The 57213-nt window shown below is 65.2% G+C and carries 52 protein-coding genes and 3 tRNA genes (1 of these 55 cut by a window edge); 29 read left to right on the top strand and 26 right to left on the bottom strand.

Translation table 11 applies throughout. The annotated features are described in order from the left end of the window. The 3 genes from JW030_RS07050 to JW030_RS07040 form a co-directional block, all read left to right on the top strand. A protein-coding gene (locus JW030_RS07050; RefSeq protein ID WP_183664413.1) for an ATP-binding protein crosses the window boundary here: on the top strand, positions 1-1020 show its 3' portion. The gene continues 963 nt to the left of window position 1, outside the view; the window shows 1020 of its 1983 coding nt (coding positions 964-1983); its start codon lies beyond the left edge, outside the window; its stop codon occupies positions 1018-1020. An 87-nt stretch (positions 1021-1107) separates the two neighbouring features. Further along, entirely contained in the window at positions 1108-3111 is a 2004-nt protein-coding gene (locus JW030_RS07045) for a hypothetical protein (RefSeq protein WP_183664415.1), read from the top strand. A gap of 985 nt (positions 3112-4096) precedes the next feature. Beyond that, entirely contained in the window at positions 4097-5056 is a 960-nt protein-coding gene (locus tag JW030_RS07040) for a DMT family transporter (protein ID WP_241095358.1), read from the top strand. Here the strand turns inward: JW030_RS07040 and JW030_RS07035 are convergent. Continuing rightward, entirely contained in the window at positions 5053-5718 is a 666-nt protein-coding gene (locus tag JW030_RS07035; protein ID WP_188046735.1) for a DNA-3-methyladenine glycosylase, read from the bottom strand. The two genes, JW030_RS07040 and JW030_RS07035, sit on opposite strands and share 4 nt — an antisense overlap. A gap of 92 nt (positions 5719-5810) precedes the next feature. Between JW030_RS07035 and JW030_RS07030 the strand changes: the two genes are divergently transcribed. Together JW030_RS07030 and JW030_RS07025 are read left to right on the top strand one after the other, a co-directional pair. Then, positions 5811-6371 (top strand): PadR family transcriptional regulator, encoded by a 561-nt coding sequence (locus JW030_RS07030; protein WP_223160032.1) that lies wholly within the window; start codon positions 5811-5813, stop codon positions 6369-6371. Between the two features lie 10 nt (positions 6372-6381). Then, positions 6382-6455: transfer RNA gene (locus JW030_RS07025), tRNA-Ile, on the top strand. A gap of 57 nt (positions 6456-6512) precedes the next feature. Here JW030_RS07025 and JW030_RS07020 read toward each other — a convergent pair. Then, a complete protein-coding gene (locus tag JW030_RS07020) occupies positions 6513-6821 on the bottom strand; it encodes a DMT family transporter (RefSeq protein WP_188046736.1) in 309 nt (102 codons plus the stop codon). A gap of 115 nt (positions 6822-6936) precedes the next feature. Between JW030_RS07020 and JW030_RS07015 the strand changes: the two genes are divergently transcribed. Next, a protein-coding gene (locus tag JW030_RS07015) for an IS3 family transposase (RefSeq protein WP_188046808.1) occupies positions 6937-8111 on the top strand; the annotation gives its coding sequence in 2 pieces (ribosomal slippage) (positions 6937-7213 and positions 7213-8111; 1176 coding nt in all). Between the two features lie 37 nt (positions 8112-8148). Continuing rightward, positions 8149-9341 (top strand): IS3 family transposase gene (locus tag JW030_RS07010; protein ID WP_188046809.1). Its coding sequence is split into 2 segments (ribosomal slippage): positions 8149-8433 and positions 8436-9341, totalling 1191 coding nucleotides; the frame shifts between segments, so codons are not numbered across the junction. Between the two features lie 31 nt (positions 9342-9372). On the opposite strand, the gene JW030_RS07005 is transcribed toward JW030_RS07010, so the two are convergent. From JW030_RS07005 to JW030_RS06990, 3 genes are all read right to left on the bottom strand, one after another. Then, positions 9373-10041 (bottom strand): DMT family transporter, encoded by a 669-nt coding sequence (locus JW030_RS07005; protein ID WP_188046800.1) that lies wholly within the window; start codon positions 10039-10041, stop codon positions 9373-9375. Further along, positions 10038-10619, bottom strand: coding sequence for a TetR/AcrR family transcriptional regulator (locus JW030_RS07000; protein WP_241095357.1), 582 nt, complete (start codon positions 10617-10619; stop codon positions 10038-10040). Before JW030_RS07000 ends, JW030_RS07005 begins: the two co-directional genes overlap by 4 nt. Positions 10620-10833: 214 nt before the next feature. Beyond that, a complete protein-coding gene (locus JW030_RS06990) occupies positions 10834-11121 on the bottom strand; it encodes a hypothetical protein (protein ID WP_188046801.1) in 288 nt (95 codons plus the stop codon). Positions 11122-11347: 226 nt separating this feature from the next. Here JW030_RS06990 and JW030_RS06985 point away from each other — a divergent pair, with 226 nt between their 5' ends. Next, positions 11348-11614 (top strand): GlsB/YeaQ/YmgE family stress response membrane protein, encoded by a 267-nt coding sequence (locus JW030_RS06985; protein WP_188046802.1) that lies wholly within the window; start codon positions 11348-11350, stop codon positions 11612-11614. 139 nt (positions 11615-11753) lie between these two features. Then, positions 11754-12305 (top strand): DUF3145 family protein, encoded by a 552-nt coding sequence (locus JW030_RS06980; RefSeq protein ID WP_241095356.1) that lies wholly within the window; start codon positions 11754-11756, stop codon positions 12303-12305. Between the two features lie 161 nt (positions 12306-12466). On the opposite strand, the gene JW030_RS06975 is transcribed toward JW030_RS06980, so the two are convergent. From JW030_RS06975 to aceE, 7 genes are all read right to left on the bottom strand, one after another. Then, positions 12467-13441 carry an IS481 family transposase gene (locus JW030_RS06975; RefSeq protein WP_188046810.1) on the bottom strand — a complete coding sequence of 325 codons (975 nt, stop codon included), beginning with the start codon at positions 13439-13441 and terminating at the stop codon, positions 12467-12469. 104 nt (positions 13442-13545) lie between these two features. After that, positions 13546-14784 carry a beta-ketoacyl synthase gene (locus JW030_RS06970; RefSeq protein WP_188046562.1) on the bottom strand — a complete coding sequence of 413 codons (1239 nt, stop codon included), beginning with the start codon at positions 14782-14784 and terminating at the stop codon, positions 13546-13548. Positions 14785-14928: 144 nt separating this feature from the next. After that, on the bottom strand, positions 14929-15177 hold the full coding sequence (locus tag JW030_RS06965) for an acyl carrier protein (protein ID WP_188046561.1): 249 nt from the start codon (positions 15175-15177) through the stop codon (positions 14929-14931). Positions 15178-15235: 58 nt separating this feature from the next. Then, positions 15236-16234, bottom strand: a complete 999-nt coding sequence (locus JW030_RS06960; protein ID WP_188046560.1) for a beta-ketoacyl-ACP synthase III — start codon at positions 16232-16234, stop codon at positions 15236-15238. 20 nt (positions 16235-16254) lie between these two features. Beyond that, positions 16255-17172, bottom strand: coding sequence for an ACP S-malonyltransferase (locus JW030_RS06955; protein WP_188046559.1), 918 nt, complete (start codon positions 17170-17172; stop codon positions 16255-16257). Between the two features lie 79 nt (positions 17173-17251). Next, positions 17252-18451, bottom strand: coding sequence for a CdaR family transcriptional regulator (locus tag JW030_RS06950; protein WP_188046558.1), 1200 nt, complete (start codon positions 18449-18451; stop codon positions 17252-17254). 41 nt (positions 18452-18492) lie between these two features. Continuing rightward, complete coding sequence (gene aceE, locus JW030_RS06945) at positions 18493-21219, bottom strand: pyruvate dehydrogenase (acetyl-transferring), homodimeric type (RefSeq protein ID WP_188046557.1); 2727 nt, start codon at positions 21217-21219, stop codon at positions 18493-18495. Positions 21220-21496: 277 nt separating this feature from the next. Between aceE and JW030_RS06940 the strand changes: the two genes are divergently transcribed. Next, the gene (locus tag JW030_RS06940; protein ID WP_188046556.1) at positions 21497-21961 is read left to right on the top strand and encodes a peroxiredoxin; all 465 of its coding nucleotides are present in this window, start codon (positions 21497-21499) and stop codon (positions 21959-21961) included. A 74-nt stretch (positions 21962-22035) separates the two neighbouring features. Here JW030_RS06940 and JW030_RS06935 read toward each other — a convergent pair whose 3' ends face one another. The 3 genes from JW030_RS06935 to JW030_RS06925 all read right to left on the bottom strand — a co-directional run bounded on the left by JW030_RS06935 (position 22036) and on the right by JW030_RS06925 (position 22797). Next, positions 22036-22221, bottom strand: coding sequence for an LPXTG cell wall anchor domain-containing protein (locus JW030_RS06935; protein ID WP_188046555.1), 186 nt, complete (start codon positions 22219-22221; stop codon positions 22036-22038). Positions 22222-22313: 92 nt separating this feature from the next. After that, positions 22314-22387, bottom strand: a tRNA-Val gene (locus JW030_RS06930). Between the two features lie 77 nt (positions 22388-22464). Then, on the bottom strand, positions 22465-22797 hold the full coding sequence (locus JW030_RS06925) for a hypothetical protein (protein ID WP_188046554.1): 333 nt from the start codon (positions 22795-22797) through the stop codon (positions 22465-22467). Between the two features lie 58 nt (positions 22798-22855). On the opposite strand from JW030_RS06925, the gene gluQRS reads away from it, so the two are divergent. Continuing rightward, on the top strand, positions 22856-23809 hold the full coding sequence (gluQRS, locus tag JW030_RS06920; RefSeq protein ID WP_188046553.1) for a tRNA glutamyl-Q(34) synthetase GluQRS: 954 nt from the start codon (positions 22856-22858) through the stop codon (positions 23807-23809). On the opposite strand, the gene JW030_RS06915 is transcribed toward gluQRS, so the two are convergent. Then, positions 23758-24369 carry a dihydrofolate reductase family protein gene (locus JW030_RS06915; protein WP_188046552.1) on the bottom strand — a complete coding sequence of 204 codons (612 nt, stop codon included), beginning with the start codon at positions 24367-24369 and terminating at the stop codon, positions 23758-23760. The genes gluQRS and JW030_RS06915 overlap by 52 nt on opposite strands. 100 nt (positions 24370-24469) lie before the next feature. Next, the gene (locus JW030_RS06910) at positions 24470-25300 is read right to left on the bottom strand and encodes an SGNH/GDSL hydrolase family protein (protein ID WP_188046551.1); all 831 of its coding nucleotides are present in this window, start codon (positions 25298-25300) and stop codon (positions 24470-24472) included. A 65-nt stretch (positions 25301-25365) separates the two neighbouring features. On the opposite strand from JW030_RS06910, the gene JW030_RS06905 reads away from it, so the two are divergent. Next, positions 25366-27165 (top strand): DEAD/DEAH box helicase, encoded by a 1800-nt coding sequence (locus tag JW030_RS06905; protein WP_188046570.1) that lies wholly within the window; start codon positions 25366-25368, stop codon positions 27163-27165. A 34-nt stretch (positions 27166-27199) separates the two neighbouring features. Here JW030_RS06905 and JW030_RS06900 read toward each other — a convergent pair whose 3' ends face one another. The 4 genes from JW030_RS06900 to JW030_RS06885 form a co-directional block, all read right to left on the bottom strand. Further along, positions 27200-28033: a bifunctional 2-polyprenyl-6-hydroxyphenol methylase/3-demethylubiquinol 3-O-methyltransferase UbiG gene (locus tag JW030_RS06900; protein WP_188046550.1), complete on the bottom strand. Its 834-nt coding sequence runs from the start codon at positions 28031-28033 to the stop codon at positions 27200-27202. Positions 28034-28046: 13 nt separating this feature from the next. Next, a complete protein-coding gene (locus tag JW030_RS06895; RefSeq protein WP_206348522.1) occupies positions 28047-29783 on the bottom strand; it encodes an Ig-like domain-containing protein in 1737 nt (578 codons plus the stop codon). A 1078-nt stretch (positions 29784-30861) separates the two neighbouring features. Then, on the bottom strand, positions 30862-32439 hold the full coding sequence (locus JW030_RS06890; protein ID WP_188046548.1) for a LuxR family transcriptional regulator: 1578 nt from the start codon (positions 32437-32439) through the stop codon (positions 30862-30864). Positions 32440-33563: 1124 nt separating this feature from the next. Continuing rightward, a tRNA-Leu gene (locus JW030_RS06885) sits at positions 33564-33646 on the bottom strand. 128 nt (positions 33647-33774) lie between these two features. Here JW030_RS06885 and JW030_RS06880 point away from each other — a divergent pair. From JW030_RS06880 to mshC, 3 genes are all read left to right on the top strand, one after another. Beyond that, positions 33775-35100 carry a M20/M25/M40 family metallo-hydrolase gene (locus JW030_RS06880; RefSeq protein ID WP_241095355.1) on the top strand — a complete coding sequence of 442 codons (1326 nt, stop codon included), beginning with the start codon at positions 33775-33777 and terminating at the stop codon, positions 35098-35100. Between the two features lie 119 nt (positions 35101-35219). Then, on the top strand, positions 35220-36062 hold the full coding sequence (locus JW030_RS06875) for an undecaprenyl-diphosphate phosphatase (protein ID WP_188046547.1): 843 nt from the start codon (positions 35220-35222) through the stop codon (positions 36060-36062). Beyond that, entirely contained in the window at positions 36059-37366 is a 1308-nt protein-coding gene (gene mshC / locus JW030_RS06870; RefSeq protein ID WP_188046546.1) for a cysteine--1-D-myo-inosityl 2-amino-2-deoxy-alpha-D-glucopyranoside ligase, read from the top strand. The genes JW030_RS06875 and mshC overlap by 4 nt, the downstream gene beginning before the upstream one ends. A 7-nt stretch (positions 37367-37373) precedes the next feature. On the opposite strand, the gene JW030_RS06865 is transcribed toward mshC, so the two are convergent. Continuing rightward, on the bottom strand, positions 37374-38366 hold the full coding sequence (locus JW030_RS06865) for a PAC2 family protein (protein ID WP_241095354.1): 993 nt from the start codon (positions 38364-38366) through the stop codon (positions 37374-37376). Positions 38367-38455: 89 nt separating this feature from the next. On the opposite strand from JW030_RS06865, the gene JW030_RS06860 reads away from it, so the two are divergent. From JW030_RS06860 to lnt, 8 genes are all read left to right on the top strand, one after another. After that, positions 38456-39166, top strand: coding sequence for an HAD family phosphatase (locus JW030_RS06860; RefSeq protein ID WP_241095353.1), 711 nt, complete (start codon positions 38456-38458; stop codon positions 39164-39166). Beyond that, a complete protein-coding gene (locus tag JW030_RS06855; RefSeq protein WP_188046545.1) occupies positions 39163-40218 on the top strand; it encodes a tRNA (adenine-N1)-methyltransferase in 1056 nt (351 codons plus the stop codon). The genes JW030_RS06860 and JW030_RS06855 overlap by 4 nt, the downstream gene beginning before the upstream one ends. Before the next feature lie 62 nt (positions 40219-40280). Next, on the top strand, positions 40281-41195 hold the full coding sequence (locus JW030_RS06850; RefSeq protein ID WP_188046544.1) for a peptidylprolyl isomerase: 915 nt from the start codon (positions 40281-40283) through the stop codon (positions 41193-41195). Between the two features lie 55 nt (positions 41196-41250). After that, positions 41251-42273: a YafY family protein gene (locus JW030_RS06845; RefSeq protein WP_188046543.1), complete on the top strand. Its 1023-nt coding sequence runs from the start codon at positions 41251-41253 to the stop codon at positions 42271-42273. Further along, positions 42263-43267 carry a YafY family protein gene (locus JW030_RS06840; protein ID WP_188046542.1) on the top strand — a complete coding sequence of 335 codons (1005 nt, stop codon included), beginning with the start codon at positions 42263-42265 and terminating at the stop codon, positions 43265-43267. Before JW030_RS06845 ends, JW030_RS06840 begins: the two co-directional genes overlap by 11 nt. 172 nt (positions 43268-43439) lie before the next feature. Continuing rightward, positions 43440-44225: a twin-arginine translocase subunit TatC gene (gene tatC, locus JW030_RS06835; RefSeq protein ID WP_188046541.1), complete on the top strand. Its 786-nt coding sequence runs from the start codon at positions 43440-43442 to the stop codon at positions 44223-44225. Then, on the top strand, positions 44222-46705 hold the full coding sequence (locus tag JW030_RS06830; RefSeq protein WP_188046540.1) for an RNA helicase: 2484 nt from the start codon (positions 44222-44224) through the stop codon (positions 46703-46705). The genes tatC and JW030_RS06830 overlap by 4 nt, the downstream gene beginning before the upstream one ends. Beyond that, complete coding sequence (gene lnt / locus JW030_RS06825) at positions 46705-48330, top strand: apolipoprotein N-acyltransferase (RefSeq protein ID WP_188046539.1); 1626 nt, start codon at positions 46705-46707, stop codon at positions 48328-48330. The genes JW030_RS06830 and lnt overlap by 1 nt, the downstream gene beginning before the upstream one ends. On the opposite strand, the gene JW030_RS06820 is transcribed toward lnt, so the two are convergent. After that, positions 48287-48652 carry an RNA polymerase-binding protein RbpA gene (locus tag JW030_RS06820; RefSeq protein WP_188046538.1) on the bottom strand — a complete coding sequence of 122 codons (366 nt, stop codon included), beginning with the start codon at positions 48650-48652 and terminating at the stop codon, positions 48287-48289. The two genes, lnt and JW030_RS06820, sit on opposite strands and share 44 nt — an antisense overlap. A 163-nt stretch (positions 48653-48815) precedes the next feature. On the opposite strand from JW030_RS06820, the gene JW030_RS06815 reads away from it, so the two are divergent. Beyond that, entirely contained in the window at positions 48816-49583 is a 768-nt protein-coding gene (locus JW030_RS06815; protein WP_188046537.1) for an SDR family oxidoreductase, read from the top strand. 39 nt (positions 49584-49622) lie between these two features. Here JW030_RS06815 and JW030_RS06810 read toward each other — a convergent pair whose 3' ends face one another. Together JW030_RS06810 and JW030_RS06805 are read right to left on the bottom strand one after the other, a co-directional pair. Then, positions 49623-50240, bottom strand: a complete 618-nt coding sequence (locus JW030_RS06810) for a DNA-3-methyladenine glycosylase I (RefSeq protein ID WP_188046536.1) — start codon at positions 50238-50240, stop codon at positions 49623-49625. 256 nt (positions 50241-50496) lie between these two features. Beyond that, positions 50497-51297, bottom strand: a complete 801-nt coding sequence (locus JW030_RS06805) for a hydroxymethylpyrimidine/phosphomethylpyrimidine kinase (RefSeq protein WP_188046535.1) — start codon at positions 51295-51297, stop codon at positions 50497-50499. Positions 51298-51374: 77 nt separating this feature from the next. Between JW030_RS06805 and JW030_RS06800 the strand changes: the two genes are divergently transcribed. The 4 genes from JW030_RS06800 to JW030_RS06785 are packed head-to-tail and all read left to right on the top strand — an operon-like array spanning position 51375 to position 55911. After that, positions 51375-53030: a class I SAM-dependent methyltransferase gene (locus JW030_RS06800; protein ID WP_188046534.1), complete on the top strand. Its 1656-nt coding sequence runs from the start codon at positions 51375-51377 to the stop codon at positions 53028-53030. Positions 53031-53042: 12 nt separating this feature from the next. Then, entirely contained in the window at positions 53043-54359 is a 1317-nt protein-coding gene (gene hisD, locus JW030_RS06795) for a histidinol dehydrogenase (protein WP_188046533.1), read from the top strand. Between the two features lie 12 nt (positions 54360-54371). Continuing rightward, positions 54372-54857: a transcriptional regulator NrdR gene (gene nrdR / locus JW030_RS06790; protein ID WP_188046532.1), complete on the top strand. Its 486-nt coding sequence runs from the start codon at positions 54372-54374 to the stop codon at positions 54855-54857. Positions 54858-54864: 7 nt separating this feature from the next. After that, positions 54865-55911 (top strand): quinone-dependent dihydroorotate dehydrogenase, encoded by a 1047-nt coding sequence (locus tag JW030_RS06785; RefSeq protein WP_188046531.1) that lies wholly within the window; start codon positions 54865-54867, stop codon positions 55909-55911. A gap of 85 nt (positions 55912-55996) precedes the next feature. Here the strand turns inward: JW030_RS06785 and JW030_RS06780 are convergent, their stop codons facing one another. Continuing rightward, entirely contained in the window at positions 55997-56575 is a 579-nt protein-coding gene (locus tag JW030_RS06780; RefSeq protein WP_188046530.1) for a DUF3043 domain-containing protein, read from the bottom strand. A 174-nt stretch (positions 56576-56749) separates the two neighbouring features. Here JW030_RS06780 and erpA point away from each other — a divergent pair, with 174 nt between their 5' ends. Further along, positions 56750-57115: an iron-sulfur cluster insertion protein ErpA gene (gene erpA, locus JW030_RS06775; protein ID WP_188046529.1), complete on the top strand. Its 366-nt coding sequence runs from the start codon at positions 56750-56752 to the stop codon at positions 57113-57115. The last annotated feature ends 98 nt before the right edge of the window (positions 57116-57213 follow it).

Here is a 57213-nt window from a genome sequence, read left to right as displayed (position 1 = left end):
GAGCGCGATCTTGACACCGCTAACGCAGAAAGCCGAGACGCTGGCCGCACCTTCGACGAAGCTAAAGCGGCGCGACAAGAAGAGGTACTCCGCGCTAGCCGCAGCCGTGAGACCGAACTTGCAGAACTCCTATTCCAGGGACTCAACCCAGCTCACTGTCCTCGATGCGAGCAGAAGTTCGAGGCCAAACGCACTCAACGCGAACTCAGCGACCACGAGTGCGCCGTCTGCACCAAGGAAATCCCCACCGGTGCTCACCATGAAGACGACAGCACTGACGACAACGAAGACGCGGCCAACTCACTCGAAGCGCTCGCAGCCGCAGAGGAGGCGGCCCAGGAAAGCTCCGTCTTTGCCTCCGCAGCCGCAAAGAAGGTACATGATCGTGTCACCGCCCTCGCTGCCGAACTCACTACCGCCAGTCAGGCCGACGAGTTCAACGACCGATTTCGAATTCAACTCGAACAATCCCGATTGGCTGGTCGCCTGGAAAGCTTCCCTGAGGGGAAAAGCACTACCGAGTCTTCCGAAACTATCCGTGTCCTCGAGGCCACCCTTGACATCCTCAAGGACGTCACGACCGAGGAAGCTAGCGAACTCTTCATCGAACTCGACTCCGAAATTCTCGCTATCGGACGCAAGCTCGGAATCGACAATCTCGACTCAGTGAAGCTCAATCGCAACGGGGGAATGAGCGTTGTCACCGCCGGCGTCGAAGACTCCTTCAAGAATCTCAGCGGCGGCGAACGTGTCCGACTACGCGTGGCCGTCATTGCCGCGCTCTTGCGCATCGGTCACCGCTCCGGAGTAGGAAGCCACCCAGGACTTATTCTCCTCGACTCTCCCGGCGACGAGCTCACGGCCGATGCCGAAACAACTCTCCTCACCGAGCTCGATTCCCTCAAGAGCGAGCTCCCAACCCTCCAGGTCCTCGTCGCTTCCGACGATCCGTCCGCAGTTCAGGGCCACCTCGCCGCCGACCAAATCTACGCCAGCCTTGATGGAGGGCCGCTCTGGTGACCGCCTTCAAACTGACCACTGCGACCACTCGACTTATTGTCAGATGCCTCCAGCACTGCCTTGACCAACCCAGCGAGGAGGTTGCCAGTGCCTGGCCTGCTCGAAGCCTTAAGCAAGACCGGAGTCCCTGACGCCAGTATCCCCGGAGAGCTCGAGGCATTCGGAGACGACCTGCTCGCTTCTGTCGACCCCGCAGACCTCAAAGACGCCGAGACGGTCGCCCGAGCCGCGGCTGAGTGCGGCCCGGAGTTCATTGCCCTCGCAGAAGCTGCCGCGCGTGCAGATCATACCCACGCGGACCTACTCCTCGAAGCAGCCACCGTGGTCCTGCCTTCACTCACAAACCTAGTTTTCCTTGACTCCGCAGATGTTGCGCTCAACAGCCCCTTGTTTCTCCAAGCGAAGAGTCGCCCTCTCGCGTTGGCCCTCTACAGTCGCGTAACAGAAGCAAAGGCCACAAATGGACTTCAGGCGTATGCATATCTCGAAGCCCTGGCCAGGCTCGGGCTCACCGACACTACTGCTCGCTTCCGAGCTCTGGAATTCCTCAACACGGTCGAACCCAGCGACTCCGAAGATCTTCTGGAACGTCTGCCAAAGCTTATGGGGTTTGCTCTCGATTATTGGAACGATGAGGGTCTGGGAGACAGACTCCGAGTGCTGCTTGAACATGACATCACCCGTGCGGATGCAGCCTACGAACTCGCTCAGTTAACCCTCCGTACAGCACTCGAGGCTCGCACAGTTGAAGACGTACTTGCTGGACTTAGGTCTGCTCGGAACCAGTTCACAACCGTCGAAAGTATGGAAGAAGCCCGAGAAGACGCCACTCTCTACAGGTGCGTCTTAGAACTCACCGTCACCTTTGTGACTGGCGAGAGTTCAAACGGCGAACAGGCAGAAACTATAGATACGTTGACAGCTGCGATCACCCACCGAGTAGCGATGACGACGCGCAGCGACCTCGGCAGCTGGGCCGCACCCCGTCGCCAAGCAGAAGTTGAGTGGTTCGCACTCGCTAGAACCCTACGTGCTGCCATGGATCCGTTGCGCGAGCCTTCATGGAACACGCCTATCGTCACCTTGACGAGAGTCCTCGCGGCCTACCGGGCATCCCGATCCATCACTGTAATGGGCGGCGATGGGCTTCGGATTGTATTGGAGCCTGTAGTAGAGGCAGCGTTCCTTCGACGCGATGGTCTCCTGAACCATTTGCATGGGCTGGTCGAGGACGAGGATCTACCCGTCGACGAACTCGAAGTCGCACGCCGTCTCCTCGCCGCGATCACGGCGTCTAAGGAAGCTCCCAGTGGTGATGTGGTGGGAAAAGCCTGGGCGGCTGCGCCCGATTTAGCCGCAGAACTAAACGATAACCTTGACCCAGCGATCGCCGATGAACTCGTCGCAGCTAGCGAGAGCGCTCCAAATCTTCTTCGCACGCTGAACGAAGGGGCCAAGACGCGAGCACGCCTCAAGGCTCGAGAGTCCGATCCGATAGTTGATCAGCTACTTGAGCGTGTCATGGTCTCGCTAAAGGAGTGCCCCGGCCTTGGCGGCACTGCCCTAGACGAATTCACCGAGATGCTGACCTGTATCTTGAAGTTCGCTGCTGACCGCGCCAACATCGGCCGAATGAATGGCGGCCCAATCGTTCACTATCTTTTCGAGCCCGAAAATGGGAAACCATTCACTGAAAGCTTTCTCCAAATCGATGTCGCGACCTGGCTCAAGGCAACTCCTCTTCGGAGGTTCGTCGAGATGGAACAACACGATGTCGCGGCTGGTCGAGCTGACATCACAGTCGCCCAGAATCACAAGTTCACGATTGAGGTGAAGCGCGAACTTACCAATGTCTCACCTGCTGCTCTTCTCAAGGCATACGGAGGGCAGGCCGCTGCCTATTCCGTGACCGGCCCTGCCGTTTCTCTAGAGATGGTCCTCGACTTGACCGACCAAGTACACGGAACGCCCTCCCTTGAGGAATCGGTTTGGGTTCAAGAGGTTCCCATTTCCGGAGGACAGCCCCGTCACGTAGTAACTCTAGTAATCCATGGCAATCGTGTGACTCCTAGGGATATGAAGACCAACTAGGTTAGTACCAGGTTGCCAAGTTCCTTCTGGTCCCTTCTCGCGTACCTCAGCGAGGGATAACATGCCGGAGATTACATCGTTCGTGAGTTGTTTGCACGCAGCCAAGTTGCGGAGCTATAAGTACTCGCGCCGACCCACAAATACACGCAGGTTCGTGACCTGCGTGCGTGAGGACCTCTCGGCATGCTCGTCTTCTTGGTTGATCGTGACCACGATGCTCGCCCCTCACGCAAGTCGGCCTGCGTAGTGCTTGCTTTATTCGAGGTCATTGTTGCCCCTGGACAACGGAAACTTCAGTTGGGATCAACGGAGGGCGCAATGGTACGCCATGACTGCGGAGGTACCGGCCGATAGTGCCCGGGGCGACTCCAAGAACTATCCCTACCTGAGCAAGAGTTTTCCCTGACAGGTAAAGTTCCCGAGCTTGATCGACAGCGTCCGCGTCCAATCCTTGCCGCCGGATCCGCGCACCCGAGTTTCGAAGATGGCGCATCACCGCTTCTCGATGCAAGCCCACCTCAAGTCCAACTTGGCGCGCGCTCAGTCCGGCCCCGTATAACCCAACCATTCGAACAACAACTTCGGGGGTGACAGAGGTTTGAACCTTCCCAACCGACTCAATGACTCGGCCTCGAGGGTCCGAAATAGGCGTCCGTGCACCTACCTTGCGTACCATCGGTATCTCCGAACTCGCCCGTGAAATCAACGATTTCAGGGCCCGTGACGAGTTTCGAACGTCATCCAGCCAGGGGCACCCAGTCTGCCACGCTCGAAACCGCGACACGGTGTGCCGTGTCGCGGTTTCGCTCTCGTTGCCCCACGATCGTCGCAGCCTAAGGTTCCTCCGAGACAACGCTGGCCGCAGTTGATCGAGTCGCCCCGGGCACGAGCGTGCATCGCCCCACGCCCCACAGCACACAGCGAAATCTGGGCCACTCGACGCGGGATCCCTCGCATTGGGCTCGAATCGGGGTAACGTGGGGCCGTGATCCCTGCAGAGCTGACGACGCTGGCGCACGCCGTCGCGGAAGCGATCCCACTCGACCCCAAGCAGTTCCTCGGAATCCCACTCGCCCTCTTGGGTGCAGTATTTCTCTCGTATGGCGCGCAGTACCAGTCGCGCGGGCTGCGCAAGGTCGAGCGCATCACCGGACAAAGCGCCGGATCAGGCATCAACTGGAAGCACTTTCTTGGCCTGATCGGGCGGCCCTCTTGGCTGATCGGCACCGTCCTCCTCGGGGCCGCCGTGCTGCTGCAGATCGGTTCGCTTTCGCTCTCACCGCTGACGGTGGTACAGCCCCTCGGCGTGGTGGCGCTCGTGATTACGGCGATCCTGAACTCGCGTATGTCAAACGTGCGCCTCGGGCGCGGGGCCATCGTTTCGATCGCGATGTGTGTTGCGGGAGTGTTCATCTTCGTGAGCGTTGCCGCATTCACCGCGGCCGACCGGCCGGTCACTGACGCGAAACTCGTGACGATTCTCATCCTCTTCGCGGTGGTGTTGCTCGTGTTCGGCGGTCTCTTCTTTGTGTTCCGGCACAAAGCAGTCGCCGTGGTCTACATCGTCGGGGCGGGCGTGTTGTACGGCTTTGTCGCGACCTTCGCGAAGACAGTGATTGGGCGAATTATGCAGGGGGAGTTTGACTGGCTCACCTGGCTGTGCGTGCTCGCCCTGGCGCTCGGCGCGCTGGTCGGCATGGTCTTCGTGCAGAACGCCTACTCTTCAGGCCCGCCCGACCTCGTTGTTGCCGGGCTCACCGTCGTCGACCCCCTCGTGGCCGTCTTCATCGGCATCGTGGTGCTTGGCGAAGCTGCCTCGGCGCCAGGCTGGGCGATCTGGGTGTTCGGCGTCACCGCGCTAATCGCGATCGCCGGGGTGTTTGGGCTCGCGAAGTATCACCCGCAGTCCGATGAGCGCGAGGCGCTCGAAGACATCTCGGCCTAGTTCGGCACGTTTCGCCCCGGCCGGTATACAGAGACGCTCGGGTCGCCCGCGATCCAGAATCTCCACGGGAAGTTCGGCCCGCCGTACTCGCCGCTGACGCCGACACGCGGTCCGCTGAGGTGGCTGAGTGGTTGCTCCGGCACCCGTAGTGCGAACGGCGCCGCGAGCAGATCGCGTGAATTGTGCAGATCCCGCCGGATCCCGAGCGCTTGCGCCAGCCGGCCAGGTCCGCGGGCGAGATCACGGTCAACGACCGTCGCGGCGGGGGAGCGTGATCCTGCCAGGCGTCTTGTCCGGGCCAGATCGCTTCTGGCCGTGATGGTGCCCGCCCGAAGCAAGACTCCGGAGGCGGTGCCGGCGGGCGAGCAGACCATGTTGAGTGCAAAATGAACGCCGTAGCTGAGGTAGACATACGCGTGACCCGGCTCGCCGAACATGGACGCGTTTCGCTCGGTGAGGCGGTCACGAGAGTGGGAGCCCCCGTCGTAAGGCCCGGGAGTTCCGACACCGTGATAGGCCTCGACCTCGGTGATGCGCACGGAGACTCGGCCACCGGGGCTGATCACGTCCAGCTCGGCGCCGAGCAGCAGTGGGGCGACCTGCAACGCGGGCGGGATGAAGAAATCTCTCCCGGGGGTGAAGAACTGTGCCTGGCCTTGCATGCTGTCAGCGTACCCGCGCCGACGCGCACGCAGCCTCAGGCGCAGTCGGTGGCCGACGCGGTACCGTAAGCATCGAGTGAGAATCTGCTCAGTTGGAGGACCGTCGTGAGGAGGCAATTATCGCATCAATACGCGATGGATTGCTGGCGCTGCTCTCGCAGGGCCCCGCGTACGGATTGCTGCTGCGAAACGAACTCGCAAGTCGCACCGGGCGTGAAGCCCCGCTCAATGTCGGCCAGGTGTACACGACGCTGGAACGACTGCTGGGCGCTGGCCTCGTCAGTCAAGACCGGGACACCGCGGACGGGCTGCCCCGGTACGTTCTCACGGAACAGGGGCGGGAGGTCGCTGAAGCGTGGCTCGGCACTCCCGCGATCGATTCGGCGAGTCCCTGGGAGTCGATGCGGTTCCAGGTGCTGTTGGCGCGGTCTCTCCCTGGAGTATCGAGCGATGAACTCGTGCAGCGATATCGAGCGTACTGGGAGCAGCGCCGCACCTCCGCGGGGGAGTCACTCGCCGAGGCTGCTCGCGACCTCCTCGCCGCGGCAGCGGTTGAATGGCTCGACCGAGTATCAGCGTCAAGTGATGCTGGTGAGCCCGTCCAGATGACACGCCCTCCGCGGGGGCGTCCAGTGGGCCACGGGCTTCGCTAGGATTGTCCGCGGGGCGGTAGCTCAGCTGGTTAGAGCAAGCGACTCATAATCGTTCGGTCACGGGTTCAAGTCCCGTCCGCCCTACTGTTCACGTGCGTTCCCGGTTTGTTTTCTGGGGCGCACGTGTGTCGACGAACGTCGCTAGCTCGAAACCGGCTGTTCGACCGTCCTCGGTGTGGGGGCTCGCCTTGGCCGAGACACCTGGGGTGCCGGCGCGCACACCAGCACCACGAGCGAGAGCGCGATCAGACCAAGCCCTGACCAACCGAGCAGACTCAGGCGTTCACCGACGACGAGGACTGCGAGCACCGTCGCGATTGCCGGTTCGCTGAGGGTGAGTGTCGTGACCGTGCTGACGGGGAGCCGCGCCAAGCCATACCCAAACAGCAGGTAGCCCAGGAACATCGGGACGAGCGCCATATACGGGTCTGATGCAGGAACTGGTGACATCAAACATGGCTAGCCGAGAGGGCTGGCCTGGAAGGATGTCATCAGGGTCTGCTGTCGGTTTGCTTGAGTCCAAGTCTGCTTCGATCGAGGGGTCGGGGCTGGAAGGATGGCAGTCATGCCGGTCAAGTACAGCGAAGAGTTCAAGCGTGACGCTGTCGGGCTCGTGGAGTCCGGAATTTCGCAGAAACAAGTGTGCCGAGATCTTGGTGTCTCGAAGTCCGCGCTGAGCGCATGGATCCAAGACGCAAGGTTCAAAACGTATGGGATGACTCCGTCGAAAGATCCCGAGGAGCAGCGCGAGATGCGGCAAGCATTGAAACGTATTCGGGAGCTCGAGATGGAAAACGAAGTGCTCCGCCGTGCGGCAGCCTATTTGTCGCAGGCGCACATTACGCCCCCAAAATGATCTACCCGCTCGTCCAAGAGCTGGCTGCGACGGGTGCCTCTATCAGGGTGCCCGTCGCAGTGACGTGCCGGGTACTCGGGTTCAGCGAGCAGGCCTACTACCAATGGTTGAAGCAGCCCTGCTCGGCACGCGAGATCGAAGAGCAGCACCTGATCGGGGTGCTCCGTGAACTGCATGAGGATGATCCCGAGTTCGGGTATAGGTTCCTCGCTGACGAACTGCAAGCGCTCGGTTACCGGGTATCGGAGCGGCGCGTGTGGCGACTCTGCCATGTCGCCGACATTCGGTCAGTGATCACAAAACGACGCGGTAGGTATCGGAAAGCGTTGCCGCCGGTGCACGACGATCTCGTACAACGTGATTTCACGGCAAGCACTCCGAATAAGCGCTGGCTCACCGACATCACTGAACATCAGACTGCGCATGAGGGCAAATTGTATCTCTGCGCGGTGAAAGACGTGTGGTCGAACCGGATCGTCGGCTACGCGATCGATGACCGAATGAAAGCATCCCTTGCAGTGAGAGCGTTGGAGAACGCGGTCATGCAGCGGGGGAATCCGACGAATGTGGTGGTCCATTCCGACCGGGGATCTCAATTTGGGTCGAAGAAATTTTGTCGCGCGCTACAGCGTCACCAGCTGTTGGGGTCAATGGGAAGGGTTGGTGCTGCCGGGGACAACGCGGCGATGGAATCGTTCTTCTCGCTGTTGCAGAAGAACGTGCTCGACCGAAAGGTGTGGGCGACTCGGAGAGAGCTCAGGTTAGCGATCGTGTCGTGGATTGAGGGGAAGTATCACCGCAAACGCAGGCAGCGTGGGCTCGGGAAGCTGACGCCGGTCGAGTTTGAGGCGATAATGGTGGATGCTGTCGAGTTGGCAGCATAAAAACACTCCGACTCAAGCAAAGCTTCAGCAGACCCTCATGCCCAAGCCGTTCCCCAAGGAGTTCCGCGACGACGTCGTCCGGGTCGCGCAGAACCGCGACCCAGACGTCTCCCTCGCGCAGATCGCGAAGGACTTCGGCGTCCATGTCGGAACTCTCGACAAGTGGATGCGTCAAGCCCGCATCGAAGCCGGCGAACAGCCGGGTGAGACGAAGCAGGATTCCGCCGAGCTGCGCGAGCTCCGTAAGCGCAATCGCCTCCTCGAGCAGGAGGTCGAGGTGCTGCGTCGCGCGACCGCGTATCTGTCCCAGGCTCATCTGCCGGGAAAATGATGTACCCGCTCGTGAGCGAGCTCGCCGCCGACGGAATCCCTGTCGTGGTGTCGTGCCGGGTCTTGAAGCTCGCTCGCCAGCCCTACTACCGCTGGCTACGTGATCCTGTGACAAGCCGGGAGCTCGAGGAGGCGTATCGGGCGAACGCGCTGTTCGACGCGCACCGCGACGACCCGGAGTTCGGGTATCGGCTCCTCGCCGACGAGGCCCGCGAGGAGGGCCAGGCGATGTCGGATCGGACCGCGTGGCGGATCGCATCATCGAATGGCTGGTGGAGTGTGTTCGGGAAGAAGCGGAGCAAGAACGGCAAGAAGTCTGGCCCCGCCGTTCACGACGATCTCTGCGTCGTCATCGACGAGCACGGGCGTGAGCGTCACCGGTTCGTGGCGTCCCGGCCGAACCAGCTCTGGCTGACCGACATTACGGAACACAAAACGAGCGAAGGTCGGCTCTATCTTTGCGCGGTCAAAGACGCCTTCAGCGGTCGGATCGTGGGTTACTCGATCGACTCGAGAATGAAGGCATCACTCGCGGTCCGAGCTGTCCGCAACGCCGTCCGGATGCGCGGAAACGTGAACGGCTGTATCGTCCATTCAGACAGAGGATCGCAATTCCGAAGCAGGAAACTGCGCCGCGAACTTGCCGTCCATAATCTCGTCGGATCGATGGGCAGAGTCGCTTCCTGCGGCGACAACGCGGCAATGGAATCGTTCTTCAGCCTGCTGCAGAAAAACGTCCTGAACCGACGTTCCTGGGCCACGCGCGAACAGCTACGCATCGCGATCGTGACCTGGATCGAGCGGACCTATCACCGCAGGCGTCGCCAGGTCCGTCTGGGCCGTTTGACGCCGATCGAGTTCGAGACCATCATGAACAACGACCTGGCCCTCGCGGCCTAACTAGAACTGTCACCAGTTCCTGCATCAGACCCTACAGAGCAACCGAGAGCGTGGGGAGGTCCGCGATCAGCGGAGCTCCGGTGACACACACGACGGGAAGCAGCAGGGTGCCGCCCCACCCAAAGATCGCCCCCATCGAGGCCGAACGGCTCACCCCGGAGATCATGAGGCGTTGAGCGCACCACGAATAGACGGCGTAGGTTGTGCCCGCGACCAGTCCGAGTCCGATCCCGAGAAGCGTTGCCGCAAGCTCGTCGGGAGCCGAGGTGAGCTTCGAGAAGCAGAGCAGCGCGCTGCCCACGATTCCGAGCCCCGCCGCGCTCAGCCACCAAGGACTCAGCGGCGTGCGCTCGACGATCCGCTCGATCACCCCCGACGCGAGCGGGGCAGAGGCGAGCGACGCCACCACGCCTAACGCGACTCCGGCGAGATGCATCGAGCTGTAGAACGCGAGCGGGTACACGGCGACCGCGAGCGCCCCCAGCACGACTGTCGGGCGGTTGCGGCGAAGCTGCGAAAGGGCAGCCCGCAGCGCGGGAATCGCGACGAGCGCCTGCAGGATCCCGCCGATGCCGAGCGCGAAGGCGCCGATCGCGAGGGGTCCAGCGCCCGGCGCGAAGGTCGCGGCCGTCCCGGTAGTGCCCCACAGGATCGAGCTGATGGCGACGGCGCCAAGCGCCAGGGCGCGCTCGCGACTCATGAGGCGGCCAGGAGCGTGGCGGCGATCTTGCGCGCGCTGTACAGTCGAGTCGCGTTGCCTTCGAGCCCTGCGCGAGCGACGGCACCCTCGAGGAGGAGGAACAGGTGTTCGGCGAGCGCCGCTGATGCGCTTGCGGGGAGCCGCTCCTCGAGGGTTGAGCGCAGGATGGCCTCGACTTCTGCCTTGTGCTCGCGCACCGCAGCTCGGCCGGGACTCCCGGCCGGCAGCTCCGCGGCGGCATTCAGCAGCCCGCAACCCCGGAAACCGTGGGCGAACGCTCCACTTGCATGGTCGATGTACGCGTCGAACACCGCAAGCACACGGCCGTCAGGCGATGACGTGTTCAGGGTGCGTTGGTGGTGGATTTCGAGCCACTCACGATGTCGTGACTCGATATAGGCGAGCACCAGCTCGTCCTTTGACGCGAAGTTGTTGTAGAAACTCTTGCGCGCGATTCCGGCGCGCTCGATGATCGCCTCCACGCCCGTGGCGTGCATGCCGTCGGCATAGAACAGCTCGGCGGCAGCCGAGAGCAGACGCCGGCGTGCCGGTCGATCGCGTGGGACAACGCTGGTCACGAGCACTCCGATCTGAGTAGGGTGATCAGTCTACTCAGGGATGGTGGATGTGGGCACCCTCGTGCCCACATCCACGACATTCTTGCTCTGGGTGCCCGCGACCAACGCAGCGCTCATCTTGCCAAGCACGAGGGGGTCCTCCGGGGGCAAGTGCTCCGCCGACGCCGCGACACCCTGGGACTGAATCCCGCGAATCAATGCCGCCGCGACGCGCTCAGTGGCCAGCGTATCCTCGGAAATGGAAACGAAGCTGCACCCGGCGCGCGCATTCCGCCTTGTCGCTGAGACCGAATCCCAACAGAATGCTCACCTGCTCTGCGGCGGCCTCGACCCCCAGCGCTTCGCCGACCTGCTCGCGCAGGCCGTGCGTGCCGTCGGTGAGCATGTTGGAGGGGGCGCCGAGACGGTCGATGGGTTTGGTGTTCCAAAAGTTCGCCCCGGACATCAGTGACGCCTTCTCGGCAAGGGTCATCTGGGCGAGCACTTGCTCGGAGCGCGACATCCAAGAGCTCCTTGACAGATCCATCGGCGACAATCCCGCACGACAGGGATGGTGAATTACCGTACGGCGTTCGGCTTTGAGTCTATCGGGCCAGCCCTTTGCTGCGACTCCAGAGCAGATCCTGGCGTCCTGAACGCTGGCTGTGGATTCGCTGCCGAATTTCATTGCTGAGGCGTATTCTCATCTCATCCGGCGCACCGTGCCGGGTAGCGAAAGGAGCAAGATCATGGGCTTTCTTGCATTTCTCATTTTGGGGCTGGTCGCAGGCGCAATCGCCAAGGCAATCCTGCCGGGTAATCAGGCGGGCGGCTGGTTCGCGACGCTCCTGCTCGGCGTCGTCGGCGCGTTTCTTGGTGGCTGGCTCGGTTCGATGATCTTCGGGACCGGGCTCGCTGACTTCTGGTCCTTCCAGACCTGGATCGTGGCCATCATCGGTTCGATCGTCGTGCTGCTCGTGTACGGGCTGGTCACGGGGCGCAAGTCGCGCGACTAACCCTGCTACGCAAGGCCCGGGAACGCGAATTGCGCTCCCGGGCCTTGTCATGTCTCGGATCGTGTGTCAGGATCGGCGCAGACGCACAGGCGCACCGAATCGACGTTGGGGAAGACGTTTCGAATCGGGAGGAGCAACTGTGATCGCGTCAGACACCGCGTCGGCGGAGGAATTTCACACGACGGGGCACTTGGTGGTGCATTCAAGCGCACGCGCCCTCGCGCGCCACATCGAGTGGGCGCTCGCGCGTGAGCTCGGTTCAGCGGTGTCCATAGAGTGGCACCCGCAGCCGCTGATCCCGGGTTCGGTGCGCGGCGAGATCGCATGGTCAGGCCCTGTAGGAACCGGGGTGCGGCTCGCCTCGGCGTTACACGGCTGGGAGCAGCTGCGCTACGAAGTCACCGAGTCCTCGAGCCCCGGAGTCGACGGCGGACGGTGGATGCACACCCCGAGTCTCGGCATCGCGCATCTGGCTACGGACGCGGGCGGGAGTGCGGTGCTCACCGAGCATCGGATTGAGGCCGTCCTGCACGAGTCTGGCGGCGACCCCACTCGCTTCGCGGCTGCGCTCAGGCTTGCGCTTGCCACCGCGTGGGATGAAGAACTGGAGCTCTTTCGCGGTGTCGCGCTCGGCGCAGATCACCAAGCAGACGGCGGGGCCTCGGTGCACTGGTTGCATCGAGTGGGCTGAATCCCGCGCGCGACCACGCTGGCGGGCTCACCGCCGACACCACACAGACTTGGCTGGGGAGCTTGCGGGAACCCGAGGGCCCTCCGGTCAGACAACGAGAAGGGCCCCGGATCAACAGATCCGGGGCCCTCGTTCGCGCGAGCGCGACTAGTTGTACTGCGTCATGACGTTGGTGACACTCGGCTGATGGGTGTTGCTCCGATGCCGGTGTGGATGCGTTTAGTGTTGTAGAAGTCCAACCAGGGCGCAAGAGCGGCCGATCGTTCGTCATTGCTGGTGAAGACCTGCCTATAGGCCCACTCGGTTTGCAGGGTGCGGTTGAGGCGTTCAACTTTGCCGTTCGTCCAGGGGCAATGGGGCTTGATGAAACGTTGAACTGCGCCAAGCTCGGCGACGGCGTCCTTGAACGCGGCCGATTTCCGGTAGGCGAACGCGTTGTCCGAAAGGACCCGCTTGATCGCGGGGATACCGCATGCCGCGAAGAACGCTGCAGCTCGCAGCAATACGCCGGCAGCGGTGACGCCTTTCTCGTCGGAATGGATCTCGGCGTAAGCGAGGCGACTGTGGTCATCGATCACGGCGTGGACATAGTCGAACCCGACCCCCTGGTGGCCGGTGACGTGATTGCGGCGGGTTTGGGTCAGGTCGGCTCGCCAGCCACCACCGTCGGGGATGCGGCCGAGTTTCTTCACATCAACATGGACCATCTCGCCAGGCCGCTCATACTCGTAACGGTTCTCCGTGGCGCGAGAGGCCCGAATGAGTTCGCCGGTCATCGGATCACACCAGCTCAGCGGCGGGACGTGGTGGCGTGCTAACACGCGTGACACGGTTCGGGCAGGAACACCGGTGTCTGCAGCGATGCGCAACGGGCCTGCGCGAAGTCGAGAGCGGGACTCGAGCACGACCTGTTCACGATCCGGACTCGTCCGGGTCGGCGAACACCGTGGCCGAGACGAGCGATCCAGCAGTCCCGCAGGGCCCTCGTCTTTGTATCTGCGAACCCAGCGATGCGCGCATTGCCGGGAAATGCCGAGTTCTTTGGCGACATGAGCGACGGGACGATGGGAACCAATGACGCGTTCAATGAGCAACGCTCTGCCGCGAACAGTCAGTCGGGCATTAACGTAAGACAAGAGAACCTCCTGGCTATGCGGATGACTTCAACATCTCCACTAAGCCAGGAGGTTCTCCCTTTTCACAAGACCTAAAGTGTCACCAACGTCATGGCCGGGTACAACTAGTCCATCGTGCGCAGCGCGACGACGGCATTGTGGCCGCCGAAGCCGAACGAGTTGCTGATGGCGAGCTGTGGCCCGTCACCCAGCGGCTGCTGCGCGCCCGACACCTTGAGCGGGATAGCGGGATCCTGCGTCGTGAGATTAATCGTGGGCGGCGCCTGGCGCTCACGGATGGCGAGCAGCGTGAACATCGCCTCGAGCGCGCCCGTGCCGCCGAGCAGGTGGCCGGTTGCGCCCTTCGTAGCCGAGACGGGGATCTCGTGCACGCGATCGCCGAAGACCTTGTGCAGCGCCGCGTACTCCGCGACGTCGCCCACGGGGGTGCTCGTCGCGTGCGCGTTGATGTGCGTAACCTCGTCGGGCGTCGCGCCCGCCTGCTCGAGGGCCAGGAGGACTGCGCGGCTTGCGCCACGGCCCTCGGGATCGTTCGCGGTGATGTGGTAGGAATCTGCGGTCACGCCGCCGCCGGCGAGCTCGCCGTAGATGCGGGCGCCGCGGGCGCGGGCGTGCTCCTCGGTCTCGAGCACGAAGGTCGCCGCACCCTCGCCCATGACGAAGCCGTCACGGTCGATGCTGTACGGGCGAGAGGCGGTCTCGGGGGAGTCATTTCGGCGAGAGAGCGCCTGCATCGACGCAAACGAAGCCAACGTGATGGGGTGAATGGCCGACTCGGTGCCGCCAGCGATGACGACATCGGCGAGGCCCGCCTGCAGGTGGTTGTAGGCGTTCGCGAGCGACTCGGTGCTCGATGCGCATGCGGAAGCGGTGGTGCGCGCGAAGGCGCGGGCCTGGAAGTGCATCGAGATGGCAGCGGCGGGGGCGTTCGGCATCAGCATGGGGACGGTCATGGGGAGCACGCGACGTGCGCCGCGCTCGCGCAGGGTGTCCCAGCCGTTGAGGAGGGACCAGAGTCCGCCGATGCCTGAGGCGTAGTCGACGCCGAGGCGATCAGGGTCGACCTCGGGGGCGCCTGCGTCGGCCCAGGCTTCCATGGCCGAGATGAGCGCGAACTGGCTGGAGGGGTCGAGGCGCTTGGCGACGGGGCGCTCAAGGACTTCTTCCGGGCGGACCTTCGCCTCTGCGGCAAAGGTGACCGGCAGCTCGTACTCGGCTACCCAGTCGTGGGTGAGCGAGCGGGCGCCAGAAACGCCAGCATTGAGGGCTGCCCAGGTCTCGCCGGCGGTACCGCCGAGCGGGGTGGAGGCGCCAATGCCGGTAATGACGATCTTGTGAGTCATGATGTGCTGTCTCCGAGTCGGGAAGAGTCTTCAGGACGAACGGATGGGGTCGGCCGCTCGGCGGCCTGCAGGGCCTCGTGAAGTTGATCCCCGGGTGAAAGCGGGGGAGGCGAGCCTTGGCCCGCCTCCCGTCCGCGGGCGTCTTTAGGCCTGGGCCTTGACGATGAAGGTGACTGCGTCGCCGACCGTCTTGAGGTTCTTGACTTCCTCGTCCGGAATCTTGACGTCGAACTTCTCTTCGGCGTTGACGACGATGGTCATCATCGAGATCGAGTCGATGTCGAGGTCATCGGTGAACGACTTCTCGAGTGCGACCACGTCCGCTGCGATCCCGGTCTCGTCGTTGACGAGCTCGGCCAGACCTGCGAGAACCTCTTCGTTGCTGAATGCCATGTGCTGTATCTCCTTGAATTGTGAATGGGGTCAGTGAAGTGTAAAGCGTGAAGGCCCGCTAGGGCAGCCGGACGACCTGCGCGCCGTAGACCAGGCCGGCGCCAAAGCCGATCTGGAGCGCGAGTCCGCCGGAAAGCTCGGGGTGCGACTCGAGCAGCGCGTGGGTTGCGAGCGGGATCGAGGCGGCCGAGGTGTTGCCCATCGTCTCGATGTCGCGGGCGATCACCACCGATTCGGGCAGCTTCAGCTGCTTTGCGAACTCGTCGATGATGCGCATGTTGGCCTGGTGAGGGATGAACGCGGCGAGGTCTTCGACCTCGATGCCGGCAGTCTCGATGGCCTGGCGAGCAACCTTCGCCATCTCCCACACGGCCCAGCGGAAGACGGTGGGTCCCTCCTGGCGCAGTGTCGGCCAGGCGGCCGTGCCGTCGCGGAACTCAATGAGCGAGTGGTCCATCGACACGGCATCGGCGCGAGAGCCGTCCGATCCCCAGACGGTCGGGGAGATTCCGGGCGAGTCGCTCGGGCCAATGACGACGGCGCCGGCGCCATCGCCGAGCAGGAACGAAATCGAGCGATCGGTGGGATCGATGACGTCGGAGAGTTTCTCGGCGCCGATCACGAGCGCGTAGTGCGCCGCGCCCCCGCGAATGAGGGCGTCGGCCTGGGCGACGGCGTAGGCGTAGCCGGCGCACGCCGCGTTCATGTCGTAGGCTGCGGCCGGGTTGGCCCCGACGCGATCGGCGACGACCGCGGCGATGGACGGCGTCTGGCGTACGTTGCTGATAGTGGCGACGATGACGAGGTCGATATCCGCAGGATCAATGCCCGAGCGCTCGATTGCCTCACGCCCGGCGCCCTCAGCCAGGTCGACCGCGAGCACGTCGGGGGTCGCACGCTTGCGTGTAATGATGCCCGTGCGCTGGCGGATCCACTCGTCGGAGGAGTTGATCGGTTCGATAATCTCGTCGTTGGTGACGGCGAGCGAACCGCGTGCGGCGCCCACGGAAAGAATGCGCGTGTGCGCGACTCCGACAGACTGAGTCAGGGTGGCCATGAGGGTCCTTTGGATCGTGTCTAGGCGGGAATCGAGAGCAGCTCTACAGCCGCATCGAGATCGGACGGGGTCTTGATGGCGACCGTCGGGACGCCGCGAAGGGCACGCTTGGCGATACCCGTCAGTGCTCCGGCGGGGGTGAGCTCGATGAGTCCGGTGATGCCGGCGGCCTGGAATGACTCCATGCAGGCATCCCAGCGGACGGGGCTTGACACCTGCGAGACCAAGAGCTCGAGGAATCGAGAGCCGCTCGCGACGCGGCTGCCGTCCGAGTTGGTCCACAGCGCCAGCGTCGGGTCGTCCGGGGTGATTGCGGCTGCGGCATCTGCGAGGGCGGGAATGGCGCCTGCCATGTATTCCGTGTGGAACGCACCGGCCACCGAGAGCGGGATGACGCGGGCGCCGCGAGGTGCCGCCTCTGCGAGGGCCGCGAGGCCGGCAACGGAGCCCGCTGCCACGATCTGCCCGCCGCCGTTGCGGTTCGCGGCGGTGAGCCCGGCGGACTCGATCGCCGCGAGGACGTCTGCTTCGACTCCGCCGACGACGGCCGCCATGCCGGTCTGAGTCTGAGCGGCGGCCTCGGCCATCGCGAGGCCACGGGTGCGCACGAGCGCAAGTGCATCAGTCTCGGTCAGCACGCCGGCGGCAGCAGCGGCCGCAAATTCGCCGACTGAGTGGCCGGCAACGCCGACGCCGCTGAGGTCGGCGCGCGCGCCGAGCGCACGCCAGGCCAGGAGGCTCGCGGCGACGATGAGTGGCTGGGCGACCGCCGTGTCTTTGATGGTGTCGGCGTCGCTGAGCGTGCCATGGGCGACGAGATCAAGGCCAATGCGCTCGGACACCTCTCCCAGGAACTCGCGCGCGGTCGGGTCTTCAAGCCACTCGGCAAGGAACCCCGGAGTCTGAGAGCCCTGTCCTGGGCAAGCGATGACAATCACGTGTCTAAGTTTCGCAGATGAACGTGCCCGCACCTGCATGTGCCACACGAGAAAAACGCGAAAACGTTGTGGGATCCCACTATTTCTTCGGCTGAGGGGTGCGTCTGGGCCCATTGCTCGCGATGGAGCCCACGATGAGCGCAGCCTGCAGGATCAGCGCCTCACGGGCTCCGGTCGCATTCCAGCCGATGATCTCGGAGACCTTCTTGAGGCGATAGCGGACCGTGTTCGGGTGGACGAAGAGTTCGCGAGCGGTGCCCTCGAGGGAGCGGCCGTTGTCGAGATAGCACCACAGGGTCTCAAGGAGTTCGGGGGAGTGCTCGACGAGCGGGGTGTAGATCTGCTCGATGAGCGTGCGTCGGGCCAGGCCATCGCCGGCAAGCGCGCGCTCGGGAAGCAGGTCATCGGCATGCACCGGGCGCGGGGCGTTCCGCCAGGAACGAGCGACGGCGACACCGGCAAGCGCCGCCCGGGCGCTGCGCGAGGCCTCGACCAGGGTGGGGACTGTCGGGCCCAGTACGAGGGGCCCGTCGGTGAACGAATCGCTGAGTCGAGCGGCGAGCTCGATGAAGTCCGGAGTTTCCACGGTGGCGGTACCCGGTTCGCGCGGTTCAGGATCCGCCCGGCCGATCACGAGCACGAGCCTGGCCCCCTGCAGCCCGATGAGCACGTCAGCCGAGGCGTGACGCGCGATGCGGCGGATCTGGTCGACGTCGACGCTGCGATCGGCGGTGCCGACGAGCACCGTCGCCTCGCCCTGGCCGTGCCAGCCGAGTGCCGCGATCCTGCTGGGCAGCTCGTCGTCGGACTCGCCGGTCAAGATGGAGTCGACCACGAGCGCCTCGAGGCGCGCGTCCCAGAGTCCGCGCGCCTCGGCGGCGCGGGCGTAGACGTCCGCGGCCGCGAAGGCGACATCGCGTGAGTAGTGCATGATCGCTTCGCGCAGCGGCTCGCTTTCGCGGGCCACCCGATCTTCAACAACGCTCACGACCACGCGAATCAGCTGCAGGGTCTCCTGCAGGCTGATCGAGCGCAGCAGCTCGCGCGGGGCCGAGCCGAACACGTCCGAGGCGATCCACGGCGTGCTGGAAGGGTCCTCGTACCAGCTCATGAACGAGCTGATGCCGGTCTGTGCGACCAGCCCCACCGCCGATCGGCGGCCGGGAGGCATCTCCCCGTACCAGGGGAGCGTCTCCTCAAGCCGCGTGATCGTCAGGGTGGCGAGTTCGCCGGTGATCGTGCGGAGCCACGCGAGCTCCTGCTGTTTCGTACGCGCCATGGTGTGCTGAGCGTATCGTGTTCGTCGGCCGGACGGCCAGCCTAGGCCTCGCCGCCCGCACCCCCGGTCGTGCCAGCATTCACATCGAGCAGGCGGTATTGCGCCGCCGCCTGGCGCGGAACGCCTGCGTCGATCTTGCCCTGAGCGGCGAGGCTCTGCAGCACGCGGACGACGACGGACTCGCGATCAATCGCGAAGTGGCGGCGTGCGGCGGCGCGCGTGTCGGAGAAGCCGAAGCCGTCGGCGCCGAGAACAGCGAAGTCGCCGGGCACAAACTCGCGGATCTGGTCGGGAACCTGAGTCGCCCAGTCGCTCACCGCGACAAAGGGACCCTCAGCACCCGCAAGCTTGTCCCGCAGGTACGCGGAGCGCGGAGCCGCTTCGGGGTGCAGGAAGTTGTGCTGCTCAGCCGCAACGCCATCGCGGCGCAACTCCGACCAGCTCGTGACGCTCCAGACATCGGCACTCACGCCCCAGTCGCGTTGCAGTAGGTCTGCGGCCTCCCGCGCCCACGGCACCGCGACGCCCGAGGCGAGGATCTGGGCGCGCAGTGCACCCGGAGCCCCCTGCGAGACGCGGTGGATACCACGAACGATGCCATCGACGTCGACGTCTGCCGGCTCGGCCGGGTGCACGATGGGCTCGTTGTAGACGGACATGTAGTAGATGACGTTCGGATCCGGGTGAGTGCCGCCGTACATGCGGTCGAGGCCGGAGCGCATGATGTGCCCGATCTCGTACCCGTAAGCCGGGTCGTACGAGATGACGGCAGGGTTCGTGGCGGCAAGCACCATCGAGTGGCCGTCAGCGTGCTGCAAGCCCTCGCCGGTCAGCGTCGTGCGGCCGGCGGTTGCACCGATCATGAAGCCGCGAGCCATCTGGTCGCCTGCTGCCCAAATCGCGTCGCCCGTGCGCTGGAAGCCAAACATCGAGTAGAAGATGTAGATCGGAATGAGCGGCTCGCCCTGCGTCGAGTACGACGTGCCGACCGCGGTGAACGCGGCGGCGGCGCCAGCCTCATTGATGCCGACGTGCAGCAGCACGCCCTGCGCGCTCTCCTTGTAGGCCAGCAGCAGCTCGCGGTCGACCGACGTGTAGGTCTGGCCGTGCGGGTTGTAGATCTTCGACGTGGGGAAGTAGGAGTCCATGCCGAACGTGCGGGCCTCGTCGGGGATGATCGGCACGATGCGCGGGCCGAACTCCTTGTCGCGCATGAGGTCCTTCAACAGACGCACGAAGATCATCGTGGTCGCGGCCTCCTGCGTGCCGGAACCCTTCTTCGCGATCGCGTAGGTCTTCTCCTCGGGCACGCGCACCGGGGTGTAGTTGGTGCGGCGCTCGGGCAGGTAACCGCCGAGTGCCCGCCGGCGCTCGTGGACGTACTGGATCGCGGGATCGGAGTCTGCCGGCTTGTAGTACGGCGGCAGGTACGGGTCGGCCTCAAGCTGCGCGTCCGAGATCGGGATGTGCATGGTGTCGCGGAAGAGCTTCAGGTCCTCGAGCGTCATCTTCTTCATCTGGTGCGTCGCGTTGCGCGCCTCGAAGTGCGGGCCGAGGCCGTAGCCCTTGATGGTCTTCGCAAGGATGACCGTCGGCTGGCCCTTGTGGTTCATTGCCTGCTGGTAGGCGGCGTGCACCTTGCGGTAGTCGTGGCCGCCGCGGCGCAGGCCCCAGACCTGGTCGTCGGTGTAACCCTCGACGAGGGCGAGCGCGCGCTCGTCGCGTCCGAAGAAGTGCTCGCGGACGTAGGCCCCGTTCTCGGACTTGTACGTCTGGTAGTCACCGTCGGGGGTGACATTCATGAGGTTGAGCAGCGCACCCGAGCTATCGCGGTTGAGCAGGTCGTCCCATTCGCGGCCCCAGACCACCTTGATGACATTCCAGCCGGCGCCGCGGAAGTAGCTCTCGAGCTCCTGGATGATCTTGCCGTTGCCGCGGACCGGGCCGTCGAGCCGCTGCAAGTTGCAGTTCACCACGAAGGTGAGGTTGTCGAGGCCCTCGTTCGCCGCAACCTGGAGCTGGCCGCGGCTCTCAACCTCGTCCATCTCGCCGTCGCCCAGGAACGCCCAGACGTGCTGGTCTGAGGCGTCCTTGATGCCGCGGTTGGTGACGTACTTGTTGAGCTGGGCCTGGTAGATCGCGTTGATCGGACCGAGGCCCATCGACACCGTCGGGAACTGCCAGAAGCTGGGGAGCAGACGAGGGTGCGGGTAGCTCGGCAGGCCGCCGGTCGCGTGGGACTTTTCCTGACGGAAGCCGTCAAGCTGGTCGGCGCTCAGGCGTCCTTCGAGGAAGGCGCGAGCGTAGATGCCGGGGGAGGCGTGGCCCTGGAAGAAAATCTGGTCGCCGCCGCCGGGGTGATCCTGCCCGCGGAAGAAGTGGTTGAATCCGACCTCGTACAGCGAGGCAGCTGAGGCGTAGCTCGAGAGGTGCCCGCCGACGCCGACGCCGGGGCGCTGCGCGCGGTGTACGGTCATCGCTGCGTTCCAGCGAATCCATGAGCGGTACTGGCGCTCGAGGTCTTCGTCGCCGGGGAAGCTCGGCTCGTTCTCGGAGGCGATCGTGTTCACGTAGTCAGTCGTGGGCACCTGAGGCACGTTCAAGTGCAGCTCCCGCGACTGTGCGAGGAGGCTCGTCATGATCTCGCGCGCCCGGGCGGGCCCGTGGGCCGTCACGAGCTGCTGGAGCGACTCGCGCCACTCCGCTGTCTCCTGGGGGTCCTGGTCATCCCGGTTGGGTGCGTATGGATCCTGGGTGTTCACAACCACGAGAGCTCTCCTAACGGTGGGCCGGCGCGAAACAGATGTGTGCGCGCACAAGCATGGACCGCGGGTGCGCGGACCAAATCCAAGACTAGCGAAGAACTGCGAAAGTTCTGCGATTCACGCACGCTGTTTGCGCACTTTCGCGGAATTCGTATGTTAGGAGCGCGAGTGATGGTTCTGCCGGCTTCTGAGGTGACGCATTCCTGCGGAGTGCGCCGGTAGGCTGGAATTCCATCACCCCGCATCGGCGCGAGACTTCGTGCCGGAAAGGACGCAACTCGTGTCGATTGCCGTCGGAGAAATCGCCCCCGATTTCACGCTTACCACCCACCTCGGCGAGGAAATCGTGCTGTCTGAGCTCGTCGCAGACAAGCCCGTCGTCCTCGTGTTCTTCCCGCTTGCGTTCTCCGGGATCTGCACGACCGAGCTCTGTGAGCTCCGCGACAACCTCGCGCTGTTCGAGGGAGAGAGCGTGCAGGTCGTCGGAATCTCTGTTGATTCCTCGTTCACGCAGCGCGCGTGGGCCGAGGCAGAGGGTTACGATTTCCCGATTCTTTCGGACTTCTGGCCCCACGGCGCCGTGGCACAGAAGTTCGGGGTATTCATTGAAGAGGCTGGAATCGCCAAGCGCGGAACCTTCCTCATCGACCAGGACCGAGTGGTGCGTGCGGCATTCGTCAAGGAGCCGGGCGAAGCACGCGACTTCGCAGCCTACACCGAGGCGCTCAGCCTGGTGACGGCCTAGCCTTCCAGGCGTTCAACGCAAAACGCCCCGATCCCTCGCCAGCACGGCGGAGGATCGGGGCGTTTTTGGTGCAGCTACGACTGGAGGTCGTCGTCGCCTGCGGAGTCAGCGCTGTCAGGCTTGGTCGAGGTGGGCCGCTTTCGCAACGCACGAAGGACAATGAGGCCAAGGCCTGCGGCGAGGAGGATCCCTCCGATGACGAAGTACAGAACGAGGCTGTCGCTGCCGGTGGCCGCGAGAGTCGAAGTCGTGCCAAACATGAGTATTCCCATCTGATGTGGCGGTGACGCGGAATCGAGAGGGTCAAACGCGGGGTGACGCCGGATGTGTTGCGTGAAGAAAATGTGTGAAGTGCGCCCGGAGGGACTCGAACCCCCGACATCCACGGTGTAAACGTGGCGCTCTAACCAACTGAGCTACAGGCGCGCACCCGCTCATGCGGACCTGTAACAGCATAGGGGAGAGTTCGCTGTGTTCGCGAAACGCGACACACCGTGTCGGATCTAGCGGCGGCCCTTTCCGGCACGAATGATGCGTGAAAGCGCCTTTCCTGCGACACAGACCAGCGGAACGGCAACCGCCATCAAGATGATCGTGTTGGGGCGAAATGTGGTCCGACCCCCTGAGCTGACGTAGGCACCAAAGGGGAGCGAAACGCCGCCGCCTCCCGCGCCTTCGCCGGCAGACTCTTCAGTTGCGGCCCCGCCGCCCAGACCCATCCAGACAGCGGCGACGGGCACGATCGTCTCGTCGCCCACCTCGATCGGGCTCCCGAACGAGCGTGAGACGCCAAGCGTTGACAGAGCGTCAGTGTTTTTTTCAGTGAGGTTTGGCATGCCGCCAGACTACGCCGCGCGAGCGGCCGCCGAAAGGTTGCGGCCATAGGCTGGGAGTATGAACGAACACGTCGGTGCGGGAAGATACGCGCCGAGCCCCTCGGGACGACTCCACGTCGGCAATCTGCGGACGGCCTTGGTCGCGTGGCTGTGCGCCCGTTCGACCGGCCGGGCGTTCCTCGTGCGGGTTGAAGACCTTGATCGGGCGCGTGACGCCGGCGCCGCGAGCGAGCAGCTTGCCGAGCTCGCGGCGATCGGCATCGACTGGGACGGCGAAGTGGTGCTGCAATCCGAACGTGGTGCGGCTCACGCCGACGCGATTCGGCGCCTGGCATCAGCTGGGCTGGTGTACGAATGCACGTGCTCGCGCGCCGACATCCTGGCAGCGCCCACGGCGCCGCACGCGCCTCCCGGCGCCTACCCGGGAACCTGCCGCGATCGCACGGCGGAGGAGCGTTCTCGTGCGCGCACCGCGATCGCGCCGCGCCTACCCGCGTTGCGCCTGAAAGTGCCCGAGGGCACCGTCGCCCCGACCTTCACCGACCGCATCCTGGGGGAGGTACCGGGCGTGGTCGATGACTTCGTGCTGCGACGAGGCGACGGAACGATCGCCTATAACCTCGCCGTCGTGGTGGACGATGCCGAAATGGGGGTCGACCAGGTTGTGCGCGGCGACGACCTCGCGTCGTCTACCTCGCGCCAGATCCTGCTGCAGCGTCTGCTGGGGCTGCCCGAGCCGGAGTATGCCCATGTCCCGCTCGTGTTGGGCGCGAATGGGGCGCGGCTCGCGAAGCGTGACGGGGCGGTCACGCTGGAGGACCTCGCGGCCGACGGGGTCGCAGCGGTCGACGTCCGCAGATGGATGGCCGAATCACTCGGCCTTGCAGCGCCGGGGCAATCGATCGAGATGGCATCCCTGCTCGAACGCTTTGACGTGAGCAGCCTCACCGCCGAACCGGTCTATTGGGCGGACATGTCTCCGGTCGCGGGGACACCGCCCACGAGTTCGTAGCGCAATCTGACGACTCCGCGCGGCGAGGTCACCGCGGGTTCGAGCAGTTGCAGGTTTGTAGGAACCGCTCCGTCGGCAAATACTCGTTTCCCGGGGCCCAGCAGGATCGGGTGTACCCAGAGGGTGAGCTGGTCGAAGAGCTGATCCGCCAGCAGCGTCTGGACGAAGTTCAGGCTGCCGATCACATGGATTCGTTCGTGCTGGCGGCGGAGATCCTGCACGGCGGCGGCGATGTTGCTTCCGAGCGGAACGCTGTCAGCCCACGGGAGGGGGATGTTCTGGCGCGTCGCCACATACTTGGGAATGCGATTGAACAGGTCGGCAATCTCGCCCCGCTGCTCCGGCCAGTAGCCCGCGAAAATGTCGTAGGTCTTTCTGCCCAGGAGGAGTGCGTCCATGCCGCTCATGCCCGAAAGCACCTGCTCGCCGACGGCCTCGTCGATCAGTGGCGCCTGCCAGCCCCCGAAGGTGAATTCGTTCTCCTCGTCCTCCTCGGGGCCACCAGGGGCCTGCGCGACGCCGTCCAGGGTCGTGAAGAGGTCGATACAGATGCGTCCCATGGCGTGCTCCGCTCGTGACCCGACGTCGTGGATACGACGGCGTCGCTGCGGCGACGGGATTCAGTCCAGGCTGACACAGCCGGGGGCGAACGGCAATGGCCTAGTCGTCGTCTCCGTGGCGGGGCGCCATCACGGCAGCTTCGGGTCGCTTCGCCTGCACGTTGTCACCTGACGAGACGTGCTTGATGCGGCGGATGACCCATGGCACGAGGTGCTCACGCGCCCACACCAGATCTTCGCGACGCGCCTGACGCCAGTTGTGCGCCGGAAGTGGCAGCGGGTCGTGGGGCACGAGATCGTTGGGAACGTTGAGGGCGCTGAGGGCCGCGCGAGCCACCGTGTGGTGTCCCAGCGCGTTGTAGTGCAGCCGGTCATCGGCCCAGTACCGGCTGTCCTGCAGCTCTTCGACGGCCCAGAGGTCAACCACGATGCAGTCGTGGCGGAGAGCCACCTTGCGGACGTTCTCGTTGTAGATCGCAACCTTGCCGCGGATGGGGCGGAACACAGACGAGAACCCGATGTCGGTCGAGGTGAAGAGGAGGACGGTTGCGCCGCCCTGGCGCAGCCGAGCGACCACGCGATCGAGCTCAGCAGCAACCTCGTCGGGGTCTGATCCCGGGCGAATAACGTCGTTGCCGCCGGCGCAGATGCTGATGAGGTCGGGGCGCAGATCCAGCGCGTTCTCCACCTGCTCCTCGGCGATCTGGCGGATGAGCTTCCCTCGGACAGCGAGATTCGCGTAGGCGAGGTCAGGATCGAAGCCGCCGAGCACCTCAGCGAAGCGATCGGCCCAGCCGCGCAGGCCACCGGGACTTTCCGGCTCAGGATCACCGACGCCCTCGGTAAACGAATCGCCGATGGCGACGAATCGCGACCAGGGTAGCGAAATATTTTCGGGCGCAGGTTCCGCGCCTGCAGTGTTGTTCGTCACAATATCCACCCGTCGTCCAGCCCCCGATGTCGCAGTAAACGGTAGTCTAGGACCTCGTGACGGAGATGGGCCCGATTGAGCATGCGCCGGGCACGAGTGCCGCTGAGCAACTCTCGCCCGCGTACCCCGAGCGAGCCGCCTGGGGTACTGCCGGTAGGCTGCGCGCCTGGCAGGCGGAGGCCATCGGCCAGTACTTCGAGACCGAGCCGCGCGACTTCCTCGCCTCGGCTACCCCGGGTGCCGGCAAGACCACATTCGCGTTGCGTCTTGCCGCTGAGTTGCGCGGTCGAGGATCCGTCGAGCAGGTCATCGTGGTGGCCCCCACCGAGCACTTGAAGAAGCAGTGGGCAGAGGCGGCTTTCCGCGCCGGGATCAGGTTGAACCCGTCCTACTCGAACGCTGATGGGCTTGCGTACGGGCGGCACTATCACGGCATCGTCGTGACCTATGCGCAGGTGTCCATGAAGCCCGTGCTCCACAAACTTTTGACCGAGCAGTCCTCGACGCTGGTCATTCTTGACGAGGTCCACCACGGCGGGGACGCCTTGAGCTGGGGCGACGCCATACGCGAAGCGTATGGCGGGGCACGTCGTCGGCTCTCGCTGACGGGTACGCCGTTTCGCTCGGACGACGCAGAGATCCCGTTCGTGCGGTACGCGCCCCAGCCAGACGGCACGCGCGTGTCGTTGACCGACTATGGCTACGGCTACGGCCGCGCCCTGGCCGACGGCATCGTTCGACCCGTCGTCTTCATGGTCTATGCGGGCAAGATGCGTTGGCAGACGTCCACGGGCGAAGAAATGGAAGCCCGCCTCGGCGAGGGCAACACCAAGGACATCACCTCGCAGGCGTGGCGCACCGCACTGGATCCCGCTGGCGACTGGATCGCGAAGGTATTGCGTGCCGCGAATCGCCGGTTGAGTGAAGTACGCGAGCACATCCCCGACGCTGGCGGCCTGGTCATCGCGACTGATCACGCCTCGGCCCGTTCCTACGCTTCACAGCTGAGCGAGATCACGGGGGAGTCGGTCGCGCTGATCCTGTCGGACGACTCGACCGCGAGCGATCAGATCGAGTCTTTCTCGGCGGGGACGTCGCGCTGGATGGTCGCCGTGCGCATGGTGTCGGAAGGCGTAGACGTGCCGCGCCTCGCGGTAGGCGTGTATGCGACGAGCTCGTCGACTCCACTGTTCTTCGCTCAGGCGATCGGCCGCTTCGTGCGCAGCAGGCGCCGCGGCGAGGTCGCGACCGTGTTCATCCCGAACGTGCCCGCCCTGATGCAACTGGCGCAGGAACTCGAAAAGGAACGCGATCACGTCCTCGAGATGCCGGGGAGCGCGGAGGACATGTGGGACGCCGAGGCGGCCTTGCTGGCCGAAGCGAATCGCGAGGACCGGGCGTCGGAGGAGATGGAGGGCGAGGGATTCGTCTACCAAGCCCTCGGCTCTGACGCGCACTTCGACCGCGCGGTCTTCGACGGCACCGAGTTTGGCGGGTACGCGGAAGTCGAAAGTGAAGAGGAGCTCGAGTTCCTGGGTTTCCCCGGCCTCCTTGAGCCGACCGAGGTGCGCGCCCTGCTCATCCAGCGCCAGTCGCGGCAGGCAAAGCGCAGCGCCCAGAGCCAGGGCATCCTTGAGCACGCCCCTGAGAAGGCAGAAGCGCCCGGCGCACTGTTCCGTACCCTCGGTGAGCAGCGCAAACTGCTGAGCAGTCTGGTGGGGATGTACGCGAAGGTATCGGGCGAGCCGCACCCCATGATCCACACTGAGCTGCGACGCAGCTGCGGGGGACCGCCGGTCGCGCAGGCGAGCGTCACGCAATTGCAGGATCGAATCGACGTGTTGCGGCGGCGCCTGCGGTCGTAGCGCTCGCGTGGGCCGCCCTCGGGGGAGCCGAGGACTAGTCGCGGCGCTCGGCGGTCAACGTGTACGTGAGCGGCAGCCGTTCCGGGTGCTCGTTCAATACATACTCTCCGTCGTTGCGGAGCGTCATGCGGCCTGGGAGCGCCTCCCACGGGACGCTCTGGTGCTCGACGAAGGACGTCAGCGTGAGGCCCTGTCCGAGCAGCGCGGTGATGATTTCGCCGATGCTGTGGTTCCACTCGTGCGTGGTGGCCGCCGTGATGTGCGCCGTCGGGTCAGCGTAGGTGCTGCTGTCAAGCCAGACGAGGGGATCCGGTGTCTCAAAATAGGGGTAGCGGAGCACGAGATCATCGACGCGCTCTTCGTCCAGCGCGTACAGCATGGGGTGGGCCTCCCGCAGAAAGAGCCGGCCGCCGGGGGCAAGCAGCTCGGCCACCACCGCCGCCCAACGTTCGATGTCTGGCAGCCAGCACAGAGCGCCGATGCCGGTATAGATGAGGTCGAACCGCCGCTGATCGAGGGCTGAGGGTGCGTCGTACACGTTGGACTCAACGTAAGTGATCGGCTCGCCTGCGGCCTCGGCGAGCTGCCGCGCTTCCCGGAGCGAGGCGGCGGAAAAGTCGAGCCCCGTCGTGGTGGCGCCGAGGCGCGCGAGCGAGAGGGTGTCCGTTCCGATGTGGCACTGCAGGTGCAGCGCGCGGAGCCCGGTCAGGTCACCGAGACGCTCCCGATCGAAGCGCACGACATCGCTGAGGAGCGCGGGATCAGTAGGGAACTGGTCCACGGCGTAGCTGGTCGACGCCGCGTGGATGGGGGCACGCTCGTCCCAGTTCGCTCGGTTGGTGGCAAATGAATCGACTGCACTGTCCATGATGGGCTCGAGCTTAGCGAGACGCAGCAGAATCGGCCAGGTGAGTGTGTGGACTACCGACCTTCTCATTGGTGGCGCGGCGCCTGTGCTTTGCCCGTCCGAGCACCAGACTCGCTCCCGCTGCTGCGAGGAGAAGGCCGACTCCCCAGATGGGGAGCATCCCGATCTCCGCTCCGGTGCGCGCGAGTTGCCCGGACGTATTGCTGCCGGCGTTTGCCGCACCCCCGGCAAACTGGAATTTCACGCTCGCGCTCGCCTGCGACAAGGCCAGCTTGCTCGGCGTGAATTGCAGTTCCATTTCACCAGAAGTTGCGGGCGGCTCAGCAAACGACAGCTCGCCGACTCCGTCGGTGATGCGGGTGGGATCGCCCAAGGGGATGTCGTCCAGGTAGGCCTGGACTGAGCCGCTGGCCATCGGAACCTCGAGGATAGTATCTGCGTGGCTGTCGGGGGCGACCGCCGTGGCGGCCAATTTGATGGTGACCGGTGTACCCGGCGTCGCTGTAACCGTGTCCGGGGTTGCGGTGAGGGTGGTGTCCCACGGAGTGATGTTCACCGGAGCTGGAGCGCTCTCCGAACCAGCGAAACCGTTGGCGGGGACAAAGCGGGCGATGACGTTGTGTGCGCCCGGGGGGAGACTGCTCATACCGAGGGTGTAGACCGCTTCGGCATCGTCCGCCTCCGGGTCCGCGTCGAAGGCGACCGAGATTGCACCGATGACTTCACCGTCAGCGAGGAGTTCGATCTGTCCGCGCGGATCTTCAAGCACGTCGGGCCCGGGAATCCCATCAAGGTCGGCGCCCGTGACTCTGGCACGCACGATGGTCTCTTCGCCGGCGAGGAGGTCCGTCTCAGAGAACTCGAGTTCAGTAATGGTCTGTGCCTCGGTCATGACGATTTCCGACGGATCAGATTCCGACCGTTCAAAGCCGGTGAAGGTGTGCATATCGAAATCGCCTTCGTACTGGACAGCGAGTTGTGTGGTGCCCCACGGGGCAACCACTCCGGTGAACACGGCGCGCCCGAATGGGTCAAGCACGGTGTTCCCGATGATCAGACCGTCAGCGGTCAGGGTCGCCTCGCCTGTCGGGATGAGCGGGTCAAGGTCTGGGTCAGCCTGCGGGGTCACCACCTGGGCGGTGACGTTGAACGGCTGATGCGCCTGGACCTCTGACGGGGCAGAAGCGATGGTGGTCGACGTCGGGGAGATGACCACCTCGTCTGCTGCATCAGCTGCGGCCAGGGGAGCCACGGCTGAGCTGGGCATCTCCGACGCATCATCGAACGCTTCAGGAGTCGGCATATTGGGTACTCGCTCAACCCACGGATTATTGATATTGGTTCGCGAAGCGCCTTGTTCCTGTAGCGGGTTGTCATCGTCGTAGGGCGGAAGGTATTCCACCTCGTACTCGTAATCACCAGGCGTTTGCGGGGAGGCAATCGTCGCGGTGAGGATGCTTGAGCGCTGAGTAACCGGCTGAGAGAACACCACTTCGCCACCCGACTTCACGCGGACTTCGCCCATTGAACTGGTAGAGAGAGTCTGTGAGTACAGCACACCTTTGAGGCGCGTCTCGATCACGATTTTGAGCGGCTCACCCATTTCACTCTCCGTCGACAGGGCACGAGCCTGGATTTCGGTGGTGAGCGGCACCGTCACCTTAACTTCGCCCGATTTTGCGAACGGGTCAAAAGATCCCGTTACGGGCAGCTGAGACTGCCCTAAGGCAGTCGCGGGGGCTGCGATCATGCCCAGGCCCGCACCTCCGCCACCGCCACCTGCAGAGCGGAGATTCCACGCTCCTCCCCGGTCAATCCAGAAGCCTTTATCTCCGCCAATGCCACTGGCAGGCCAGCCTCCGCCGCCTCCTCCGCCGGGTCCGCCGGCGTGCGTCCTGAGGTTCCCGGACCGCTCGTACCAAAAGGTATCTGTCCCAGCGCTGGGAGCCTTTTCCTGATCAGAGGTCGGCGAACCATTCCGACCTCCCACACCAGCGGAGGAAACAGGTCCTCCGCCATTTTCCGGCTGATACGGCTGAGAACCACCATTACCTCCGGGGTATGTGCCAGCGCCGCCGCCACCACCTCCACCAGCAGCTACTGCGACCAGGACTGAATTCAGTTTCACGGCGGCGGCGCCGCCGCCCCCGCCGCCGTCGATGACGTCATGCTTGTCGGGGTAGTGGCCGCCGCCGCTCGCACCAGAGACGAAGCCTGCGCCGCCAGCGCGGGTGGTATCGTCACCATCTTTTCCTGCGTACAACGTCAGGACGTCTCCAGCGATGACAGGGATAGAGACGACTACTATTTCACCCTTTCCACCTTTTCCGCGGTAGTCCGGGTAACCTCTGCCTGGTCGAGCATCGCCGCCTTTCCCGCCGCGGAGGCCGACCAACACCTCGTCGACTCCGGCAGGCACCGTCCATTCGGTGCCGCGGCTGTCCTTGAACACAATTGAGTCGCCCGCGGCCGCCTGCTCAGTGGTTGCCGGAGCTGCAGTCGCTGGTGCGGCAGTCACCGGCGCGAGGGCCAAGCCGCCCGCTGCGAGGGTGGCGCCGAGCGTGACAGCAACGACCCGCCTCAATGTGGGCGGGCGGGTTGAGTGCTGAGGTGTGATTTCGGGGCTACCCATACTGAGTTCCTATTCTCGGGAATGGACAAGTCGCTGCTCGCACGAGGCAGCGGTGGAGAGATAGCTCTATTTTTGCGTCACTCAACCAGCGAGCAACAACAATTTACGAGGATCAGGTAGTCAGTCCGGCACAGTCAGGTAGTGGCCCGAGGGATGGAGTTTCGAACGGTAATCCACGAATCTCACCGCGCGTTGACTATCTGATCCGCGCCGGCGCGAGCTGCCCGCGAGTCTCGACACCGAGCTTCCCAAAGGCGCGCTGAAGATGTCCCTCAACGGTTCGCGTCGAGAGGAACAACTGCTCGGCGATCTCCGCGTTGCTGAACCCAGAGACCGCTGCTGCGCAAGCCTGGTACTCCCGTTCAGTGAGCGTCTCGCGGTCGATGCGGACCCGCTTCATGATCGGAGTGTTCACCCCGTGGAGTCCGACAAGTGCCTGGAGGCTGTGTTGCATTGGGGGCGAAACGGGCAGACGGCGCCCGTCCTGTCGCGCGGAGTGAATCGCGAAGGAGGTCAATTCTGCGGCGAACAGTGCATGGCCGGAAGCCAGGTGCCCGCTGACGGCCTGATCGAGTGCGGCGGCATCTCCGGCTGCGGCGCTCGAGTATTGGGACAGGGCCACCGCAAGTGGCCCCTGCACCCGCGCAGCCGTGTGAGAGAGCGCCGCGAGATCATCGTGCAGTCCGAGCCTCCACCCGTCATGCAGCACACGCATCAACAGGTAGTGCCGGTCGTTATTGTGCGCTCGGTCGCGAAGCCGTCGCCAGCGCCCATTGGCAGCCTCGGGCCCACCCACCAGGAGGTCCGCGGGGAGCAGTAGGCGCTCGGTCTCGTCGCGCAGCGCACCGCCCGCCGAAAGCAATCGCGACGCGGCATCTCGCAACTCGGTGGCGCTCTCGATATCCCCGAGCATCGCGGAAGCAGCGGCAGTGGCTGCCGAAAGGTTCGCGCCGATCCCGAATCTATTCTCGGCACCGTTTGCCGCGAGAGCTTGGTGCAAGAGATCTGCCGCTGACTGGGCATCCCCGGCTTCTATTGATCTCCGTCCCTCGGCGAACAGGTAGAGCGTCGGCAATATTCTGAGGTCCGCCCAGGCGTCGTCGTCCCAGCCCCCGAGTTCTGCCGTCACAGCGCCGGTAGCGACCAACGCCTGGAAGAGGGTGACGATCAAATCACCTTGTTCAGTGAGTGGAATATTCGCCCATTCGGGGGAGGACATGAGGGAGATGGCCTCACCTGTCGCCTCGCCGGCGCAACCGGAAAAGACATCGAGCAGCAACGCACACTGCAGGGCAGATGCCTGCAACTCGGGTCCGAGGGCAGCCGAGGTTGCGTGCACACGCAGGACGCTCGAGGCTAAGACACCTCCGGCTTTGGCTAGCAGCACATCGCGCCAGGCGGCCAGCACGTCGAGGGTCGCCTTTTCGTCTTCCGGCCTAGGGGAAAGTGCCGCTGCAAGGACGTCGGCCTTCCCGAAGGCCGCACTCATCTTTGCGGACCACACTCTGGCCTCGAGGTCGCCCTGAGCAAGCATCGGGGCCAAGACCTCAAACGCTTCATCCTGTAACCCTGATTCGAAGAGGGCCCGCGAGCGCAACAGGCGGAGCTCCGCAGAGAGCTCAATTCCTGCGTCCGGAGTGGCCAGGAGGAGTGCGGCGTCGAACTGACGTGTTCGTAGCGCCTCACGTGCGATCGATCCGCGAGTCTCCGCTTTCAGCATCACGCCGACCTGTGCAGCGTGAATGGAAACGGTAATGGCGGTCTGTGCACTCATCTGCTCCGAGAATGTGAGCGCGTGCTCGGCGTGAGTTCGCAGCTCCTGTTCTGGCACTCGCGCAAGTACCGTCTGTGAAGTGAGTCCGCCGCGCAATTGAACGGATAAGAGCTGGCCTGTCCTCCCGGCGTGTGATTCCTTCGTAAGTTCAACGAGTCCGGCGCTGACTGCCTGCTGCAGTGCCTGCGAGGTCACTATCTGCTCGGCGAGCTGCACCGGTACTACGCCGGTGATTGCGAACAGGATCACTGCCTCCCGCACGTGTGCCGGCTGAAGCGAAAGCCTCAGTGAGATAAGTTCACCAATTCGGCGTCCGGTCGGGGCCCAGCGTTCTTGGAGTGCCGTGTACCCGTACACCTCTCTGAAACCGTCAGAATCTCTCGCATCGAGCACGAGTGCACGCAGATGTCTGGCGTTGCTCCCCGCAAGATGTCGCAGGCGATCCACGTCGTGCAGAGCGAGCGATTTGCCCAACACCTCCTCTGCGATCACCCTGGCATCTTCACGCGTGATGGTTTCGAGACTCACGTGAGCGAATTCCAGATTGGCTGCCCTCAGTGACGCGGGCAGACGTTCTGCGGACGTGCCGAGAACGAGGAGGCGTAATGAGCCTCCGAGTGCAGCCTGTGCAAACACGGCAGCACTCTCTTCGTCGATATGGTCGGCGTCGTCGAGCAGAATTGCTCGCTCCCCGCCGTGGCCATCGGCGGCGAGAGCCGAGATGAGCTGAGCGGGCGAAGGCGTGCCGGCCTCCGGCGCGTATGCGGCCAGTGCGGCAAGAGCGGCAAAAGGTATCCCGCTGAGAGCGGGTGACCCGCTGAGTCGATGTACCCGTCCGGGCCACATGCGTAGTAGACGCTCCGCGAAAACAGTTCGGCCGCTGCCGGGCTCTCCAAACGCCGCGAGATGACGACCGGTTGCCCAGGACTCTCGAGCTGAGGAATCCGGCACAATGCGGGAGGGCAGGGGTGCGGGTGCAAAATTCGCCGTGTTCTCTGAAGAGACGGCGACATTGCGAAATCCAGGCATCACGCGCCGATGTTACTCCATTACGCAGGATCAACGCACCTCATGCAAAAACCCCGGCGAGAGAAATGAATCTCTGACCGGGGTTTTTCTTAACGTGCGCGAAGGGGGACTTGAACCCCCACGCCCTTTCGGGCACTAGCACCTCAAGCTAGCGCGTCTGCCATTCCGCCACTCGCGCTTGCACGTTACCCGGCTGTCTGCGTTTTACGCTTCCGGCCGAACAGGAAATAACTTATCACGGAACTTTGTGACCGACGAAATCCACCCAGTCTGCCGCGTGTGTCGCGCGTTCGATACGCTGGAGTCATGAGTCACGAGAGCATGCCGACGCTGGCCGAATCCTCACTTTCTGAGACGGTGCAGGTCGCGCGTGACCTCATCCGCATCGACACCAGCAACCGCGGTGGAGGAGATTCCGTGGGAGAGGTCCAGGCCGCGAAGTACGTCTCTGACTTCTTGCAGAGACTCGGGCTCGCTCCCGAAACGTATCTCTCGGCTCCGGGACGCGCGAGCGTGGTCGTCCGGGTTGCCGGCTCGCAGCCCGAGCTCCCTGCACTCGTGCTGCACGGCCACCTCGATGTCGTCCCCGCCGACGCTGCGAACTGGACGGTCGATCCGTTTGCGGGCGAGATCCGCGACGGCATGCTCTGGGGCCGCGGAGCGGTTGACATGAAGGACATGGACGCCATGATCCTCACCTCGATCGCCGAGATTCTGCGTGCGGGGGAGCGTCCCCGCCGCGACGTCATCATCGCGTTCTTCTCGGACGAAGAGAACGGCGGCGTGTTCGGGTCGCACTGGCTGGTCGATCATCACCCCGAACTCTTCGCAGGCGCGGGCACCGCGATCAGCGAAGTCGGGGGCTACTCGGTGCAGTTTGAAGACACGCGCGCATACCTCGTGCAGACGGGGGAGAAGGCGCTGGACTGGATCCGGCTGCGTGCCCGCGGAACCGCCGAGCATGGCTCGCGCATCGCCCACGACAACGCGCTGGTGCGCCTGGCTGAGGCCATCGCGGCACTGGGTCGGCACGAGTGGCCGATCGCGTTGTGCGACACGACTCGCGACCTGATTGAGCGCGTCGCGAAGATTTACGGGGTGAACCCCACCGAAGTGGACGCCGAGCAGATGTTTGTGCGGGCTGGCAAGGGCGCCGGCTTCATTCAGGCGAGCCTGCGCAGCACGAGTAACGCGACGGTGCTCCAGGCCGGGTACAAGCACAATGTCATCCCTGATTCGGCAGAAGCGCTCGTCGACGTGCGTTCACTGCCCGCTGAGCGCGATGCCGTGCTCGCGAAGATCCGAGAGCTGGTTGGTGACGAGATCGAGATCGAGACCGTGCACTCGGATATCGGGCTCGAGACGCCGTTCTCGGGTGAACTGGTCGATGCCATGACCGCGAGCCTGTTGCGTGAAGACCCAGAGGCCGTCGTGCTGCCCTATCTGCTTTCCGGCGGCACTGACAACAAGGCGCTGAGCAAGCTCGGCATTGTCGGGTACGGGTTCGCGCCCCTCCGGCTGCCCGCCGATCTCGACTTCCCCGGGATGTTCCACGGGGTCGACGAGCGAGTCCCGCTCGATGCGCTCGACTTCGGACATCGCGTGCTGGTCGACCTGCTGCGCAGCTACTAGCGCGGCGGCGAGGTCCAGGGAGTGCTGCTCAGTCCGTACTACGCTGGATCTCGGTCTGCGTTCTCGCAGACTCCGAATCTTGATTGAGAACTGACGACACGGGGCACGGCGCAGACAGCATGGGAATCTTCGAGGCGATCATCCTGGGAATCGTGCAGGGACTCACCGAGTTCTTGCCGATCTCCTCAAGCGCGCACCTCCGGCTTGCCGGGGAGTTGCTGCCCGGCGCGGGCGATCCGGGCGCGGCATTCACCGCGATCACCCAACTGGGCACGGAAGCCGCCGTTGTGGTCTTCTTCTGGCGCGACATCGTGCGCATCATCGGGCGCTGGTGGGGTTCGCTGACCGGCCGCGTGCCGCGGAGCGATCCCGACGCCCGCCTCGGTTGGTGGATCATCCTCGGCAGCGTGCCGATCGTCGTCCTCGGGCTCCTGTTCGAAGACGCGATCGGCTCGACGCTGCGCTCACTCTGGTTTGTGGCGATCGCGCTCATCGTGTTCGGCGTCCTGCTGGGGGTAGCCGACCGGATCGGCAAGAAGGTCCGTGAGCTCGACGGCATGACCGCGCCGCACGGCCTGATCTACGGTTTCGCTCAGGCGATGGCGCTCATTCCCGGCGTCTCGCGGTCGGGCGGCACGATCACCGCGGGCCTGCTGATGGGATACTCCCGCGAGGCCGCAGCCCGATACTCGTTCTTGCTCGCCATTCCCGCGGTGTTCGGCTCGGGTGGGTACAAGCTCGTGAAGTCATTTGGCGATCCGACCTCGGTGGCGCTCATGCCCACTCTGCTCGCGACCGTCATTGCCTTCCTCGTCGCGATTGTCGTGATCGGGCTGTTCATGCGGTACATCTCACGAGGCAGCTTTATGCCGTTCGTGGTCTATCGGGTCATGCTGGGTGGCGTCCTCTTGGTGCTCCTGGCGACGGGCGTCATCTCGCCCGAGAGTGGAGCAAACCTGTGAGAACCTGGACCCCGCCGGTAATCCCCAAGCTGCCCGGCAACGCGCCCGCGCTTCGCCTGTTTAACACGGCGACGGGTCGCCTCGAGCACCCGCCGATCCACGAGGACCGTGCCACGCTGTACGTCTGCGGCATCACGCCGTACGACGCGACACACCTCGGACACGCGTTCACCTACCTCGCCTTTGACCTCATGCTGCGCGCCTGGCGCGACGCCGGTGTTGAGACGGTCTACGCGCAGAACATCACCGATGTGGACGACCCGCTGCTTGAGCGCGCCAACGACACGGGCGTCGATTGGCGCGAACTGGCTGACGGGCAGATCGCGCTCTTCCGCTCAGACATGTTCCGGTTGGGCATGATCCCGCCCGAGCACTACATTGCGGTGACCGAGGCAATCGAGCCGATCGCGCAGGCCGTTCAGGAACTCCGAGAGCGGGGGCTCGCGTACGCGGTCCCGACAGCTGATGCCGCGGGCGACGACATCTACTTCGACACGGTGCGCGCTGAGGCGGACACGCAGTGGCGCCTCGGTGACGTTGCTCCGTACGAGCGATCGGTAATGGAGCTGCTGAGTGCTGAGCGCGGCGGCGATCCCGAGCGCCTAGGCAAGCACGACCCCCTCGACCCGCTGCTCTGGCGTGCCGCACGCGAGGGAGAGCCGAGCTGGGGAACTGTCCTGGGTCTTGGCCGACCCGGATGGCACATCGAGTGCGCGGCGATCGCCGTCCAAGCCCTCGGCAATGCCTTCACTGTCCAGGGCGGCGGGCACGACTTGATCTTCCCCCACCACGAGTACACCGCTGCGCACGCGACGGCGCTCTCAGGCACCCCGCTCGCGCACATCTACGCACACGCGGGCCTCGTGGGTTACCAGGGCCACAAGATGTCGAAATCGCGGGGAAACCTGGTCTTCGTGCACAAGGTGCTTGACGCTGGCGCTGACCCGTCGGCCGTTCGCCTCGGACTGCTCGCACACCACTACCGCGAGGAGTGGGAGTGGGAGGACGCGGACCTCGAGGTCGCCAGCCGGCGACTCGCTGCCTGGCGTGAGGGACTCAGCCGCCCGGCCGCTGTGGCCGCCGACCTCGGCGACTCGGCGGAACTCGCAGGATCCGCGCAGCCGATGGTCGCTGCAGCGATTGTCGAGCGGCTTCGTGCCGCGATGGCCAATGACCTAGACACGCCCGTCATGCTCGCGACCCTCGATGAGGCGTGGGATCGCGGCGTCGACGACCCCGAGCTGCTCGCCGACGCGGCGCAGTCGCTGCTCGGCGTGGCGCTTCGCCCGGTCGAGGCCGACTAAAGCGCCGCTAGCCCGCCGGCGTCTCGTCGGCGGGCGGCTCTTCACCCGAATCATCAGTGGACGCCTGGTCTGGGTCGATCCTGAGGAACTTCTCGAACTCATAGGCGATCGCGTCGCCGGTCGCCTCGGGCGCCTCGACGGTGTCGCGCGCCGCCTCGAGTCGGCGGATGTAGCGCTGCATTTCATCGTCCACTGAGGCGACCTGATCGATGTTGCGCTCCCATTGCGTCGCCTGATCGAGGAGGTCACCGCGGGGAATCACCGCGTCGAGCAGTTCTTCGAGCTTGTCGAGCAGCGCCAGGGTGGCCTTGGGTGACGGCATGCTGTGTACGTAGTGCGGTACTTGTGCCCAGAGTGCGATGGTCTCGATCCCGGCGCTGTGCAGCGCTATCTCGACGATCGTGGTGATGCCGGCAGGCCCTTCGTAGTCGCCGCGGCTCGCGTCGAAACGTGCGCGGGCGGTGGAGCTCTCACTCGACAGGGACGTGACGATTGGGCGCGTGTGCGGTGCATCGGAAAAGAACGAACCGAGGAAGATCACCGTGGTGATGCCCCAGGTGTCGACCAGTTCGAGGAGCTCGTCCGCGTACGCCTGCCAGTTTCTAGCGGGCTCAACGCCGGCGAGTAGGAAAAGGTCGTTGACGACCGCCCCGTCAAGGCGAGTGATGCGGTCGGGCTTCTTTCCCGACTCGTCCACCGTGGCAGTGAGCTCAGCGGGGACGGGGGTCGGTTCAGCCGCACTCGGGTCAGCTCCCGCTGCGGTCGACGCAGCGTCTGCACCCGGGCGCTGCACCGTCGCGTACAACCTGGTGTCGGGCCAATCGATCGTGCGAGTGCCGTCGTCCTCGATCATCACCTTGGGGCGATGGACCTGATAGTCGACGTACCCCTCGGAGCCGATTGTGTGGATCATCTCGGCGTCGATGAGTTCGCCGAGGTACTCCAATGCGGTGCTGGTCGCCGCCCCGGCGTCGCTCCAACCTTCGAAGGCCGCAATCAATACGCGGCCTTCGGTGTGCTTCTTCTGCTCGTTCAGGGCGACTCCTTTCCCGGCCAGTCTAGGCGCGTGCGCCCGGTAAGCTTGTCAGGATGACTGCTGAGACCCCCGCCGCCGTGCTCTGGGACATGGATGGCACGCTGATCGACTCCGAGCCACTCTGGGTCGCCGCGGAGCACGCACTTCTGGCTCGCTTCGGGGCCTCGTTGACCCCGGAAGAGGAATTGTCGCTCGTCGGCACCGGCCTCTGGGACTGCGCGGAACTGATGCGGAGCCGCGGAGTCGAGCTCTCAGCCGACGAAATCGTCGCCGAACTCTGCGCCGTGGTTGCCGCCCGAATGGCTGCGGGCGAGCTCGAATGGCGTCCGGGCGCGCGCGAGTTGCTCGCTGACCTTGCCCAGGCCGGGGTGCCCACCGCGCTCGTGACGATGTCGATTCGTTCGCTCGCGCAGCAGGTCGCAGATTTGCTCCCCGCAGGATCCTTCGGGCTCATCGTCGGCGGAGACGAAGTGAGTGAAGAAAAGCCGCACCCCGAGGCATACCTGACGGCTGCGCGCCGCTTGGGCGTTCCGATTGAGGAGTGCCTCGCCTTCGAAGACTCGGTGACGGGCCTGCGCTCGGCGAGCGCATCGGGCGCGGTTGCCGTCGGGATTCCCAACCTCGTAGACCTCGCGGACGCTCCGGCGCACGCGCTCATTCCCACTCTTGCGGGCCTTGACGCCGGGGGAGTGTCCGCACTCTTCGCGCGCCTGCGGCCCACCACTGTTACGACCGAAACCGAAAGGGCGGCGCTCCACGCATGACTGAGGCAACCCACCACATTGACCCTGCAACCCCTGCGCTGAGCGGCCCATTCCGCTACGGCGATCGCGTGCAGCTCACCGGCCCCAAGGGCAAGATGAACACGACCACCTTGATCACGGGCGGCGAATTCCACAGCCACCGCGGCGTGCTCAAGCACGCGGACATCGTCGGCCTGCCTGATGCCTCGGTTGTCGCGAACAGCACGGGGGAGCAGTATCTGGCGCTGCGCCCCCTGCTTGCCGACTTCGTGATGTCGATGCCGCGTGGCGCGGCAATCGTCTACCCAAAGGACGCCGCGCAGATTCTTTCGCTCGCCGACATCTTCCCCGGGGCTCGCGTCGTCGAGGCCGGCGTCGGCTCAGGGTCGCTCTCGCTGCACCTGTTGCGCGCGGTCGGCGCGACGGGCGAGCTCGCCTCGTTCGAGCGCCGCGACGAGTTCGCGGACATTGCGCGCGCGAACGTCGCGGGCTACCTCGGTCGCGATCCCGAGAACTGGTCGGTCACGGTGGGCGATTTGCAGGACGTCCTTCCGGAAAAGTTCCCCGAAGGGACGGTAGACCGAGTCGTGCTGGACATGCTCGCCCCCTGGGAGTGCGTCGACGTTGCCGCGGACGCGCTGAAGCCCGGAGGCGTCATCATTTGCTACGTTGCCACTGTCACCCAGCTGTCGCGCGTCGCCGAAGAGCTGCGCCGCTCAGGGCTGTTCACGCACCCGAAGTCGTCCGAGACGATGGTGCGCGGCTGGCACGTCGAGGGTCTCGCGGTGCGCCCTGATCACCGGATGGTCGCGCACACCGGCTTCCTCATCACCGCGCGTCGCCTCGCACCGGGGACCGAACTCCCGCAGCTGAAGCGCCGTGCGTCGAAGTCAGACTTCTCGGACGAGGACGTCGCGGCGTGGACGCCCGACCTGGTCGGCGAGCTCGTGAAGAGCGACAAGGTGCTCCGCAAGAAGGTGCGCACCGCGCAGTTGCTCGCAGACCGCGCGCGCGAGGGAACCGCCGACGCCGCAACTGAGGCGGCCGACGCTGCCGACCAGCCCGAGCGCTGATTTTTCCCCGTCGTTCTTTCGATAGGATGACGTCGCTCCCCAATCCGTGCCGGAAGGACCCCATGCGCGTTCGCACCGCCCCCCTTGTCACCGCTGTAGCCCTGGTACTCGCAGGCGGCCTGTCTGCCTGCAGCCAGGCGGGGACCGCTGCGTCGTGTGCCCCAGTGCTCGAGTCGGGCCCAGTCAGCGACAGCGTCGTGGTATTGGGCGAGGCTGGCACACCGCCCCAGGTGAGCATCCCGAAGGACGCGGTTCCGACTGTGTCCCAGCGCACCCTGGTGCAGCAGGCAGAGAACCGCGATCGGGTAGTGACCGAGGGCGACCTCGTCACCGTCAATTTTGGCTTCTTCGACGGGCTGAGCGGCGAGCAGGTGTTCGCAACCCCCGGCTTCGGATCGGACACCGGCGGGTACATCGTGCAGGACGTCGCCGATACCGAAATTTCGTCGTTCACGACCGCGTTCCGGTGCGCTGCCGCAGGCGATCGTGTCGTCGTCGCGCTCTCGCCGAAGGACAGCGTTGCGTTCGCACAGGGCTACGGCGTCATGCCGGGCACCCCGATCGTGGCGGTGGCAGACGTACAGGGCGTCGCCGGTATGGCGGCCGATGGCAAGGTGCGCTCGCTTCCCTCCGGGTTCCCCGGAATTGCGGTCGACGAGAACCACCGCCCCGGAATCGTTATTCCTCCCGGCGCTGAGCCCACCAAGGTCAAGTCGGCCGCCCGCATCGTGGGTGACGGCACAAAGATACGCGCGGAGGATGTCGTGATTGCTCAGGTGCTCACCGTCACCTGGAACCGTGACGTCGTGGAGAACACCTGGGAGTCGGGGCCGAAGTCTCTCGGCAACGAAGAGACCCCTGGGGCGACGTTCCGCGACCAGCTCACCGGGAAGACCGTGGGGTCGCAGATTGTGGTGATGACCCCCGGCGAGGGTGGCGCTCAGGTGAGCGTCGTCGACATTCTTTCCGTCGGATAGCGCACGCGTGGCGGGCTCAGAGACGAGACAGGCGGGCGGTCACAAGCGGCCGCCGGTGCCCGCTGAACAGCGGGTGTTCAGCCTGATCTTGGCGCTGGTTTCGAGTCCGATCGGCGCGACGAAGCGCGAGTTGCTGAGTAGCGTGCACGGCTACGCCGACGACTTCTCCACCGGCGGCGACACCGCCGCGCTCGAGCGGAAATTTGAGCGCGACAAGGGCGAGCTGCGACGATTGGGCATTCCGCTCGAAACGCTCGACTCTCCCGAGGAGCCGGGAAACAACCAGCTCCTGCGGTACCGGATCTCCAAGGAACGCCTACAGATTCCGGAATCGCTGCGCTTCACCGCCTCGGAACTCACGATGTTGCGCCTGGCCGCCCTTGCTTGGCGCGACGGCAGCCTATCTGCGGAGGCGAGGCGCGCGACAATGAAACTCGAGGCGCTCGGTGCGGCGCTCGACGTGCAGCACCTGGGGGTCGCCCCACGGATCGGGATCCCGGAGCCCGCGGCGCCTGAGCTGCAACGCGCGATCGACGAGACACGTGTGGTGAGCTTTGCCTACCACCACCCCGAACATCCGGAGCCGCTCGCCAGGCGCGTTGCGCCGCTCCGCTTGCATCGCGCTGACGGCCGGTGGCACCTCATCGCATGGGACCTCGAGCGCTCCGACGATCGCGTGTTCCTGCTTTCCCGGATCGAGGGCGCTGTCCGGCTCGAGCGAGAAGAGTTCGATCGCACACGGTTTGCGGGTGTCGAGGCGGTCGTCTCAGACATCGAGCGTCTCCTGCGGGAGCGCATCGCGGGGATTGATGTGCGCGTGGGTTCGCAGGCAGCCGCGCGCCTCACGCCGCGCGCGACGACGGCACACCCGGCAGCGGCGGGCTGGATGCGTCTCACCGTTGGCATGCTCGACCCGCACGTCCTCGCGGACGAAGTCACCAGCTACGGCGCAGATGCGGCGGTCGTCGGCCCGGACGAGTTGCGCGGCGCCGTCATCGCTCGCCTGCAGAAGATTGGCGCAGCTCACGCGCCCTCACCAGTGGTTACTCAAGCCGAAGGAGGTCGCGATGCGCGCTAATCTGACGGCGCCGAACCGCGTCATCTTGCTCCTGTCACTGGTCGCCTACCTGCAGGATCGCGGACCGACGCCGATTCTCGAGCTCGCTGAAACGTTTGATGTCGAACCGAAAGTGCTGCGCGCGCTCGCGGAATTTCTGGGCACCGCCGGCGTGCCGGGGGAGACGCAGACGTATCAGCATGAGGACCTGTTTGACATTGATTGGCACGCGCTTGAGCATGACGACGTGTTGAGTCTGGTGCGCGTGGTCGCGATTGACGACACCCCTCGATTCGCCGCGTCAGAGGTCGCCGTGCTGCTTGCGGGATTGCACGTGCTTGCCCCCATGCTTCCTCCGGACGACGGCGCCGCGGCGCGCAGCGCGGCGCTCAAGCTGGGCGGCGAGTCCGGGGGTGAACATGCGGTGATCTCGGTCTCTGAGGAGTCCACTGACCCCCAAGCAGCGGTACTCGCCGGCGCCATTGCGGCTGGCATGCGGGTCAGTTTTGCCTACCGCGACGCGCGTGGGGGAGAGACCGCCCGCTCGGTTGAGCCGCTGCTGTTGCAGCAGCGCGGGGTGTATTGGTACCTTCGCGGGTATTGCCTCGACCGCGGCGAAGAACGCTCGTTTCGGCTGGACCGTATGTCGCACGCGCATGCGCTGCCGGAACGGTCACTCCGTCGAGCCACGCCGGGGCAGGCCGACGAGTCGCCAAGTGCCTCTGTCTGGTCGGGGACAACGGTGACGCTTTGCGTCCGTGAGCGCGCGCTCCCGAGCCTCGCTGGGTATGGTGCCGAGGTGATTGCCGCGGGCGCCGACGAGCCACTCGACGGCAGCTCTGACCGGGCAATCGACGAGAGTTGGGTCCGGGTGCAGGTGGAGCTCGCGCACGTGGACACGGCGGCGCGCATCGCAGCGACGGCACCGGGAGACGTGATTGTCGAGGCGCCCGCAGCGGCGCGTGCGGCGGTGGAGTCGTGGGCCGAGCAAGCGCTCGCACAGTACGACGATTGAGCCGCTGCGCATCCGGGGATCCCGAGCCCGGTGAGATAGACTTGCCATCAAATCGCTGCGAAAGGAACCGCACCCTCATGCCCCGTATCTTCGGTGATTTTCACACCGTGTCATCCGGGCGCTTCGCATAGTGGCGCGCGAGCAGAAGGCGCCTCGCAGCAAAGAGGGGCGCATGAGCCTCGGCGAGCATCTCGTCGAGTTACGCAAGCGGCTGATGATCTCTGCCATCGCCATTGTGCTGGCGATGGTGGCTGGCTGGTTCCTCTCGGACTGGGTGTGGGACATGCTGCGCCAGCCGATCGAGATTATCGCGGAGGAGCGCGGGCGTAACGCGCAGATCAATTACGACGACGTCACCGGTGCGTTTGATCTCAAGTTGAAGATCTCCATGTTCATCGCCGTCTTCCTCGCGAGCCCGGTGTGGCTCTACCAGATCTGGGCGTTCCTCTCCCCGGGCCTGAGCGGCAAGGAGAAGCGTTGGGGGGTCGCGTTCCTGGGTTCGGCGCTTCCGCTCTTCCTGTTCGGGGCCTACGTGGGGTGGAGCATCATTCCCAATATCGTCCGCGTGCTGACGAGCTTTGGGTCGGACGAGGATGCGTTGCTGCTGAGCGCCCGCGGCTACCTCGATTTCTCGACCAAACTCCTCCTGGCGGTCGGTGTCGGGTTCGTCATTCCGGTGTTCATCGTGCTGCTGAACTTCGTGGGCATTCTCAGCGCGAAGGCCATTTTTCAGGGTTGGCGCATCGCGATCCTGTGCATCACTTTGTTTGCGGCAATCACCACCCCTGCGGCCGACGTGATGAGCATGTTCTTGCTGGCTGGCCCCATGATCGTCCTGTATTTCCTCGCGGGCGGCATCGCCTGGATTCACGACAGTCGACTGGCCAAGCGACGTGCCGCCGAGTTCGCCGAGTACGACCTGGACAGCGACTCGCCGGCTTCCGAGGCGAACGCGTGACTGACTCCGTGACGGACAGCGAGCCGGACCCCGTCGAACACCCGGCGCTTGCCGCATACGAAGCACGGATCCGGTTTCCCCTCGACGCGTTCCAGCGCGCCGCATGCGAGTCCCTGGAAGAGGGGCGTAGCGTGCTCGTTGCCGCCCCCACCGGGGCTGGCAAGACGGCGATTGCCGAGTTCTCGGTGGCCCTCGCCCGGCGCGAGCGAGATGCTCGGGTGTTTTACACGGCGCCGATCAAGGCGCTCTCGAACCAGAAGTTCCACGAGATTGCTCAGGAATACGGCGAGGACCAGGTGGGGCTACTCACGGGCGACGTGAACATTCGTGGTGACGCACCCATTGTCGTGATGACGACCGAGGTCCTCCGCAACATGATCTACGCGGATTCCACGGCACTCGCCGACCTCGCCTTCGTCATTCTCGACGAGGTGCACTTCCTGGGGGACCGTTTCCGCGGTGCCGTGTGGGAAGAGATCATCTTGCATCTGCCGCGCCACGTGCGGCTTGTGTCGCTCTCGGCGACCGTGTCAAACGCCGAGGAGTTCGGTGACTGGATGCATGCGATTCGTGGCGATACCGACGTCATCGTGTCCGAACATCGCCCCGTCCCGCTCTACCAGCACGTGCTCACCAAGCGAGCGCTGCTTCCGCTCATCGTCGACCGTGAGGGTGAGCTCAGCACGCACGGCCGGCTGAACCCTGAGGTGATCCGGCTGGGCGGGCACGGTGGCTCCTCTGAGCGAGGCGGAAGAGGCGGCTTCGACGATCGTGGCCGGCGCGGGCGGGGCGGCAGGCAGCGTGGACACGCGCCTCAGCGGCACTCAACCGGGCGAATCTCGCGTGCCGACATTGTGCGGGCGCTGGACGAGACCGAGCTGACGCCCGCGATTGTCTTTATCTTCAGCCGCAACGGTTGCGATCAGGCGGTTCGGCAGGCGCTCTATGAAGGGATTCGCCTCACGACTCGCGAGGAACGCGACGAGATTCGTGACGTCGCCCAGGCCGCGGTCGCTGAGCTCTCGGACGAAGATCTCGCGGTGCTCGGTTACCACGAGTGGCTGTCCGGACTAGAGCGGGGTATCGCGGCACACCACGCGGGGCTGATCCCGGTGTTCAAGAGTGTCGTGGAGACGCTGTTCCAGCGGCGCCTCGTCAAGGCGGTGTTTGCGACGGAGACCCTCGCGCTCGGGATCAACATGCCTGCGCGCTCGGTCGTCATCGAACAGCTCGAGAAGTTCAACGGTGAGCGGCGTGCGCCGCTCACGACTGGTGAATACACGCAACTCACCGGCCGGGCCGGCCGTCGCGGCATCGACACCGAAGGCCACGCCGTCGTGGTGTGGAGCGACGCGGTGGATCCCGAGGCATTGGCGCACCTCGCCTCCAAACGCAGTACCCCGATGAAGTCGAGCTTTCGCCCGACCTACAACATGTCGGTGAACCTGCTCGATCGTGTCGGGATCACCGCCGCGCGCAGCTTGCTCGAACAATCGTTCGCCCAGTTCCAAGCAGACCGCTCGGTTGTCGATATTGCCCGCCAGGTGCGGGCCGCAGAAGAATCGCTGGCCGGGTACGAGTCCTCGATGCACTGCGAGCTCGGTGACTTCCTGGAGTACGCGAAACTGCGGCGCGATCTCGAGTCGATCGAGCGCGGAGAAACCGCAGTCAGGGGCGCGGGTGGACGTCGCGGAAGCGGGTCTGATCGGCGCGAGCGGGTGTCCCAGTTGCGCCGACAGCTCCAGCAGCACCCCTGCGCCTCTTGTCCCGATCTTCGTGCCCACGAGCGCTGGGCTGGGCGCTGGTTCGGACTCAAGCGGACGACCGAGCAACAGGTACGCGAGATTCGGTCGCGCACCGGGACGATCGCGCGGACCTTCGACCGTGTGGTCGACCTCCTGCTCGAACGCGGCTACCTCAGCCGTGCCGTCACCGCGTCGGGGGAGTCTGAGTCCATTACCGTCGAGCCCTGGGGTGCCGTGCTGCGGCGAGTGTACGGCGAGCGTGACCTGCTGGTCGCAGAGTGCCTTCGTCGCGCCTCCTGGAACGGGATCGATGCGGCGGGCCTGGCCGCGCTCAGTTGCGCGCTGACGTACGAGCCGCGCAGAGATGACGAGAACGCTGACCCGGAGCTGCCTCGCGGATCGTTCCGCGAAGCGTTTGCGCAGACCCTGACGATCTGGGCCGAGCTCGACGACCTCGAAGAGCGCCACCGGCTGCCCCGCACACAGCTTCCGCACGCTGGCCTGGCGCTCGCGATGCATGGCTGGGCAAAGGGAGACAGCCTCGCCACGACACTCGAGCGCTCGGACCTGGGGGTCGGAGACTTTGTCCGGTGGAGCAAGCAAACCATCGACCTGCTCGATCAGATCGCCCAGGCGTCGCTGAGCGTCGATGCGGCCTCACCTATGGCCGCGCTCGCCCGCGATGCGAAATTGCTCGTGCGGCGCGGCATTGTCGAGGCGTCGAGTACCAGCTAATGCATACCCCTCGAGAACCGCAACAGGGCCGGGATCCAGAGCGCGGACTCCGCTGGTGGCAGGCGGCCGGCGCCGCGGCGCTCGGCGGCTTCCTGCTCGACGTGGCCTCTCCCGGCATCGCGTGGTGGCCGGCGGGTCTGCTCGGCGCCACCCTCATTCTGTGTGCACTGTGGAAACAGCTCCCGTGGGGTGGTCTCGCCATCGGCGCGATTGCCGGCGCCGCCTTCTGGTTTCCCCAGGTCTCCTGGCTGACGCTCTATCTCGGCCCGATCCCGTGGCTCGCGCTCGGAACGCTCATGACGCTCTGGTTCGCCGCCATGGGGGCAGTCATCGGGCCCGTGACGCGGGGACTCGCTCGGTTACCGCTTCCTATCGGCGTCATCTTGTCGGCGCAGGTGCTTGCCGCAGCCGGGATCTGGACGGCCCGCGAACTCGCTCAGTCGAGTTGGCCGTATGGGGGCTTCGCGTGGGGGCGCCTCGCCCACACCCAGTCGCAGGGGCCCCTCGCCGAGCTCGTATCCTGGGTCGGCTTCGCGGGCCTCAGCGGACTGATTGCAGCAGCCTGCGCGGTGCCCGCGGCCGTCTGGTTCGCGCGGTTGCCGCGCTCGGGGCGTCGCACGGCGCGAGCGGCAGGTTTCTCGATCGTCGGGCTGATCCTGCTGTCGTTGGTGCCGGTCGCGCCGACACAACAGACCGGAACTGTCCGTATTGCTGCGGTGCAGGGCAACTCCGACGCGGGAATTTTCGACGATCGAGAGTCGGGTGACGTGCTGCGCGACCACGTGCAGACCACGGCCGAGTACCTTGACGCGGTCGAGGCGGGCACCGCCGGCGATCCGCCGGAACTCATCGTTTGGCCGGAGAACAGCGCGGAGTTCAACCTGCCGGGCAGCGCGTACGCTCGGGGACTCGTTGATGGTCTCGCGAGGCGCGCCAACGCCCCCATCGTGCTGGGCTCAATTCTTCCGGCTGACGAACCGGACACGTACACCAACTCCTCGCTGGTGTGGCAGCCCGAGGCGGGGGTGGCCGCGCGATACGACAAGCGCTACCCGGTGCCGTTTGCCGAGTACATGCCGCACCGCGAGTTCTATCGCGCGCTCGCCCCCGACCTCGTCGACCTGGTGCAGCTCGACTACCTGCCTGGGACGCTGCCCGCGGCGATGCCGATCTCTGTGCCAGGTGTGGGGCGGGATCCGCTCCTCGCGGGCATCGCGATCTGTTTCGACATTATCTTTGACGAGCAGGCGGTCGCGATGATCGACGACGGGGCGGAAGTGATCCTCGCGCAGACGAACAACGCTGATTTTGGCCGCACCGACGAGAACGCGCAGCAACTCGAGATTGCTCGTCTGCGTGCCATGGAAACCGGCCGGGTGGTGGTGAACATCTCGACGGTCGGGATCAGCGAGATGATCGGTCCGGATGGCCGCGCCATTGACGCGATCGAGCCCTACACGGCCGGGGTTATGGTCGCGGACATTCCGACCTTCAGCGGCGAGACACCCGCGATCCTGTGGGGCGCCTCGGCTGCTGCGCTGTGGCTCTCGCTCGGTGCCGCCGGCGTGCTGTTGTCGCTAGCTAGCTGGACTTTTCGGTCCCGCGACGAGCGCGCATCAGCGTAAGCCGCTCCTCAAGGAGTTCTTCGAGTTCCTCCACGCTGCGACGCTCGAGCAGCATGTCCCAGGGCGTTCTACCCGGGGCGCCACGCACCTCGAACTCCGCTCGGGCCGCCCTGCCGGCTTCGTCATCGAGAAAGCCGATCTCGCCACTGCGCTGATCGGTCCACTCGACCGGCGGCTCGGCGTCCGCGTCAAACATGACGCGGAACGTGCGGCCACTCTCGGTGAGGTACTGCACGGTTTGACGGGGAGCGAGCTCGACGTTTTGGTCGCCCTGCAGGCTGGTCGAGCCGATTCGTGCTCCGCGTAAGGTTCTGTCTGCCATGTTGCGTCCTTCCCCATTGCTTGCAGAGTACAACGCTGACCCCGCTGGGGATAGTCCCCAATTGGATTGCGCGGGTTCAGGGATATGACCTCCAGTACGCTGGAATCATCGAATTACCCGCGCCTTCCGGCGCCGCCTCATTTTCGCCTCGAAGGAGACACTCGTGACTAACCCCCTCGCCCCGAACGCGCTTGCTGGCCGCCGTGCCCTGGTTACCGGCTCCTCGCGCGGAATTGGCGCCGACACGGTGCGCTACTTTGCCGAGGCCGGCGCGGACGTCGTGATCAACTACCGCAACAAGGCGGCACGTGCGGAGAAGCTTGCGACTGAGCTGAGCGCGCATGGCGGGCGCGTCCTCGTTGAGGCGGCAGACCTCACGAGCCCGGAGTCGGTTGCTGAGATGATGGCTGACATTCAAGAACAGCTGGGCGGTCTTGACGTTCTGGTGCTGAACGCCTCCGGCGGCATGGAAGGCGGCATGGCGGAGGACTACGCGCTCAAGCTGAACCGCGACGCGCAGCTGAACGTGCTCGACCAGGCACTGCCGCTGCTGAGCGAGGGCGCGCGAGTCGTGTTCGTCACGAGCCACCAGGCCCACTTCATCCGCACGACACCGACGATGCCGGAGTATGTGCCGGTCGCAGAGAGCAAGCGCGCCGGCGAAGACGCGCTCCGGGCGCGCATCCCCGAGCTGGCCGAGCGCGGCGTTGAGTTCGTCGTGGTGTCGGGCGACATGATCGAAGGAACGATTACGGCGACCCTGCTTGAGCGCCTGAACCCCGGCGCGATCTCGGATCGTAAGGAAGCCGCGGGCCGCCTGTACAACGTGTCAGAGTTCGCCGCAGAGGTCGCGCAAGCTGCCGTTGACGCTGTTCCGGCCGACAACACCCGGTACGTGGGCGACGTCTCAGGCTTTACCGCTACTGCCTAGGACATTTCGCTCGGGCGCGAACCCGCGCACTGGCCTCGGTCAGTGCGCGGGTTTCTGCTTTCTGCTGCCGTCAGGATTCCAGAGTCCCGAGCATCCACGGCGGTGACTCGCCAGGATATGCGTGTCGACGACACCCACTGCCTCCATGAGCGCGTGCGCGGTGGTGGGGCCGATGAACGTGAAGCCGTGCGCTTTGAGGTCCGCGGCGAGCGCCTCGGACTCCGCAGAGCGTGTCGGCACTTCCGAGGGGTGTTCGGGACGAGGAGTGGTCTTTGGCTGATGCGCCCAGATGAGGCTCGCGAGGCCGCCCGACTCGCGGAGCGCGAGGACCGCCTGGGCGTTCGTTACGGTTGCCTGAATCTTCGCGACGTTCCTGACAATCGCCGCGTTGGCGAGCAGCCGCTCAATATCTTTCTCCCCGTAGGCGGCGACGCGGTCGGGATCGAAGTCGTGAAAGGCCGCCCGGAACGCCTCCCGCTTGCGCAGGATCGTGAGCCACGAGAGCCCCGCCTGGAACGCCTCGAGCGAGACCCGTTCAAAGAGCCCCTGCTCGTCGGTCACGGGCATGCCCCACTCGGTGTCGTAGTAACGCGTAAGCAGGGGGTCGCCGTTCGCCCAGTCGGTCCTGATCGGCTCTGGGATCGTTGGGGGTGCCATGGCTACTCCGTTCGGTTCGTCCTCTCGAGGCTATCCGGGGACGAACGGGACCGCGTCCCTGCGTGGCGAATTGTGGATAAGTGTCGTCCGGCAGCCCCGGTGAACGGAGGGGTGAGGCTTCGATCCCCGAAAGGCGGGCGGCACGCGCGCGGCCCTGGTCGATCGGCGGGTCAGGGTCGGCAGGATCCTGACACAGACCGGGCGGGCGCCGCGGGAGATTCCCCACGGCGCCCGCCCGGTGCAAGCTACAGCTCGACTAGTCGCCCTGCCACACCGCGTCAAACGGCGCGTTCGAGGCCACGCGGAGCGTGATCGCCTCGGTCACGAATGCTTTCGCGGTGCGCGCCGCCTCCAGCGTGGTCGCGCCCTTGGCAATCTCGGCTGCGATGGCCGCGGCCAGCGAGCAACCGGCGCCGCTCACGGCGACCTCGCCGACCTTGGGCGCGCGCAGGACCTCGAGGCTCACGCCGTCGAAGTAGACGTCGACGGCCTCGGGGCCGGCGATCCGGACGCCACCCTTGGCGATGACCGTGACGCCGTAGCGCTCGTGGATGCGCTTCGCGGCCTCGATCAGGTCGTCCTCGGTGTCGATCGCGTCCATTCCCGAGAGCGACAGCGACTCAAAGTGATTCGGGGTCACGACGGTCGCGAGGGGAAGGATCTCGGCCTTCAGTGCGTTGTCGGTGTCCAGCGCCGCCCCCGGCTCCTGGCCCTTGCAGATCAGCACGGGGTCGAGCACGACGTTCGTGAACGGACGAGCCGACAGCGCCTTCGCGACCGTCGTGATTGTCGCCGGCGTGCCCAGCATTCCGATCTTGACGGTGTCGAGCGCCTCGGGCCCGTAGGCGCCGGTGATCGCGTCGAGCTGGTCATCGATGACATTCGCGTCGACCGGAACGAATCGGTGCGACCAGTTGTTGGATGGGTTGAACGAGACGATGCACGTGAGTGCGGCGATCCCGTAGACGCCGCGTGCTTGGAAGGTCTTGAGGTCCGCCTGCGCGCCGGCGCCGCCGGTGGCTTCCGAGCCTGCAATCGTGAGTGCGAGTTTTGGCATGAGGACATTCTCGCGCAGCAGGGCGCGCCGCACCAATTCAGGTGGGCGCCGCGCTCCCAGGGTTCTACGCTTATGGGATGGATCCTGTGTTGCTTGACCAGCTGCGAACCGACCTTTCACGTGCCGAGTACACCGAGGCCACGGTGCGCACCCTGCTTGGCGAGGCCGCTGATGCTGCACGGCTGCGTGGTGTGCGCGCGCCTGCCAGGATCGCGCTGCACGGTTTTGCAGCCCGTGCCGAGGCGGGAAATCAGCCTTTGGGCGAGTCGAATGCTGCGGGTTCGGCCTCGACCGATGCCGCGCTGCGCACGCTGGTGCAGCTTTTCCTGGTCGGCGACCCGGTCACTGAGACGGCGTTCTCATTGGCGTTCCCCACGCTCGGTGCGGCAGGCGCGACGGCACTGGGGCTCGTCACCTCTGATGACGTCGGATTACGTGCCGCTCTCGCGCTCTCACCATTTCACGCCACCGGACCCGGGCTTCCAGAAGAAGGAACTGACTGGTGGCTGCTCTCTGATCTCGACGACCACATTCGGCGCGGCCCCGCTCGGACCGACCATGTCATGGGGGTGGGCGGGGCCACTCGATCCCTGCTCGGCTTCGCGGCCCCGGGCACGGTGGACTCGGCGCTCGACCTGGGGACCGGGTGCGGGGTGATTGCCCTGCACCTTGCGGCCCGCGCGCGTCGAGTAGTGGCCATCGACATCTCGGCGCGTGCGCTCGAGTTCGCGCAGGCGAACGCGAGGATCAACGCGGTGAGCGGCATTGATTTCCGCCGCGGCGACCTCTTCGCGCCGGTTGCTGGGGAGCGCTTCGACCTCATTCTCAGCAACCCGCCCTTCGTCATCACCCCGCGCGACGGTTCCGTGCCTGACTACGAGTATCGCGACGGCGGACGATCTGGCGACGATCTCATTGCACAGGTGTTGCAGGCGGCGCCCGACCACCTCGAGCCGGGTGGCACGCTCCAGTGCCTCGGGAACTGGGAGGTGCGTTGGGGCGCCGATGGGCTTGAGCGGGTGCTCTCTTGGATCGAAGAGGCGCCGGGATCGCGTCCCGTGGACGCGGCCTGGGTCATTGAACGAGACCGTCAACGGCCGGAGGGCTACGCCGAGCTCTGGGCCCGCGACGGGGGCGCACGCCCCGGCACCGAGGCGTTCGACGACCTCGTGGCGGCATGGCTAGCGGACTTCACCGCGCGCCGCGTGGTGGCGATCGGACTCGGCCTGATTGGGTTCCGGCGCGGACTTCCGGGAAATCCTCAGCCGGCCCCGCGCCGTGCGGAGCGAGCCGACGGGGCGATTGACGGCCAGGACCGCCTCGGCGATCGCTGGTCATCGGTGTTCGCCACGAACTGCGCCGTCGACCCGGTCGACTCGGTCGCATTTGGGGAACTCGTGCTCGAGCGGGATTCGTCCGTGCGCGAGGAGCGCGTGTACGAGCCTGGCGCAGAACACCCGATGTCGATTGTGCTGGCGAGTGACGAGGGTATCGCGCGGCGCGTTCACGCCGATACCGTGCTGGCCGCCGCGGTCGGCGCGTGCGATGGGGACCTGACGGTCGACGAGATCGGCACCGCGCTGACGGGACTCCTGGATGCCGATCCGATCGCCCTGCGCGATGCCTTGCATGCGGGCCTCCGTGAGCTCATCTGGTACGGCATGCTCGTTCCGGCGTCGGCGGCGTCAGGGGGAGCCCCCGACGCGCATGATTCCGCAGTCCCGTCGAACTAGAATAGGAAGGTCATGATGCGAACGATTGATCTCCGAGGCACGGATCCGGATCCGGCCGAACTTTTGCGACTCGTCCCTCGCGCTGCGATCGATATCGAGTCAGCGGTCGATACCGTTCGCCCGCTGATCGCCGATGTTGCGGCGCGTGGTGAAGCGGCCCTGCGCGAGCAGGCCAAGAACTTTGACGGCGTCGAGGGTCACGCGTTGCGCGTGCCCGCGGCCGACATCGAGCGTGCACTCCTCGAGTGCGATCCTGCGGTGCGGGACGCCCTCGAGCAGCTGATTGCCCGACTGCGCCGCGCCTCAGCCGCTCAGGTCCCCGCGACCCAGGTCACGACCTTTGGCGATGGAGCGACCATCACCCAGCGCTGGCAGCCCGTGGGACGCGTCGGCCTGTACGTACCCGGCGGCAAGGCCGTGTACCCCTCGAGCGTGGTGATGAACGCGGTCTCGGCGCAGGTCGCGGGGGTCGCAAGCCTGGCCATTGCCTCGCCGGCCCAGCGCGAAAGCGGGGGAGTCCACCCGACGATCCTCGCGGCTGCGGGGCTACTCGGAGTCACGGAGGTCTATGCCATCGGGGGCGCAGGCGCGATCGCAGCCTTCGCCCACGGCGTCCCCGAGATCGGCCTCGTGCCGGTCGACGTGGTGACCGGCCCCGGCAATATCTTCGTTGCTGCGGCAAAGCGGGTGGTCAACGGGCTCGTCGGGATCGACGCCGAGGCGGGGACGACCGAGATCCTGGTGATCGCCGATGAGCAGGCGAACGCGGGATTTGTCGCTGCCGATTTGATCAGTCAGGCCGAGCACGACGAGGCAGCCGCCTCGGTGCTCGTGACCGATTCCGAGGTGCTGGCGGCAGAGGTGCTGCGCGAGATCGCGCTGCGCGCCCCTCGGACGATGCACGCTGATCGGGTGCGCGAGGCCTTGAGTGGCCCGCAGTCGGCGGTCATCCTGGTCGACTCGATGTCCCAGGCCGCGCAATTGAGCGACGCCTACGGCCCCGAACACCTCGAGCTCCACAGTTCCGATGATGCAGCGTTGCTCGCCCAGATCACCAACGCCGGCGCGATATTTGTCGGGTCATACACGCCGGTGAGCCTGGGCGACTACCTCGCAGGATCCAACCACGTGCTGCCCACCGGCGGCACGGCGCGATTCGCGTCCGGCCTCGGGGCGCACACCTTCCTGCGTCCGCAGCAGATCATCTCGTACGACCGCGCCGCGCTGAGCGAAGTGCACGAGCCGCTGCTCGCTCTCGCCCGCGCCGAAGGCTTGCCCGCGCACGGCGAAGCGGTCAGCGCCCGTTTCGCGCCCGTCGCAGACCGCTAGGAGCTTCACGCTATGCACTGTCCTTTCTGCCGTCACCCCGACTCTCGGGTGATCGACTCGCGCACTTCCGACGACGGTCAGTCGATTCGACGCCGCCGACAGTGCCCCGAGTGCGGTCGTCGATTTAGCACGACCGAGACCGCGAGCCTCACGGTCATTAAGCGCAGCGGCGTCGTTGAGCCGTTCAGTCGAGAGAAGGTGATGAGCGGCGTGCGCAAGGCCTGCCAGGGACGCCCCGTGACCGACTCGAACCTCGCGCTGCTCGCACAGCAGGTCGAAGAGTCGATCCGGCTGTCGGGAGCCTCGCAGTGCGACGCGAACGACATCGGGCTCGCCATCCTGCCGCCGTTGCGCGAACTTGATGAGATCGCCTACCTGCGCTTCGCGAGCGTCTATCAGGCGTTCGAATCGCTGTCCGATTTTGAGGACGCCATCGCGGACCTGCGCAGCGCCCACGGCGCCGCCGCCGATATCGCCACCAACGCAGACGGAGAGTGAGCTGCGCATGCGCGTATATCCCATTGTGTTTCAGACCGTGTTTCGCCGGATGGATCCTGAACGTGCGCATCATCTCGCGTTCGCGTTCATCAAAGCGGCTCCCAAGCTCGGCCTCGGCGGCCTCGTGCATCGCTTCTGCGCGCCGGATCGGTCGCTGCGCGTCCACGCGCTCGGCCAGGTCTTTCCGAGCCCGTTCGGCCTCGCAGCAGGGTTTGACAAGAACGCGGACGGCATCATCGGACTCGGTGATATTGGCTTCGGGCACGTCGAGGTCGGTACGCTCACGGCTCACGCACAGGACGGAAATCCGGCCCCGCGGCTGTTCCGGCTGGTACAGGATCGCGCTGTCATCAACCGTATGGGCTTCAACAACGGCGGATCAGCCGCCGCAGCGCCCCGTATTGAGCGTGCACGGCTTGTGCGCCGTCGGCCAATTATCGGCGTGAACATCGGCAAGAGCCGCGTGACCTCCGTCGAGGACGCCGTGGGGGACTACGTGACGAGCGCCGGCAGGCTTGCGCCGATCGCGGACTACCTGGCGGTGAACGTGAGCTCACCCAACACGCCCGGGCTGCGCGGACTCCAGGACGAGGCGCTGCTTTCGCCGCTGCTCTCCGCCGTTCGCGCGGCCATCGGCGACACGCCGCTGCTCGTCAAGATTGCCCCCGACCTCGACGACGAACAGATCGACGGCATCGTCGATCTCGTGGTGGAACTGGGTCTCGACGGAATCATCGCGACGAACACGACGATCGGGCGCGAAGGTCTGCACGCATCCGCCGCTGAGATCGAACGCATCGGCGCCGGGGGCCTGTCTGGCCAGCCGCTCGCTGACCGCTCACTCGCCGTGCTGCGACGTATTCGATCGCGTGCGCCCCAGAGTCTCTGCGTCATCGCCGTGGGTGGCGTGACAACGCCAGAGGACGTCCGTGATCGCCTCGAGGCCGGCGCGACACTGGTGCAGGGCTACACCGCATTCTTGTACGAAGGGCCCCTGTGGGCGCGGGCGATCAACCGTGGCCTCGTGCGCCTCGGCTGGCGCGGCGACGCATAGCTCTACGGCAGGATCCTGACCCGAGAGCAGAGAAGGCCCCGATCCAATTGGATCGGGGCCTTCTCTGCTTCGTGCGGAGTCTGTCTTACGCGGGGAACTTCCCGCGCTTGACCATCGGCTTCGGCATGCGCAGTACGCGCATCTGCATTCCGCGCATTGCCGCGTACCAGCGGTAGCCTGGCTGCAGATTCTCTTCGCCAAACTTCTTGCTCAGGCGCTTCTTCAGCTGCATTCCGAGGAACACCGCATCGAGCACGGCAACGATGAGGAAGCCCCAGATCACGAACACGCTCATGAGCTGAACGGTGCGATCGGGAATGAAGGTGAGGACGAGCACGATACCCATCATCGGGATCAGGAACTCGCCGAGCGTCGTGCGTGCGTCGACGAAGTCGCGCACGTAGCGCCGCTGCGGACCCTTGTCCCTGGGCGTGAGGTATCGCTCGTCGCCCTGCATCATGCCGACGCGTGCGCGTTCGCGCTCGGTGCGCTGGCGATCGCGCTGCGCCTTCGTGGCGGCCTTGTCGCCGCGCCCGGCGACGAGGGGGCGCTGATTCGCTGCCTCTGCCTCCTTGCGGCTCGGCGTGGGGCGTCCCTTGCCAGCGGCCGGGTCGATTTCCTCGGGCCGGTCATTCTCCGGTGCTGAGCTGGTGTTGCGCGCCAAACCAAGTCCTTTGCGTCGAGATTTCGCGCCGCGAGTTCGGCGCAACGTCCAGGGTACCGCGTCCCGTGCCCGGAATCTGCGAGGGGCGCGTAAGATTAATGGGAAGTGTGCGAACCGTGGAATTGTTCCAGCTGGACGAAATCTCCATCGCGCACGGGAATGAGGGGAGTGCAGATGAGCACCGACACGATCGAGAGCGATCAGACTCAAGCCGAGCACAATGTCTCGCTGAGCGATGCCGCGAAGAGCAAGGTGCGCAGCCTGCTCGACCAGGAGGGGCGCGACGATCTCCGCCTGCGAATCGCCGTGCAGCCGGGTGGCTGCTCAGGCCTGATTTACCAACTCTTCTTTGATGAGCGCTACCTCGAGAACGACGCGGTCGTGGAGTTCGACGATGTCGAGGTCATCGTAGACAACATGAGCGTCCCCTATCTCAGCGGCGCCACCATTGACTTCGAAGACACGATTGAGAAGCAGGGCTTCACAATCGACAACCCCAACGCTGCGGGCAGCTGTGCCTGCGGCGACAGCTTTAGTTAATCTTTGTCCTGCGTTGATTCGACGGCACACCGGACAGTGTCCGGCGGGCTGTCGGGTTCGCGCTAAGCTATCAGGGAGTCATCAGCTTTGTTCTTGAT

Origin of the sequence: Leucobacter sp. CX169 (genome assembly GCF_017161405.1) — a bacterium.
GTDB lineage: Bacteria > Actinomycetota > Actinomycetes > Actinomycetales > Microbacteriaceae > Cx-87.
Note: the sequence above shows the minus strand (reverse complement) of the source record. Positions and strands in the feature narration are given on the sequence as shown.

Bases quoted from the DNA above. Each gene is read 5' to 3' on its own strand.
- JW030_RS07035 (WP_188046735.1), bottom strand. From the start codon at position 5,718: ATGCAAGGCCAGGCACAGTTCTTCACCCCCGGGAGAGATTTCTTCATC.
- JW030_RS07020 (WP_188046736.1), bottom strand. From the start codon at position 6,821: ATGTCACCAGTTCCTGCATCAGACCCGTATATGGCGCTCGTCCCGATG.
- JW030_RS07005 (WP_188046800.1), bottom strand. From the start codon at position 10,041: ATGAGTCGCGAGCGCGCCCTGGCGCTTGGCGCCGTCGCCATCAGCTCG.
- JW030_RS06990 (WP_188046801.1), bottom strand. From the start codon at position 11,121: ATGTCGCGCTCCGAGCAAGTGCTCGCCCAGATGACCCTTGCCGAGAAG.
- JW030_RS06985 (WP_188046802.1), top strand. From the start codon at position 11,348: ATGGGCTTTCTTGCATTTCTCATTTTGGGGCTGGTCGCAGGCGCAATC.
- JW030_RS06970 (WP_188046562.1), bottom strand. From the start codon at position 14,784: ATGACTCACAAGATCGTCATTACCGGCATTGGCGCCTCCACCCCGCTC.
- JW030_RS06965 (WP_188046561.1), bottom strand. From the start codon at position 15,177: ATGGCATTCAGCAACGAAGAGGTTCTCGCAGGTCTGGCCGAGCTCGTC.
- JW030_RS06960 (WP_188046560.1), bottom strand. From the start codon at position 16,234: ATGGCCACCCTGACTCAGTCTGTCGGAGTCGCGCACACGCGCATTCTT.
- JW030_RS06950 (WP_188046558.1), bottom strand. From the start codon at position 18,451: ATGGCGCGTACGAAACAGCAGGAGCTCGCGTGGCTCCGCACGATCACC.
- JW030_RS06935 (WP_188046555.1), bottom strand. From the start codon at position 22,221: ATGTTTGGCACGACTTCGACTCTCGCGGCCACCGGCAGCGACAGCCTC.
- JW030_RS06925 (WP_188046554.1), bottom strand. From the start codon at position 22,797: ATGCCAAACCTCACTGAAAAAAACACTGACGCTCTGTCAACGCTTGGC.
- gluQRS (WP_188046553.1), top strand. From the start codon at position 22,856: ATGAACGAACACGTCGGTGCGGGAAGATACGCGCCGAGCCCCTCGGGA.
- JW030_RS06915 (WP_188046552.1), bottom strand. From the start codon at position 24,369: ATGGGACGCATCTGTATCGACCTCTTCACGACCCTGGACGGCGTCGCG.
- JW030_RS06905 (WP_188046570.1), top strand. From the start codon at position 25,366: ATGGGCCCGATTGAGCATGCGCCGGGCACGAGTGCCGCTGAGCAACTC.
- JW030_RS06900 (WP_188046550.1), bottom strand. From the start codon at position 28,033: ATGGACAGTGCAGTCGATTCATTTGCCACCAACCGAGCGAACTGGGAC.
- JW030_RS06895 (WP_206348522.1), bottom strand. From the start codon at position 29,783: ATGATCGCAGCCCCCGCGACTGCCTTAGGGCAGTCTCAGCTGCCCGTA.
- JW030_RS06890 (WP_188046548.1), bottom strand. From the start codon at position 32,439: ATGAGTGCACAGACCGCCATTACCGTTTCCATTCACGCTGCACAGGTC.
- JW030_RS06880 (WP_241095355.1), top strand. From the start codon at position 33,775: ATGAGTCACGAGAGCATGCCGACGCTGGCCGAATCCTCACTTTCTGAG.
- JW030_RS06875 (WP_188046547.1), top strand. From the start codon at position 35,220: ATGGGAATCTTCGAGGCGATCATCCTGGGAATCGTGCAGGGACTCACC.
- JW030_RS06860 (WP_241095353.1), top strand. From the start codon at position 38,456: ATGACTGCTGAGACCCCCGCCGCCGTGCTCTGGGACATGGATGGCACG.
- JW030_RS06855 (WP_188046545.1), top strand. From the start codon at position 39,163: ATGACTGAGGCAACCCACCACATTGACCCTGCAACCCCTGCGCTGAGC.
- JW030_RS06850 (WP_188046544.1), top strand. From the start codon at position 40,281: ATGCGCGTTCGCACCGCCCCCCTTGTCACCGCTGTAGCCCTGGTACTC.
- JW030_RS06840 (WP_188046542.1), top strand. From the start codon at position 42,263: ATGCGCGCTAATCTGACGGCGCCGAACCGCGTCATCTTGCTCCTGTCA.
- tatC (WP_188046541.1), top strand. From the start codon at position 43,440: ATGAGCCTCGGCGAGCATCTCGTCGAGTTACGCAAGCGGCTGATGATC.
- lnt (WP_188046539.1), top strand. From the start codon at position 46,705: ATGCATACCCCTCGAGAACCGCAACAGGGCCGGGATCCAGAGCGCGGA.
- JW030_RS06820 (WP_188046538.1), bottom strand. From the start codon at position 48,652: ATGGCAGACAGAACCTTACGCGGAGCACGAATCGGCTCGACCAGCCTG.
- JW030_RS06810 (WP_188046536.1), bottom strand. From the start codon at position 50,240: ATGGCACCCCCAACGATCCCAGAGCCGATCAGGACCGACTGGGCGAAC.
- JW030_RS06805 (WP_188046535.1), bottom strand. From the start codon at position 51,297: ATGCCAAAACTCGCACTCACGATTGCAGGCTCGGAAGCCACCGGCGGC.
- JW030_RS06800 (WP_188046534.1), top strand. From the start codon at position 51,375: ATGGATCCTGTGTTGCTTGACCAGCTGCGAACCGACCTTTCACGTGCC.
- hisD (WP_188046533.1), top strand. From the start codon at position 53,043: ATGATGCGAACGATTGATCTCCGAGGCACGGATCCGGATCCGGCCGAA.
- nrdR (WP_188046532.1), top strand. From the start codon at position 54,372: ATGCACTGTCCTTTCTGCCGTCACCCCGACTCTCGGGTGATCGACTCG.
- JW030_RS06785 (WP_188046531.1), top strand. From the start codon at position 54,865: ATGCGCGTATATCCCATTGTGTTTCAGACCGTGTTTCGCCGGATGGAT.
- erpA (WP_188046529.1), top strand. From the start codon at position 56,750: ATGAGCACCGACACGATCGAGAGCGATCAGACTCAAGCCGAGCACAAT.